Origin of the sequence: Leptolyngbya sp. NIES-2104, assembly GCF_001485215.1 — a bacterium.
GTDB lineage: Bacteria > Cyanobacteriota > Cyanobacteriia > Leptolyngbyales > Leptolyngbyaceae > Leptolyngbya.
Window position 1 is genome coordinate 2,183,916 of the sequence record NZ_BBWW01000001.1, and the last position, 57,671, is coordinate 2,241,586.

Below are 57,671 nucleotides of genomic sequence, written 5' to 3' on the forward strand. Positions count from 1 at the left end.
TTTCCGCTCTCGTTGCGTTCCCGCCCTGAAATGAATTTCGGGCTAATCGGCGCAAGTCCATTTCAATGGACTAAGAGTATTGAAATCAGTTCGGAGTCTACTTCAGTAGACTTTCCACGATTAGCCCGAAATTCATTTCAGGGCGGGCTGTGGCAACGATCGAAGAATTTCCAAACCTCCTCTTAACCATGAGGAGATAGTCCAGCCTCGGTAAAGACCCCAATGTTACGGAATTTTTGATAACGGAGTTCTCTTCGCTGTGTGGGAGTGATCTGATCTAACGCTGCCAAGTTCCGCAAGATTGCAGCTTTCAAGATTTCTGCTGCTTCTAATGGATGGTTATGTGCGCCCCCGATCGGTTCGATCAACACTTCATCCGCAATTCCCAACTCTTTCAAATCAGGAGCCGTAATTTTCAGAGCTTCTGCCGCTTGAGCCGCTTTCGTCGCATCGCGCCAAAGAATCGTGGCGCAAGTTTCGGGAGGCGCAACACTATAAACCGCATGTTCAAACATCAACAACCGTTCCCCGACTCCGATCGCTAATGCTCCCCCTGATCCGCCTTCTCCGATCACGCTACAGATAATCGGCACTTCAAACCCAAACATTTCGCGCAGATTATATGCGATCGCTTCCCCTTGTCCGAACTGCTCTGCCTCTAAACCTGCCCACGCTGCCGGGGTATCAATAAAAGTCAGAATCGGCATTCCAAAGCGATCGGCATGTTCCATTAGTCGAATCGCTTTTCGATAGCCGCTTGGAGATGCCTGCCCGAAATTGCGCTGAATATTATCTTTTGTGTTGCGTCCTTTTTGCTGACCCAACATCACAACCGGACGACCATTAATCCGCCCGACTCCACCCACAACCGCCGGATCATCGTGTCCTCCTCGATCGCCATGTAGCTCCATCCATTCATCGCTAATTGCCTGAATGTAATCGAGCGTACTGGGGCGACGGGGATGGCGTGCCACTTGAAGCCGCTGTCCGGGAGTCAGACCGCTAAAAATCTCTTTGCGAAGCTCGATCGCACGTTGTTCGAGCAGTGCAATTTGGTCAGACAAATCCACCTCATTTTCTTCAGCTAACTCGCGCACCTGAATAATTCGGGCTTCGAGTTCAGCCAGAGGCTTTTCAAAATCGAGCAAAATCGGACGACGATCGACGGAATTCGGCATGAAGCACCACTCCTAAAAGTGAGGAGATGTGATTTTTTCCTTGGTCTTCTAGATTAGCGGATTGTTGCCGTCAACCACTAGCAAAATTGCAAAACTAGCGAATAATTTCCACAGGGACAGTCAAGGGTTTTGCGCCGCGATCGACAAACCAACTGATATTTTCTTGTAGAAGCGTCAAGCTTAATCGATACTGTCCTGGAAGGGTTGGGGCATTGACGATCGCGTTGAGTGCTACGGTTTCTCCTGGTCTGAGCACATCGGGTAGATTCGTTCGTGGACCTTCTGAAACCGCTATCGTTCCGTCCGGTTTTAACCAGCGGTAAGAGAGTCGAATCGGTGCTTCTTCAGGTTGAAACCAAGTATAAAGGCTCGTATTGCTGACAAAGAGCGGCACAGTGATCGCTTGGTTCGATCGCATTGTGCGCGGAACTTTGCCCTCGATCGCTTGAGCGAATCCTGGAAGCGGCACATTCGGCGGAATTGGAATCACAGAAGTCGTGAAGTTTTGGGATTGAAATTGAACAGCGCGATCAATAGATTTTAGTGAGATCTCAGGCGCAATCTGCTGACTCTGTCCAGGCTGAATCCAACAGAGTCGTCCCTGCATTTTGCCACTTAACCAACGAACGATCGTGGTGAAGTTGGCGCTGTCCGCGATCGTCGTTGGAATTCCGGGCGGGGTAGAGCCTGAATACCCATTGACCACCGGAACACCCGCTTTTAATCCTGCCCACATGATCGGGAGCTGCTGCAAATAAAAGATAGGCTGGCGCGGATCAGCGACCAAGTAAGCAACTTCACATCGAGACGCAATCGCAGCTTGTAGCTCAGCTTCAAGCTTAAGGATCGGGGCTTTCTCATATGTTATCGGCTGAAAGATGATCAGTTCTGGAAGACTGATGAGAAGTAGGAAAAGTGCGATCGCGCTCCGAAACTTTGGCTTTACGACTATGCTTTTAAGCATTGAATCAACGCACAGCAAGCCCGCAATCAAAACGTAGACTTCAATGATGTAGACAATCCGTCCCGTTGCCCGAATTGCTGTTGCACCCGGCACGATCGTATAGATAATTCTCCACAGCGAAACTCCAAATACATCGAGCGACAACACAAACAAAATTAGCGCTGTGATCAAGCAAGCCTTAACCAGCGTTGAGCGTTCTGGCGGTAAAATTTCCGGTTTCGATCGCACAACATAAACCGCAAATCCAACCAGCGCGAACACGACAAATCCCGGAAATAGTAAATGCTGATTGGGATCAAGAATGTCCTTTGAAAATCGAGAAAGCAGCGGAAACCATAAACTATTAGGCGGCGGCAGAAACCAAGAAGATAACCTTGGGATCATTGTCGCGACTTGAGAAAATGGAAATCCTCCCACAATTTTGACCATCTGAACATACGGCAAAAATAGCCAAATTAGCGCACCGCTCCAGATCAAAATCGCAACGATCGTCGATCGCCACTTCACTTTCAAAAATTGCAAAAGCTGTTTCCAATACTCTCGTTCTAACCAAAGCACGATCGGAACAAAGATCAATAAGCTAAATAAGAGAAACCAGCCGTGATAATACGCTGCCAGAATTTGCAAAAAAATAAAAAGTAGAGCAAAGCAAAGCTGATTAAGTTTCGGTTGTTGTAGAAAGGTCCAGATGAAAATAAATGCGATCGGCGTGTAAAACTGACACAATAATTGACTATGAAAAAGCTGCGCCATCCGTGGAATTCCAAACGCGAAAACGAATCCTCCAAATGCAGCTAATGAATGACTAACTCGTAAATTTCGCAGCAGAATAACAAAGCTAACAAAACAGAGTAACGCTGCCAAAATCATCCAGCATTGATAAGCGAGATCAGCGGGTAAAACTCCGCGTAGCAACCAGTAGAACGGAGCCGCACCAAATAAATTCTCAGATAACGCTAACGTGTTCTTAAACGGAAAAAAAAAGGCAGGCGACCACAATTGAGCGTGATAATTTCGATTAAAAACCACCTGAAATGAATGTTCTAGAAAATAGTGAACCAACCGGGTATCTCCCGTTTCTGCTTGTGCTTTAGAAAATCCGCTGAGCAGCGTGGGATGAAACCCAACAAAAACGCCCATGATTCCAACGACACAGTACAGCAGCAGTGAATTCAATCGTTTAGACCGAGCCATCCTGAATTCTGTTCTCCGTTAGCCTTTCATTACCGTACAGAAGTTATTCATCCACATCTGAAAATACTGATGTCGAAACCGCTCAAATCCCGCGACCTGAATTAATGCTTGTCTAAGCTTTTGGCGATCGTAGTACCGCTTATGATCCCGAATTTCCGCTTCATCGACAATCCTTAATCGATAGGAAAGGAACTCTAAAACAGGTTGCGCCCAAACCGAAGGAACCGTCAACACGAGCTTTCCACTTGGTTTGAGTACGCGATAAATCTCTTTCAAGATGGCTTGCTCATGCTCGATGTGTTCCAGCACTGCCAACATCGTCACCACCTCGAAACTCGCATCCGCAAACGGCAGTTTCTCACCTAAATGCACCTGAATCGCTTTCAATTTGTTAGTTTGAAACTCCGCTACTTTGAAATCGACTCCGTAACCCGACTGAATTTGTGGCTCGATCGCTCTTAAAAATGCTGCCGAACGTCCACAACCAACATCGAGCACGATCGCATTTTCTGGAATTTCAGCAATCACACGTCGCAATCGTAGCCATCGTAATAGCGGTTCTAGAAGCGGTTCACGGGGTCTTTCCAACGCTCTGACTCCTGCGGCTCACTCAATTCAGCTTCGCGGTTTACCGTCTTGTATTTTGGTGCGAAAAGATTGTATTTCACAATGCAATAGATCGCTCGAAAGCCATCTCTCCAGCCGATTTTTTTCCCTTCTTTGTAAGTTCTGCCATAGTAGGAAATTCCAACTTCATAAATTCGACAATTCATCCTGGCAACCTTCGCCGTAATCTCTGGCTCAAATCCAAATCGGTCTTCTTCGATTCGGATTGCCTGAATTACCTCGCATCGAAAGGCTTTATAGCAGGTTTCCATATCGGTTAGGTTGATATTCGTCATCATGTTCGATAACGTCGTCAGCAGCTTGTTACCCACCATGTGCCAGTAATAAACGACCCGATGCGGTTGATTTCCGGCAAAACGGGAGCCAAAGACCACATCCGCTCGACCCTCGACAATCGGCTTCATCATCAGCGGAAATTCTCGCGGGTCATACTCTAAATCCGCATCTTGTACGATCGCAATATCGCCCGTAATTGCTGCAAATCCCGTTCGCAATGCAGCCCCTTTGCCCCGATTCGTCGCGTGATACAACACCCGATCGACTTGTGCTTCAAGCTTCGATTTCAACAGATTGGTTGTGCCATCGGTCGAGCAATCATCGACGACAATAATCTCAAGATTTGCGATCGGAGCCGCTTTAACGGTGCGAATCACAGTTTCGATCGTGCCGACCTCGTTGTAGCAAGGAATCACAACCGACAGTTTGAATTTTGAGAATTGATCGAGGTTTGCGCCCTGCATCATGGCTTAAGAGTAAGAATGCTCAAACAGCGACAGTATACCGTGATTCACTGGACAAAGATGATCAAACGAAAACCTCCCAGAATGCTCCAGGAGGTTTTCAACCTTATCGTTGATTCAGTTTACAGATCATCATCCATATCATCTGCAATCAAATCATCGTCATCATCCAAAATTGGCGAGAAGATCGCATCAGGATCACTGTCGTCGGTGCTACCAAAGCTCTCAAAACTGAAGCTTGGACGCTCCTCCAGCGTTTCTAAGCCGTAAGAACGGGCAGTACGATCGTCAAGCACCATTTCCGAGAAGTCCGTATCTTCATCAAAGATCGTCGGGTCGTAAACCGGATCGACATCCGGACTACCCACTTCTTCGTAGGCATTGAAGCCCGTACCCGCAGGAATCAGACGACCGATGATCACGTTTTCTTTCAGACCACGCAACCAGTCGGATTTTCCTTCGATCGCGGCTTCTGTCAGTACCCGCGTCGTTTCTTGGAAACTTGCGGCTGAAATGAAGCTATCAGTGTTCAACGATGCCTTAGTAATACCGAGCAACACAGGTTCGTATTGAGCAGGTGCACCCCCCGTGATCGACATGGCATCATTTACCTGTTCGATCTGGTAGATTTCTACCAACTCACCCGGCAGCATAGTAGTATCGCCACCATCTTCGACCCGCGCTTTCGAGGTCATCTGGCGCACGACCACTTCGATGTGCTTGTCAGAAATATCAATCCCTTGAGACTGATACACCGATTGCACTTCGTTCACTAAGAAGGTTTGCACTTCCCGCAGACTAAAGAGAGACGCATCGTGTAATGCACCTTCCTCTAGCTTCGCTTTGAACATGACTTCAAGCAGTTCGTGAGGATTTGCAGGACCATCCGTGAGCCGTTCTCCGGCTGCCACTTCTTGACCATCTGAGATGATCACGTTTTGTCCAGGACCGATCGGGTATTCCGTGATCAAACCTTCTCGATCGACGACTTTCACCTCAACCGAATCGTCTTCGCCGTAAACGACTTGAGCCGTTCCCGCCCGACGTGCCAGAATACAGCCTTCTTTCGGTTTCCGTGCTTCAAGCAGTTCCTCAATTCTCGGTAGACCTTGAATGATGTCTCCGGTCTTGGTGCGCTCGAAAATCAGCAGCACAAGGTTGTCACCCCGTTGTACCAAGTCACCATCATCGACGTGCAGCACTGCACCTGGAGACACCCGATACGGACGGGCAACTCGCAGCGTGACTTGATTTCCAGCGACGTTGAGAACTTGACCGGAATCTTCTAGCGTCACACCTGAAGCGATTTCAGTGCCAGCAATCAGCAGATCGCCTTTCTTCACGGTTGGGTTATTGGCTTCGATCGTCACGGTATCGGCTTCACGCACCACTAGAATGCGTCGAATCGATTCCGCTCCTTGGCGAATCCCTTGAACTTCACCCGCTTCCTTACACTGAATCTTCGTCCGAGCGACCACAGCACCCGCCGCAATCTGGTCGCCATCTTTGACCATGATTTCGGTTTGGGTTCTGCCCTGAGTGACATCTGCCGAAATATCCCGACGAATCACCAGCGCTTCGAGAATCACAAGCTGTAAGCGCATGACCTCTGGATCGGTTTCATCTTGAACTAATTCAATGTCCGCTGCTAGTTGAGCATCTTGATCGACTTCGAGAACAAGCTGAGTTCTGAGCAGTTCCAGACCTTCAACCGATTTGACGCGCTCCCCATCTTTATAGGGCAAGCGTTGCACGGCTCTGAGTCGAATTGCCCGTCCAGAATCTTCTTTGGTCGAATCTTGGCTCGGTACTGACGGCTCATCGGGCACGGTGAATTCCGTCACCGGACGCAGCAGAATTGCCGGACCTTCAGGCGTTTCAACGTACTCAGCGTACCGCAGTTCATCGGCAACTAATCCCGGCATCACCTGTTGTCCAGGATTGACCAAGGTTGCTTCCCGTGTAATCACATCATCGAGACTATCGATCATGTGCAGATCGCCCGGTTTGACCACGACTTCGCGCAGAATGTCATTTTTCTGAGTGACTTCAATCACCCCGTTGCTTTGACAGAAGATATCTTTGACAACTTCTGTACCTGCTTCCACATACTGACCGTCTTCGACCATCAGCAGTGAAATGTCTTTGTTGACTTCATGCGCTTCTTCGGGAATCCAAAGCAGCGTTCCACCTTTGACCACTTCATAACCAAGTTTCGCTTTACCCTTCTTACCGACTTCCACGCCAGAGTATTTAATAATGCCTCCAGTCTGGGTGTGATAGCGATCGTCTCTCAGTTCTGCCACGACTTGTCCATTTGTGACCTGAGTTCCCGGAGTCGCTTTCAGTAAGAAAGTCTGATTCGCTGTGGTTTCGAGCAGGTACTGATCACGCCCTTGAGAGTTCTCAGCTCGAACTTTTGCTTGATCCAACATGACCGATGCGGTAATGATCTGAATCTCGCGTCCACCTTTGCTGTTTTCCGCAGGCGTGTCTGACAGTCGAACCACACCGCCGTTTTCGGTGATCAGTTTGGTTTCTGCGATCGTTCCAGCCGCTTCGACTTGATCGCCGTTCTTAACCACAGGTTCAGCACCCGGCGGCAAGTTGTAGACTTCACCAGATAGCACCCACATCAAACCGCCTCTTTGTGCCGTTCGAGTGGTGTTTCCTTGACGGTCTTTCTTTTCTTCCGGGACGACATCCGCAAATCGAACTTCACCCGCGAGGTCAGATGCCACGTCTTTCGAGGCTTTCTCAGTAGTCTTGCGTCCACGTCCGGTTAAAGGCACTTCTGCGAGAATTTGCCCCGCTTTCACCTTCATACCGTCTCTAATTAGCAAGGTTGTTCCTTGAGATACGGTAAACGGTTGCTTCTGTCCGTCGCCGCCATCGATTTCGATCTTGATGTCCGACCCAGCCGATTCTACGATCAGGGCATCTTCCCCGTGACGAGTCCGGTAGGGGCGAGTTCTGAGGCGTTTCGGCAGTCGAACGGTGCCATCAAAGTTCGCTTTTTCTTGTCGCGCCATTTCTCCGGTGAAGACCCCGCCCGTGTGGAATGTCCGCATCGTAAGCTGCGTTCCCGGTTCCCCGATCGATTGAGCCGCGATAATGCCCACCGCTTCTCCGATATCGACCATGTGAGCGTGTGCCAAGCTCCAACCGTAGCAGTGCTGACACACCGATCGAGCGGATTCACAAGTGAGCGGCGATCGTGCAACGACTTGTTGAACCTTCGCTTTTCCGATCAGTTGAGCAATGTCATCAGAAATCGCTTCATTCCGAGCGATGATCACTTCTCCGGTTTCGGGATGCTTCACATCTTGTGCGGCAACGCGACCGAGAAGGCGATTTTTCAGAGGAATGAGAACGCGATCGCCGTCCATCATTGGACGAACCGGAATTCCGCGCTCTGTACCGCAGTCGAGTTCACGGATAATTACGTCTTGCGAGACATCCACTAATCGACGGGTTAAGTATCCAGAGTCAGCGGTTCTAAGTGCAGTGTCTACAAGACCTTTCCGAGCACCGTAAGAGGAAATAATGTACTCGGTTACGGTTAAACCTTCTCGGAAGTTGGTTTTGATTGGCAAGTCAATGATTTCCCCTTGGGGGTTTGCCATCAAGCCGCGCATTCCGACCAACTGACGAACCTGGGAGATGTTCCCCCGCGCTCCGGAGAACGCCATCATGTAGACCGAGTTTAAGGGGTTGTTCGATCGAAAATGTCGAACCACTTCATCTTTGAGTTCTTCACTCGCTCCGTTCCAGGTATCAATGACCTTTTGGAACCGTTCAACTTCAGTGATTTCGCCCCGTGTGTATTTTTCTTCGGTATCGCGAATCGTCTCAGTTGCGGCATCGAGAAGCGCCTTCTTAGTGGGTGGAATTTGCAGGTCATCCACACTGATCGAGACTCCTGCTCGTGTTGCATAACGGAAGCCCAGATCTTTGATCAAGTCTGCCATTTGTGCGGTGCGAGCGGTGCCGTAATGGGTGAATGCCCACGAAATCAAGTTAGTGAGTTCTTTTTTGTTGATAACCTGATTGCGAAAAACTTGCTTTTCTGAGTTCTGCTCTGTCATGCTGTGCCCCATTTTTGCCATGAGTTGTGTGGTGCGGGGTGTGAGGTGTGAGGTGCGGGGTTGGTTTCCCCATACCTCACACCTCACACCTCACACCTCTTTCTAGCCCGCTAACGCATCAATCACCGTCTTGTTATAGATAATCCGCCCTGGTGTCGTCTTGATGTATTGAGAAATCAATCTGCCGTCTGCATCTTCGCGCCGCCGAGCGGATTCGTAGAGTTTGGTAACGATGCCTTCTACTTCTTGCTGTTCGATCAAGTCGCCCAATCCGCCTTCTACTTCACCATCGAATCGCACCCAAACATAAGAGTGCAAATCGACTTGCTGCTGTTCGTATGCTGTGATTGCATCATCCAAGCTAGAGAAGTAGCGTCCTTCGACCTGGCTCGCATCGGGATTGTCTGCGGTCAGGTAGTAGCACCCTAGAACCATATCTTGGCTCGGTGTGATGATCGGGCGACCCGTTGCAGGCGAAAGAATGTTGTTCGATGCCAGCATGAGGAGTCGCGCTTCTGCCTGAGCTTCAAGCGAGAGGGGAACGTGAACCGCCATTTGGTCACCGTCAAAGTCGGCGTTAAAGGCGGGACAGACGAGCGGGTGCAGTTGAATCGCACGACCGTCTACCAGAATCGGCTCGAATGCTTGAATTCCCAAGCGGTGCAGTGTCGGGGCGCGGTTGAGGAATACAGGGTGTCCTTCGATCACCTCTTCGAGCACGTCCCAGACGGTTGGATCATTGCGCTGAATGAGTTTCTTCGCGGCTTTGATGTTGTTGACTAAGCCTTGACGAATCAAGCGGTGAATCACGAACGGTTGGAAAAGCTCGATCGCCATTTCACGCGGCAGTCCGCACTGATGAATCTTCAGTTTTGGACCTACAACGATTACCGATCGTCCAGAGTAGTCAACCCGCTTACCGAGCAAGTTCTGACGGAATCGACCCTGTTTCCCTTCAATGATGTCAGAGAGGGATTTCAACGGACGATTATTCGCACCGACCACAGTTCGACCGCGACGACCGTTATCGATTAGCGCATCAACCGCTTCTTGCAGCATCCGCTTTTCGTTCCGCACGATGATTTCCGGTGCGAGAATTTCTTGCAGACGAGCGAGACGATTATTCCGGTTGATCACGCGACGATAAAGATCGTTCAAGTCCGAAGTCGCGAATCGTCCACCGTCTAACTGCACCATCGGACGCAAATCGGGCGGGATTACTGGAATGACATCCAGTACCATCCAGTCAGGAAGCGATCCGGTTGCGATGAAGTTATCCAACACTCGCAGACGCTTGATCAACTTGGCGCGTTTTTGCCCTTTAGAAACTGCGATTTCTTCACGCAGTCTTTCCGCTTCTTCGTCCAAGTTGATGTCTTGTAAAAGTTGCTTCAATGCTTCCGCACCGATGCCGACTTCGACTCCGACAAGCTGCGAATCTTCGCTGTAGAGTTCATCTTCGATTTCAATCCACTGATCTTCGGTCAGCAATTGCTTGTAAGTCAGGTTCTCAGCGTTTCCAGCATTGAGAACCACATAAGCGTTGAAGTAAACAATCTGCTCTACATCGCGCAGAGGCATATCGAGCAAAATCGCCATATAGCTCGGAATCCCTTTGAGATACCAAACGTGAGCTACTGGAGCCGCGAGTTTGATGTATCCCATCCGGTGACGGCGAACCCGCGATTCGGTCACTTCCACACCGCAGCGTTCACACACAATTCCCCGGTGACGAACGCGCTTATATTTCCCGCAGTGACATTCCCAATCCTTTGCAGGTCCAAAAATCCGCTCACAAAACAAGCCATCCATTTCGGGCTTGAGTGTACGGTAGTTGATCGTTTCTGGCTTGGTGACTTCTCCAACGACTTGCCCATTTGGTAAAGTCCGCTCTCCCCATTGGCGAATGCGCTCCGGAGATGCCAGACCAATTTTCACATAGTCAAACCGCTGTTCTAGCTTTGGCATCGTGTTGTCCTTGAGTTTGATGTAGCGATAAATGAGGGGTGTGGGGTGTGGGGTATGAGGTGTGAGGTCTAAATCCATGACGACTCACACCTCACACCTCATACCTCGCACCTAATCTTCGTCGTCTTCGAGCGATTCACGCGAAATCGATTCGTAAGTCGGACGAGACGGAGCGCGACGGCTGTTCACATCTGCCATCAAATCGACTTCCATATCGCGGCTGCTGCCGTCATCTTTGGTTTCGACTTTGTGAACGGCGACATCGAGACAAAGGGACTGCAACTCGCGCATCAACACCTTGAATGATTCAGGTGTTCCCGGTCGCGGAATCGCTTTTCCTTTGACGATCGCATTAAGCGCTTCGTTTCGTCCCTGCATATCGTCGGATTTCACGGTCAGCAATTCTTGAAGTGTATAAGCGGCTCCGAAAGCTTCGAGCGCCCACACTTCCATTTCTCCGAATCGCTGTCCGCCTTGCTGCGCTTTTCCACCCAACGGCTGCTGAGTGACGAGCGAGTAAGGTCCGGTCGATCGTGCGTGGATCTTGTCATCGACCAAGTGAACCAGTTTCAGCATGTAGGCTTTACCGATCGTGATGGGTCGATCGAAGGCTTCTCCTGTCCGTCCGTCGTAAACCTGAATCTTGCCCGGATCGTCTGGGTTATACAGCCAGTAACCATCTGCGGCAGTTTTGATTCGGGTTTCTTGAGCTTCTTGCAGTTTGCCATGCACCGATTCACGCGATTTCTCTTCACCGTGCATTTCATCGAACGGCACGATCTTGAATCGAGCATTGAGACATTCAGCCGCCCAGCCTAAGAGACATTCGTAGACTTGACCGACGTTCATCCGGCTCGGTACACCCAGCGGATTCAAGACGATATCAACGGGAGTGCCATCAGGAAGGTAGGGCATATCTTCGATCGGTAAAATCCGCGAGATAATTCCCTTGTTTCCATGTCGTCCCGCCATTTTGTCGCCGACTTGGATCTTCCGTTTCTGAGCAACATAGACGCGAACGACCATATTTGCACCCGGTGGCAATTCATCGCCTTGCTCACGAGTGAACACTCGGACATCAACGATCCGCCCTTTTTCACCGTTCGGAACGCGCAGCGAGTTATCGCGCACATCACGAGCCTTTTCACCGAAGATTGCTCTCAAGAGTTTTTCTTCAGGCGGCTGATCTGATTCACCTTTCGGCGTGACTTTACCGACGAGAATATCGCCTGCTTCGACATACGCACCGATGCGAATGATGCCGTTTTCATCCAATTGACGGAGAGAATCTTCCCCGACGTTCGGAATTTCGCGAGTGATTTCTTCAGGTCCAAGCTTCGTTTGACGCGCTTCGATCTCGTATTTCTCAATGTGGATCGAGGTGTAAACGTCGTCATACACGAGGCGTTCACTGATTAGAATCGCGTCCTCGTAGTTGTAACCTTCCCACGGCATATACGCCACGAGAATGTTTTGACCAAGAGCCAATTCACCGCGCTCAGTAGCAGAACCATCCGCGAGAATTTCACCTGCGACCACCTTATCGCCCACAAATACGATCGGGCGTTGGTTCAAACAAGTGTCTTGGTTCGATCGCTGATATTTCTGAACCTGATATTCGATCTCTTTGTTGGTCTGCGCGTCACGAACCCGAATCGAATTCGCATCGACGTAGCTCACTTCGCCATCACAACGGCTAACGATCACCATCCCAGAGTCACGTGCTGCCTGCGCTTCCAAGCCCGTACCAACTAAAGGACGTTCTGGACGTAACAAGGGAACCGCTTGACGCTGCATATTCGATCCCATCAGCGCTCGGTTCGCGTCATCGTGTTCGAGGAACGGAATCAGCGAAGTCGCAACTGAGATGATCTGAACTGGAGAAACGGCTACATAGTCTACTTCTTCAGGGGTTGCAGTCGTAAAGTCTTGACGGTAACGAACCGCGATTTGATCCCCAATGATGTTGTTGTCTTCATCGGTATTGATGTCACCCGCTGCCACCCGCAGATCGTCTTCTTCGTCTGCGGTCATGTAAACGGCTGGCAAATCCTTCCGAACGCGACCGTTTTCCACCTTGTAGTAAGGTGTCGCGATAAAGCCGTAAGGATTAACTCGTGCGTGAGTTGCCAATGAGCCGATCAAACCCGCATTCGGACCTTCAGGAGTTTCGATCGGACAAATCCGTCCATAGTGCGACGGGTGAATGTCACGAACTGCGAAGCCTGCCCGTTCACGAGTTAGACCACCCGGACCGAGTGCGCTAATCCGGCGTTTGTGGGTCAATTCAGCCAACGGATTCGTTTGATCCATAAACTGCGACAACTGCGACGATCCAAAGAATTCTTTGATCGCAGCGACCAACGGTTTCGGGTTCACGAGCGATGCAGGTGTGAGCGAATCCGCATCAGAAACCGTCATTCGTTCCCGAATGATTCTTTCTAAACGGTTTAAGCCCACACGAACTTGGTTTTGGAGCAGTTCACCAACTGATCGAACACGACGATTACCTAAGTGATCAATGTCGTCGATCATGCCGATATCGAATTCGAGATTGATCAGATAGTCGATCGCGCTCAGAATGTCTTGCGGCGTGAGAACACGAGTCGTTTCGGGTACATTCAAGCGGAGTTTCTTGTTCAGCTTGTAGCGTCCCACTTTGCCCAAGTCGTAGCGTTTGGGATCAAAGAAACGAGACTCTAGAAGTTGTGCCCCACCAGAAACAGTCGGAGGCTCACCCGGACGCAATTTCCGGTAAAGCTCCATTAGCGCTTCTTCTTCGCCGTACTGACCTTCTTTCTCGATCGTTTTCTGGAAGTACTCCGGATGGCGCAACGAATCAAAAATCTCGTTATCGGTCAGACCCAATGCTTTGAGGAGCACTTGAGCCGACAGTTTCCGAGTTTTATCGATCCGCACCCAAACCAAGTCGTTCTTATCAGTTTCAAACTTCAGCCATGCGCCTCGGTTCGGAATCAAACTCGCGTTGTAAGTTCGACGACCGTTCTTATCGGTTTCCGATTTGTAGTACACGCCAGGGCTACGGACGATCTGATTGACGATCACCCGTTCTGCACCGTTGATGATGAACGTACCGCGATCGGTCATCAGCGGCAAGTCACCGATAAACACTTCTTGCTCTTTGATTTCCCCAGTCTCTTTGTTGATGAGGCGCGTGGGAACATACATCTGAACGGCGTAAGTACTATCCCGGCGTTTTGCTTCATCGACATCGTACTTCGGGCGCTTCAGCTTGAAGTTTTTCCCGATAAAATGAAGTTCTAACTTCCCGGTATAGTCAGTAATAGGCGAAAAACTATCGAGTTCTTCGATCAAGCCTTCTTCGAGGAACCAGCGGAAGCTTGCCCGCTGAATCTCGACTAGATCCGGTAACACGAAGGCGGGAGTGTTGTAGGTCGTCAGCTGCTCAGTCATGCGTCTCCTCTGAAGGGTCGCGGGCGATCGCGAATCCCAGATTTTACGGTAATTGCAAAAATATGTCAATGCAAAAAGTTTGGGCTTCTTAGGAATCCCAAAACTAACGAAATATTCAATTAAGTGAACGGGTAGTAGCCAGTTGAGCCTCCAAGATGTCTGAAGATGGGAACGAAAAAGGTGAGCCGCGAAGCCTTGATTCGTTTAAATCAACGTCTTCTAAATGAAACGTTGAGGAGTCAACAGGTCGAGGGTGATCAATTTTTTAGCCTGGTAATTTTCGCACTCCTCTCATTATGGCGCAAGTTTTTCATTTTGTGTCTTGACGATTCGAGAAATTTGTGTGATCAATTCTTGGGTTTTGAAGGCAAATGAAACGCGATCGTAAATTTGCGCTGCCCCGGAATAGAATTCAGGGCGGACAAGCAACGAAGCGAGGAAATCCCCAACCTTCTCAAACTGTCACAAGTTCAGAAACCGTCAACCCAAATAATTGACAAGCATTTCGAGTCGTTTCAGCCGCTAATTGCTCCACCGAAACTTCTCGCAAATCTGCCACCTGACGCGCCACATACTGAACGTAGGAAGGCTCATTCCGCCGTTCACCGCGCTTGGGAACCGGAGCCAGAAACGGGCAATCGGTTTCGATGAGAACACGATCGCTTGGCACAATTCGCGCTGATTCGTGAATTTGCTTCGCATTCTTAAACGTCACCGTTCCACTAAAACTGATGTAAAACCCCAAATCGAGAAACCATCCAGTTTCTTCAGGAGTTCCACCCCAGCAGTGCATCACGCCTTTCACTTGTCCGTGTTCTTGGCAAAACTGCCTCAAGACTTGCGCCATCGTTTCAGCAGCATCGCGACAGTGAATGATCACAGGCAAATCTAATTGTTTCGCGATCGCTAACTGCGCCCGAAACGCTTCGATTTGCTGATCCCGATTCTCTGCCTTGAAAAAATCCAAGCCCATTTCCCCGATCGCGACCACTCGTTGATCGGATTGCGCGAGTTTCAGAATTTCCGAAACCGAATCATTCGACCACTTTTCCTCGACATCTAACGGATGGAGTCCCACCGCGAAAAAGAGTTCGGGAAAGCGATCGGCAAGCGATCGAATTTCATCAAATTCTGACGGCTCTACGCAGGAATGAACGAGACGAACAACCCCTGCTTCACGCCAGCGCAGTGCGATCGCATCCAAGTCAGGCTTGAATGCATCGAAATTGATATGAACATGGGTATCGATCAGTTGCATTTAGGAAGCTGCTGCGGTTTGCTTCTTCAGGGCACGACCAAGACGAGCTTTACGACGAGCGCCAGTATTGCGATGCAAAACACCCCGTTTTACAGCTTTATCGATCTTGCTGTAAGCAGCGGACATTGCTTCATCAACTGCTTTTTTTGCTTCATCTGACGGATTTGCCGCAAGCTGATCTACAGCCGAAAAGTATTTTTTCATCAGCGTTTTAATCGCTGACTTGTAGGATTTATTTCGCAGACGATTACGTTCAGCGACTTCGACGCGCTTTTTAGCAGATTTGATATTTGCCACGGTGACTCTTGGAAAGCTTCTAGAATGGACAGAAAAAATAGTCAGATAAAATACTATAGCATCGTTGACCAACGATCGTGTCTGAATCATCAAAATCCAGGTTAAGCTAAATAAAGACGAGACGAAGCTCCCCAATTTAGGCGCGAGATCGTTAGAATCATTCAAACCCTGCATCATCTCGGACGGGTTCTTTCACGACTGACACTTCTAACTCCATGCTGCGAATTATTACTCAGTGGGCTGAGGCAAGATCTGAACTGCGACGCATTTGCGATCGCACTCACGACGATCAAGTTGTTCATAAGGAAGCGACAGTCCGGGAGGTACTGCAAAGCGTCAAACGACAAGGCGATCGGGCATTGTTGGCGTATACGCTAGAGTTTGATCAACAAGAATTAACGCCTGAAGAATTAAAAGTGAGTGCGCGTGAACTCGAAGATGCGTACCATCAGGTTTCGGGTGAACTCCTTTCGGCGATTCGTCTGGCGCGTCAGCAAATTGAAGCGTTTCACCGTCAGCGTGTCCCGAAAAGTTGGGTGCATTTTGGCGATGATGAAGTTGTGCTTGGAAAACGGTATACGCCTGTCGATCGTGCGGGCTTATATGTTCCGGGTGGAAAAGCTTGCTATCCGAGTACGGTTTTGATGAATGCGGTTCCCGCGATCGTGGCTCAAGTGCCCAGAATCGCAATGGTGACACCGCCCGGAAAAGATAAGTCCATCAATCCAGCAGTGCTGGTTGCAGCTCAGGAAGCAGGCGTGACGGAGATTTACCGGGTTGGGGGAGCGCAAGCGATCGGCGCATTGGCTTACGGAACTGAAACGGTTCCTAAGGTTGATGTCATCACGGGACCTGGCAATATTTATGTCACGTTGGCGAAAAAACTCGTTTATGGAACGGTTGGGATTGATTCGCTGGCGGGACCTTCAGAAGTTTTGGTAATCGCAGACCATACGGCGAATCCGACTCATGTGGCTGCGGATATGTTGGCGCAAGCAGAACACGATGCAATGGCGGCTTCGATTCTGATCACTACCGATTCGACCTTAGCGCGGAAGGTCGTAGATGAAGTAGAACAGCAGTTGATTGATCATCCGCGTCGGATTTTGACCGAGAAAGCGATCGCGCATTACGGAATCGTGATTGTCGTCGAATCTTTGGAAGCGGCGGCGGAACTTTCAAACGAATTCGCTCCCGAACACTTAGAACTCGAAGTCACTGATCCGTGGGAATTGCTGCAAAACATTCGACACGCAGGCGCGATCTTCTTGGGTGATTCGACTCCTGAAGCGGTCGGTGATTATTTGGCTGGACCAAATCACACGCTTCCGACTTCTGGATCGGCTCGGTATGCCTCACCGCTTGGCGTTGAGACGTTTTTGAAGCACTCTAGCTTGATTCAATATTCGCCGATCGCACTTCAAAAAGTCGCGAGTGCCGTTGATACCCTTGCCACTGCTGAAGGACTACATTCTCACGCGAATTCGGTGCGCGTTCGGATGAAGGATTTAGAAGGCGAAGCGTAAGTCTTTAGCCGAATCAAGAACCCTGATCTAAGCTGAGATTAGCTCTTAGGTTTGGCAGGAGGAACGATGTCTTCGCCGCAATTGTCTCCGGATGCCATTTTGTTTGACGATCGAGCCGATGCCGCTCGTCAACTTGCCGAACTTGTTCTAAAAGAATCCCAATCTGTTGAAGCGTCCTTTGTGGTTTACGCTTTGCCGCGTGGGGGCATTGGGATTGGGGCTGAAATTGCTCAGGCGCTTGGTTGTCCTTTAGATATTCTCGTTGCTAAGAAAATTACTCGTCCGCACGATCCAGAATTAGCGATCGGAGCCGTCACTGCGGATGGGCATATTTTGCGATCGCTCAACTCCAAACTTCCCGGTTGGCAGGAAGCAGTCGAACGCGCTCAAAGTAAAGCGAAACAACAACTTGAGCAATTTCACGATCGTCCAAACGTCACCGCAGCAGGAAAGATTGCCTTACTGGTCGATGATGGAATAGCGACTGGAATGACGATTTCTGTGGCAGCGCAAGCCCTTCGAGAACAGCAACCTAAAGAAATTTGGATTTGTGCGCCTGTGGCTCCGGCGGTCTTGGTCAAACGCTTGTATGATTATTGCGATCGCGTTTTAGTGTTGGCGGCTCCCGATCCTTTCTTAAGCGTCAGTCGATTTTATCGAGCGTTTCCGCAAGTGGAGACCGAAAGTGCGATCGCGGACTTGAAAAAAACTTTACCAAACTGCTAAAGATAAGTCATGACAAGTTTTTTGGCGTGGGGAAGATCTATGCAGCAGTGGCGGAGTTTTTGGCACACGATCGAGTTTATGAGCCTGGAGAATCCTCCCCAGTTGATTGAGACGCTGATGCTGGCACTGTCGATGGTGCTGTTTAGCGTGTGGATTGCTCAATCAGAGTTGGCGTATTTGCTGTTGGGATTGGTGTTAACGGTTGGGGCTTGCGCGTCGATTTTGGTGCGCGAGGCGTTGATTCCGGCAATTCGTCCGCGTCCGACTCAGGTGATGGCAACGTTGCTATTGTTGGTGAGCCTTTACGGGTTTGCGGATCTATTGTTGGCGCGTTGAATGTTTTCGTAAGCGGTGATCATTTGTTGGGCGATCGCGTTCCAACTGTAGTTTTCTTTGGCGTGGATTTGCGCGTTTTTGCCGCGTCGGAGTTGCTCGGATCGATCGTGCATCGCTGCGTTTAGAGTTTGAGTCAGGCTTTCGACAGTGCAAGAACAGATCCAGCCGGAGTGCGATCGCTCAATTTCATTCCAAATGTGTACTTGATCAGAAATTACGACAGGCGTTCCGACACTCATCGCTTCTGCGACAGCAATTCCAAAGTTTTCGTAGTAGGAAGGGAGAACGAATAGATCAGCGGTTTCAAGTAAAGCGGTTTTTTCGGCTCCAGTGATGAAACCGACGATCGAGGTTTTGTCTTTGAGCGAAGAGGATTGAATGCGATCACGGATTGCTAATTCGTATATCGGATCTTGAGGGTTGCCGCCCGCGAGAACGAAATGGAAATTTCGATCGAGTTTCTCTAAAGCAGGAATCAACAAGTCTAAGCCTTTTTTCGGCTCGACTCGCGACATGAAGAGCAAAATTGGCTTGTTGCTTGGAATGCCGAACTTTTCACGAATTGAACTGGAGTTAGAAGGTGGCAGACTGACACCGAGCGGAATCACTAAATCACGAGTGACGGTATTAAACCGCTCTGAAATTTTCGCTTCTTGGTCGCTAGTGAAATGAACGGCGGCAGCTTTTGACAGATTTGGGCGTTCTAGAAGCGCAGCGTATAGGCGTTTGAGATGGCGTTTTTTCTGAAGGTCAGCGGGATCGAGGGTTCCGAGTGGGCGGAGAATGTAGGGGAGTTGACGCGATCGAGCGATCGCAGCCGCGCAAGAACTCACCGGGGAAAATAGCGCGTGAATGTGAGCCACATCGTAAGTGTGAGCGCTTTTAGAAAGCCACTGGAGAAGGTCGATCGAGAATTTATAACGGCGGAACGGCGAACAGCGAAAGTAGAGAATTTCGTAGCCGTTTTGAGCAATGGGAACGCCTAGAGGAACATCAAGCGGGGCTTGTCCGACATCGCCGTTTGAATCGGTAGTTGCGATCGTCACTTCGATCCCTGCTTCTGATAACGCGCTTGATAGTCCTAAAACCATCTGACTTGGACCACCATAAACAAGAGAGACTGACGGCACGATCTGTAGGATTTTCATAGGTTAAAGCGATCGGTAAAATTCCAATAATTCCTTTGCCAAAGCCCGATTCGCATATTTCGCGATCGCTCTTTGATATCCACGCTGACCTAACTCCTCAGCGAAATTCCTGTCGTCGATGAGCTGCTTGAGTCGATTGCTTAGTTCCTCGGCATTCCCTTCAGGAAACACCAATCCTGCTTGTTCAATCACATTCGGAATCTCACCCGAATCAGAACCAATGACCGGAACTTGACATGCCATTGCTTCGATCAAAACGTGTCCAAATTGTTCTTTCCAACCCGCGGAAGTCAAGGTTTTAAATTGATACGTTGTTTCAGAAGGTAACACCAACGTATTCATCAAATTGATATAGCGATAGACGTCAGCATGAGGAACGCTTTCGACCCAGATTAAACGATCGACAAATCTAAATCGTTCCGCTTGCTGTTGAATTTCTGACTTGAGTTCACCACGTCCGAGTAAGAGCAGTTTCCAAGTGCGATCGCGCAATCTTTCCAGCGCTTTCACTAACGTCAGAATTCCTTTTTCTGGCACAAATCGCCCAACAAATCCCACAACGAAATCATTGGCTTGAATTCCTAACTTTGCGGCAAGTTCTGTCTGGGGTTGCGGACAAAAAAGCGAATCATCCACACCTAATTGCGGCATGATGCTCATTTTTTTGAGAAAACCGCGATCGCGTAAAATTTTTGCTCCGTCCTGATTTCCAGCAATAATTCCATCTGTATTTTTCAGGTTGTAAGCTTCAAGCAATGAAACCGGAAATCTCAACGTATAAGGCAAATTCCACCAAGTAAAAAAGACGTTCTTCGCCTTGAGGTTTAATACCTTATTGAACGTGATGAATTGCGCGTATGCAAGGGATTTTGCACCTTGTTCGACTTGAATAATGTCCGGTTTGAAAGATTTAAGTAATGGAATTAACTCGGCTCCGAAGGTGAGTAAGCCTTGATTGTTTTGGCTGAAGTTAGAAACGGGGACAACTCGGAAAGAGCCTTCTTCTCGGTAGCGAGTCTCGATCGTATCTTTCATCACGCCGCCCGGTTTCCATCGCTTCGGAATCACGATCGTGACTTCGATTCCTGATTCTAGATTCGCCAAAGCTTTGAGCTTTTCGCAGTTCAAATCAACAATATACGAATGACTGACAACGAGAATTTTCATCGTTTCACCTCATCTTGACGGGTGTAAACTTGTCCGTTATCCCAGAAAGAGCAAATGACGGTTGCGATCGCACTCAAAAAGCCCAATGTGTAGAATCCAAATCGCGTGATGATCTTGATCGGCGAACCGCTCTTATGACAGGGCGGACGACCTAATACATGACAATCAAATAAGCGGAAAAAGAATCGTGCGGCTTGTGAAACGGTGAGATTGTTCAAGCCCATTAAAAAGTGATTGTGATAAAACGTCATTTGATATTTCAGTGATTTAGTACTGATATCGTGACAGCCGCCTGTTTCTTCTCCTAAATGCACTAATGAGGCTTCCGGGTCGTACCAAATCATCAATCCAGTTTTTTGTAACTTGAGACAGAAATCGGATTCTTCGCGAACTGCACTCCCCCGGAATCGTTCATCAAACCAGATGTTATGCTTCTCAAAAACTTCACGACGGTAAGACATATTGCAGCCACGAGCGCTTAAAACTTGCTGCGGTTTTACGGTGTGAACTAAGTTCAAGTGATACCAAGCAATTCCCGGATCGTGTGCTTCGGGCGGCAAGTCTTGAATTTCTAATCCCGGCTCAAAGTCGGCTAACTTCATACGATCGAACACTCGTCCCGCAACCGCGCCAATCTCAGATCGCTGATAATTTCTCGCATGTGCGGTTAAATAACCGGGTTCAAGCTGCACATCGTCATCGATAAACACGAGAATTTCACCCTTCGATCGACGCACCGCATAGTTTCTCGCCCCCGGCAAACTCGCCCAATCGAGCCTGAACCACTGAATCTTTCCCACTTGGGCAAGTTCTTCTAGAAACTGTTGAATATCTGGTTCGTGTACAGGCGTTTGATCCACGACTAGCACTTCGTAGTTCGGATAATCCTGCTTCAAAACATCAATTAGCGTTTCGCGTAGCGGCTCTTCCCGCCCATACGTGGGAATGACAACAGAAATAAAGGGCTGAGTCATAACGCGGCTCGGAAACAACGCCGTTAGTGTTCCCAGACAAGCAAACTTTAACCCTTAGCTGCAAAAATCGCGCTGTTCCTAACGACAAGCACGACGTTCCTAACGACAAGCGCGACGTTTCTAACGACAGGCGCGATTTGTAACAAAAAATCGTAACGTTCCTAACGACAGGCGCGATTTGTAACAAAAAATCGTAACGTTCCTAACGACAGGCGCGATTTGTAACGAAAAATCGTAACGTTTCTAACGACAAGCGCGATTTGTAACAAAAAAACGCGATTTTCATTACAAACAACACGAAATTGGTGATTAAAAGCGCAATTTTATCGCTTTCGTTTCTTTTTTTTCTTGTGATCTCCGACGGGTATCGGTTCTAATCGATCGAGTTTTAGCAACTCAACAATCTGGGAACGATGAAAGGAACCGATTACTGATGAGGCTTCCTATCATGTCATCTCGTGGAATTTATACCCTAGCCAACGATGCTGTCTACGATCAATTCATCGGTTTAATCAATAGCATTGAGGCAAATGTCAGCCCTGAAATTCCCATCTACGTCATTCCTTACAATCAGCACTGCGATCGCGTAAAGCGAGAAATTGACACGAGGAAGAATGTAATCTTCTACGAAAACAAAGAGTCAATCGATCGATGGGATGCTTTTACAGAAGAAGTTTGGGCAGCCCATCCGATTACAAAACAAGCATCCTTTAAGCGCCCTAAATGGTACAAAAGCCCGTTAATGAGAAAGATGACCGCATTCGATGGTCCGGCTGAGGAGTTTGTGTTTTACGATGCCGACAGTTTAGCGATGCAGCCTTTAGACAAAGTGTTTGCAAAACTGCGTGAATACGATTTTGTTTTCGACGACTGGGAACACGCAAAAGCAACGCCAGTTGCCGCTTTTGATTTTTCGCTTGTCCAGCAAGACCTTGGACTACTCGAATCAGAAGCCCGGACGAAAATCCATTGCTCTAGCTTCTTTGGTTCTAAACGTGGACTACTAAACGCACAAGATCAAGTCGTACTCAAGCAACATCTTATTCAGAATCAAGAGATTGCCTGGATTAACGAGAAATCCTGGTGGTGTGATGCCGATCTATTCAGCTACCTGACCTTGCGACTCGATCGACCCACGTTTAACTTCACCCTTAGCACTGACGGACAAGACCGCACCGGAAACTGTGCCAATATCGATCCGTTTGTGGTGCGTGACCATCTGCTGTACAACAAAGACGGATTAAAGCCGATTCATCGCCTTCACTATATGGGGTATTCTTCGATCGAGTTCGCTCGCCTTTCCCAAGGAGAAGCAGTACAGATCCCTTATGCAGAAGTTTTTCTTCATTACCGTTTTCTCAAAAATCCTGTCGAAAAACCGCGATCGCTCAAATCTCCTAGCCCGGTCGTGAGATTCAATCGATTCATGAATAAAGCAGCTACCAAAGTTAGTGCTACCCTCGAAAACTTGGTCAGTCAGCAAAACTAGCCCTTATCGCCGCCGTTTCTTCTTTTTCTTCGGATCTTCAATCGGAATCGGTTCTAATCGATCGAGTTCTGGTAACTTCAGCGCAACTCCGGCAAAAAACCAGTAATACACTGCAACTGGATCGACATCCAATGGATAGTAATAGGTGTTGTAGCTAATCACCAAAACGAACGTCCAGAAAACTGCTCCGTATCCTCGGAGATTCTTGTCTTTGACCGATCGATACGCTCTAAAACAAGCGATCGTTAACGCCGTTACCAGTACCAAGAACAGAATCACCCCGATCGGACCAATCTCATACATCACTTTTGGATAATACGTCTCGATCAGTTGCGTGTCTCCCATTGCTCGTGCGGAATTCGTAGCGCGTCCCAATCCATTTCCGAGCAGCGTCGCGCCACGAACCACCATATTGAACTGTTCAGTGATAAACGCATCCGGCGGCGAAGCATTCCACCGACTCACCGCACTATCAAGACGCTCCTGAACAACAGCGGGATTTGATGCCATTGCAACCACGATCGCGCCTGCGAGTCCAACCCCGATCGGTAAAAATCGCTTCAGGTTTGCGATCTGCCCGGTCGTGAATAGCTGAATCACAATCATCACAGGTACCAGCATCAACGCAATCCGCTGTCCGCAAATCACCGCCATCACGATCGTCAGCAGCATTCCAATGCCGCCGATGATCTTCCAAACGAAATTGCGATCGAAAAACGTCACCGCAAACGTCGTAAACGCACTCGAAATCAAGTACCAGCCCCACTGCCACGGTGCAACGAATGTTCCTGGAAGCCGGATCACACCTTGTTCTGGGGTGTACAGCAGTGAGCCACCGACAAAGCAACGGGCATCGAGTGACGCTTTGAAGAGGTCTGCGCCTTCACCCACCGTTCCTTTGCAGCGTCCCGTTTTCAGCATCATGTACTGGACAAACGCCAACCCGCAGCAGATGATCACAACCACAACGGTAATTCGCATCAAATTGTAGACATCCTGCTTTTTCTTCATCAAATAGTAGGCGCAGGGAATCAAAGGTACATATCCCAGTAAAACTTTCAAGCCCAAAATTCCCATGAAAATCGGCTTTTCAGAAGGTTTACCTGTGAACTGTTGTGCTCCATTCACAAACAACAGCACCAAAATACAATAGACAAACAGCAGCAGCAGCGGCGTTTTAAGCGATTTGGGAACGATCATCGCGAGCTTATGCTGCTTACAGTACTGATAAATTGCAATTAAGGCAGGAATATACATCCCATCTTTCGCCAACTGCATCAAGGGATTGTTTCCGACCGTTGCATAAGTGATCGTGCCGCCGAACGGCATGTAAATCATAAAGGCGTGGAGTGCGTGCCACGGAAACTTAAACGACAGCATCAATGTGAGAATGCCTGCAAATCCGCCGCCTGCTCCTTTGACTCCTGCGATCGCAAAGAGCGCCATTCCCACCACGAGCGAAATCATCGTCGCCATCGAAATGAAGTTCACCGCTGCTTTACGTGCCTGAATCGCTTTACGCTTTTCGGCTAAACGCTCCTTCAACGTCAGCGTTGCATCCGTTTCGATCGAGGATTTACCTTTGCGCTTTTTTGCCATAGAAACCGGACAACTCTAAGTATTGCTGTCAAATTAAGCACTTGAATCATAGCCGAGAACCCTAAATCGGGAAGACTAATTGCAGCCCTCTACCGCCTCGAACTATGATTCATCGATCGGTTCTGCTCTACTGGCGAAAAAGTTTAACGTTAGAAATATTACTCAGTTGTGCGATCGCGCTCGGTCTTGTTTTCCGTCTCTTGAATCTCGGCACTCGCGAGTTCTGGTATGACGAAGTTCTCTCGCTTCTGCTTTCCACGGGTCAGAAAATCAAGTACTCACTTCCCGAAGAAAGTTCGATCGCACTGTCTCAGTTAACCGCTCTCTTAAGTTTGCCGTCTGAAGGTTCGATTAGTGCGATCGCGAAAACGCTCCAGGGTTTGGTTCGTGGTCTTTATAGCGGAGAACCCCATCCCCCAATCTTTTTCTTGACGCAACACTTTTGGCTTCGGTTGTTTGGCAATAGCGAAATCGCGATGAGGAGTTTACCCACGCTTTGGAGTGTGGGCGCGATCACGGCAGCATACGGACTAGGGCAGAAATTGATCGATCGTCGGGGCGGTCTTTTATTTGCGGCACTGTTGGCTACAAATCCTTTTTATTTATTTCATTCGCTGAATGTCCGAATGTATACGCCGCTCGTCTTGTGGGCGATCCTCAGCGTATGGGCATTGCTTGAGATCGTTTCTCGTCCGCGTTGGAAGTGGCAAATTACATTTATTGTGTCGATCGTATTCGGCTTGCTGACGTTCTATCTATTTGCCTACTGGGTTGTGGTCTTGGCAGGATTGATTCTGGTATTGGATCGCAAACATTGGATTCAGCATGGACTGAGAATGACGATCGCGGGAATGCTCACACTTCCTTGGGCGATTTCCGGCACGTTGAAACAGTTACGAAATGCTGACCTTGATCGATTTGGAGTGCGAGAAGGCAACCCTGCCTTTTTACACCTTCAAGATCTCCTCCAAACGGTAGGGGCGCAGTTAGTTATCGGCGATTGGGCAACGAACTTATCGACGGGGATCATCGCACTAGTCGGGCTTTTTGCCAGTGTCGGACTAGGAGCGGCTGTGATCTACCTTTGGAAGTCTGGTCAAAAATGGCGCTTGACGGTAGCGTTGGGGATGAGTATATTTCCCCTGCTCCTAGCGTTTTGTGTCGATGTTTTGACGCGAAAGTACACGCTGGGATTCGGTTGGGGTCGGGCGCTGATTTTTGTGCTACCAGGATGTTTATTGCTGATGACGATTGCAATTCGACAACTTAAGGCGCATCAAGGCATCGTAGCCCTTTTGCTACTGTTGCTCTATCTCGCGATCGACACGGGAGATTTGACTTTAAGAACGCGATCGGTGTTTCATCAAGTGGCAGAGATGGTACAACTCGATTCGGCTCCGGTGCTGATTGCAATGGATTCAAAAGCTTGGGGACACGTCAATCGTCTGGCGTATTACATTCCGTCCACCAGCCGCGTCGATCTGTTGGCTCAGCCTGCGAGTGAACTCGCGACCCGTCTCAAAGCCGCACTCAACCAATCTAGTTATCAACGAGTGATTTGGCTTGAAAGTGCTGATCCGGTTTGGTCTTTGCCTGCTACGACCGCAGAACGTCAACGCATTCAGCAAGTTTTAGAGGAACGATTCTCGATCGCTAAGACTCAATCCCTTAAGGGAACGATGAGCCTAGATGAGTTTCAACTCAACCTGTATCAAACTGCCCGCTAACCTCTGTCGTCCTACTCAAATTGCCGCATGATTGTCCCTCCTTCCTTGCTTCTGCCGCCCTCCGGTGCATTACGAATCCCTTACACGTCGGAAATCGAGTCATCGACAAAGCCGATCGCTTTCTCGCTCGTGGTTCCGACTTACAACGAAGGGCGGAACGTTGAACAGGTAGTGCGAGTATTGTCGAGTCTGCTCGATCATGCGTTGCCGAACGATTATGAGTTGATCATTGTCGATGATGATAGTCCCGATCGCACCTGGGAAATCGCGCAGCAAATGACCGCTGAGTTTCCAAATTTGCGCGTAATGCGGCGACAGGATGAACGTGGATTATCGACTGCTGTGATTCGAGGATGGCAAGCCGCACGGGGAGAAATCCTCGGTGTGATCGACGGTGATTTGCAGCATCCTCCAGAAGTGCTCTTGAAACTGGTTCAATCGGTGCAAAATGGTGCCGATCTTGCCGTCGCTAGTCGTCACGTTGAGGGAGGCGGCACGAGCGATTGGGGCTTGATTCGCCGGATGCTGTCTCGTGGAGCGCAATTGATCGGACTCGTTATTTTACCGAGCGTCGTCGGGCGGGTGTCTGATCCGATGAGTGGGTACTTCATGGTGAGACGCAGCGCAATCGCGGATTGTCTCATGAGTCCATTGGGCTACAAGATTCTCTTAGAAGTCCTCGGTCGGGGTCGCGTCGATCGCCTCACCGAAGTGGGCTATGTCTTCCAAGAACGTCAAGAAGGCGAAAGTAAAGTCACTTGGAAGCAGTACGTCGAATATTTGATGCACTTAGGCAAACTGCGATCGCGCGGACGCATCGGACGACTGCGCGAGAAATTCCAGTTGGGACGCTTCTTACGATTCGGCTTGGTCGGATTTAGCGGTGTCTTCGTCGATATGATCGTGCTTTATCTGCTCAGCGATCCAACGACTTTGGCTTGGAACTTGACGCGGAGTAAAATCATCGCTTCGGAATTGGCGATCGTCAATAACTTCCTTTGGAACGATCTCTGGACGTTCGGAGACATTTCGCGCAGTCAGCGAGGCAATCGGACGCGATTCAAGCGCTTTATCAAGTTCAACGTCATTTGCTTGATGGGCTTGATTCTGAATGTCTTGATTTTGAATCTGCTCTACAATGCGTTCGGAATCAATCGCTATGTCGCGAACCTGATTGCGATCGTGTTAGTGACGTTCTGGAATTTCTGGATTAATCTCAAGCTCAGTTGGCGTGTAACCGATGTGCCGCGGAAATAGATTCCTTTCTGACTGTCGCGCTTTGGAGATTTGAAGGAACTATAAAGACGGTGGCACGTTCACCCCATTGTTCCTTGAAATCACAGGTTAACCCAATGAGTTTTCAGATTGATCGCGGCTTATTTCTGCTTGACTTCTCCGACTATCATGCGATTTTAGGAGTCTCGATCGAAGCAGAAGTGAAAGAAATCCGCAAACAATACCTGAAGATTGCCCGTTGCCTTCATCCTGATAGCTGTTCAGCCGGAACCGAGAGCGATAAACAGCTTGCCGAACAACTGTTATCAAAACTCGTTAATCCGGCATGGCAACATCTTTCGCAGGACAAAACCCGGACTGATCACCTGCTAGTGCTCAAAATGAAAGGACAAGGAGCCGCCCAAAAACGGCGCGATCTAGACTTCGGTAGCAGTCTTGCCAAGCAGCTCTTGTCCTCAAGCAATCCCGACTATTACTATCGAACCGCGCTGAAAGATTTATCCGATCGTCAATACGAACAATTGGATCAAGCGATCGAACTCACCAGCCAGATTAGTGAACTCAATCTGGCATATTTAATCTCAAGAGAAGGCAACTCGGACAATAGCCAAGCCAAGAGCCAAATCTACACCACGAGTTCGACCCAAACCGCGACCAAAGCGCCCACACAACCGAGTCAGCCCAAGGTCGAATCGCTCAACGATCAGTTTTATCGTCGGGCAGAAGGATTTATGGCGAAGGGAAATTATGCTCAAGCAACGATAGAATTGCGAGATGCCTTAAAAATTGAGCCAAACAGTAGCCGCTGTCACAGTTTAATGGGCATGGTATATTTGCGGCAAAATCAACCGACGATGGCGAAGATTCATTTCACCAAAGCGATCGCGATCGACCCGCAAGATCCGATCGCGCTGGAGGGCAAACAAAAACTCGACCCTCCCGCCGCGAAACCTGCCCTCAAAGCCTCGACATCTTCAACGACAAAACCGAGCGGCGGTCTGTTTGGCGGTCTTTTCGGCAAGAAAAAGTAACCTCGCATAGTACAGAATCAATGGTTTACCAGCCCCCCGCAGGGAGTCGCGACCTCCTGCCCCTGGATGTCGCCCAAAAACGTTGGATAGAAGATCGGCTTCAGCAGGTATTTCACGGTTGGGGCTATCACCGCATTATTACTTCGACGCTAGAACGATTGGATACGCTAATGGCAGGTGGTGCGATCGAGCGTTCCACGGTGATCCAACTACACCAACTCGAAGAAGACCCGCTCGGTCTGCGTCCCGAACTCACAGCCTCAATCGCTCGTACCGTTGCTACTCGTCTTGCAAGCAGTAGTTTTCCTCAAAGGCTCTACTACAACGCGAATATTTTTCGTCGCGCTCAAGAAGGCAGTCACAGTCGCCAGCAGGAATTTTATCAAGCGGGTGTAGAACTCCTCGGAGGCGGAGGACTGCGATCGGATGCCGAAATTCTGCTACTTCTGCTTGATTGTTTGAAGAGTGTAGAACTGTCTGGGCAGTTAATTCTCGGAGAAGCGGGATTAACACGATCGCTCCTGTCTGCCTTCCCCGAAGCGATTCGCCCGAAAGTTCGGAGTGCGATCGCACATCTCGATCGATTAGCACTGGAATCTCTGCCTTTATCGGATACCGATCGCGATCGAGCGTTACTCCTGCTCGATCTCCGTGGCAAACCTGCGGACGTGCTCCAGAAAGTTAGCAGCTTAGAGTTAAACGAAACTGAGCGAGAAAGCGTTAACAACCTCAAATCGTTGATCGAACTTCTGCAAGCCAGCGTTGATGTGCGAATTGTTCTAGATTTGAGTTTGATTCGGACGTTCGACTACTACACCGGGATTGTCTTTGAGGTGGTGACACAATCCGGTCAAGTTGTACTTGGACAAGGGGGGAGATACGATCGCTTACTCGGTCAATTTCATCCTCAAGGCGAATCGATTCCGGGGATCGGGTTTTCCCTCCAGCTTGAGAACTTGCATCAAGTCTTACTGACGACAGGACAATTACCGAAACAAACGCGATCGTGTGATTGGCTCGTGGTGTCAGATGATCCGCAATTGGCGTTTGCTCATGCTCGGAAGTTGAGGAAAATGGGCGATCGCGTTGAGGTTGATCTCAGTTGTGGAACGCCTGACGAAATTCGAGAATATGCACACCAGCGGCGGATTTCTCAGATTGCCTGGGTGAAGCCAGACGGGGAAATTGCAATCGAACGGTAGTTCAAAAATCTTTGCTCATCATCCGATCGCATATCCACTGAACTGACGCTTAAACGGCGAGTGAAACCCGATAACAATATCAGAGCGTGGCACTCCTAACTCGACCAGTCGTTCTGAAATCGAATCTTCTGTGCCATTGTATTGAATCCAAATCTTTCCGTTCTGAATATCCAAATGCAAAATCGGACCAAACACCCGTCGACTTCCCTGCCAACCGACGTAGTTAAGCTGATAATGATCGTGCGTCGTATCAAAGATTAACTGAGGCTGTACAGTCTCAGTTGGCGTATCTGCATGATCGGTGAGAATCTGCTGAACTAGGTTGCGGTAATGTTCTAATTGATCCATTGCTGAATAACCTCCTGTACTGGATCATAGACAATTAACTTAATCTGATAGCGTTTGATCGTTCGCTGTACAAATGCAAGTTGAAAGAAGTCTTGATAAGTATCATTAGGAACAGCAAGATACAAGATACGATTCGGCTCCTGTTCTTCTAAAGCTTGACAGTAGTTCAGATATTGCCCCAGCGCAGTATGAAAGGTATGAACTTCAGAATCGCTTACAAAACTTTTGATTTCGACTGCGATCGCTTCTTGCTCTCGTTCTGCCGCGATCGTACTTTCTGCACCAAGATCGATCTGAATTTTGACCGCTTCCGCAATTTTTAACGTAAATGGATCGTGCGTTATTTTCCAGCCGTCTTTGATTAAAGCTGTTTTGACCTGCTGATGAAAAACGTCTCGTGCCATGACTAAGAAACAAATCTGTCTTGTTTTAGCTTATCGCAATCAGCAAGTAGACTAATTTACGTCTCAACTCAACTGAGCCGACAAACCAAAAATCGGGAGATCGAATTCGATCTCCCGATTTAGTTTTCTGATTTACTTCTTGGCTAACTTCTTCGCCTTCGCCACTTTCCGCAATCGAATCGATTCGGGGGTGACTTCTAGCAGTTCATCGGGTCCGATGTACTCAAGAGCGCGTTCCAAACTCATATCGATCGGTTCTTTCAACTGCACCAATTCCTCGCCGCCTGATGCGCGGTGGTTGGTCAATTGCTTCGTCTTACAGACATTGAGTTCGAGATCTTGAGGACGATTGTGCTCACCCAAAATCATGCCTCTGTAAACCTTCGTACCCGGACGGATAAAGAACACACCGCGATCTTCAGCGTTCTGCATCGAGTAGAAGGTAGCGACCCCTTCTTCAAACGAGATGAGAACACCGTTACGACGCGCTTCGATCGCGCCACTGATCGGACGGTATTCTAGGAAACTGTGGTTCACAATCCCTGCGCCGCGTGTCAATCGCATACACTCGCCCCGGAAGCCGATCAGACCGCGCGCCGGAATCACAAATTCTAGATTCGTGCGTCCATTAGTTCCGACCTGCATATCCTGCATTTCGCCCTTGCGCTGTCCAAGGCGTTCGATACAGCCGCCGACTGATTCTTCTGGAACATCTAGAATCAAGGTTTCAAACGGCTCACAAGGTTGACCGTTGATCTCGCGAAAAATTACTTGCGGCTGAGACACTTGGAACTCGTAGCCTTCCCGACGCATCGTTTCGATCAAAATGCCTAAGTGCAATTCACCCCGACCCGAAACCGAGAGTTTATCCGGCGAATCGGTGTCTTCGATCCGGAGTGCGACGTTGGTTTCGAGTTCGCGGTACAAGCGATCGCGCAATTGTCTTGAGGTCACAAACGTGCCTTCTTGACCCGCAAACGGCGAATCGTTGACTGAGAAGGTCATTTGCAAAGTCGGCTCGTCCACTTTGATCAGCGGTAAAGCTTGCGGATCGTTGGGATCGGTAATCGTTTCTCCGATGTTGGCATTGGCGAATCCTGCCACTGCGACCAGATTTCCTGCTGTTGCTTCTTCAATATCGACGCGCTTGAGTCCTTCAAAACCCATCAGCTTCGAGATCTTAGATTTAACGATCGCGCCTGTTTCCGTCACGATCGCGGCTTGTTGCCCCATCTTGATCGTGCCGTTGTGAATCTTACCGATTACAATCCGACCGAGATAATCTGAATAGTCGAGCGTTGTGACTTGAAGTTGAAGCGGCTTCGAGGCATCTCCAACGGGCGGCGGTACATGGTGCAGAATCGCATTAAACAGCGGCTGCATATCGCTCGATTCTTCTTCTAAAGCGTCCTTTGCAAATCCCGCCAAGCCAGAACCGAACAAGTAAGGGAATTCGCACTGGTCATCATCTGCACCGAGTTCGATGAACAGATCCAGCACTTTATCGACTGCAATCATCGGATTCGCACGAGGACGATCGATCTTATTCACAAATACGATCGGTCTGAGTCCTTTCTCCAAGGCTTTCTTCAAGACGAACCGAGTTTGCGGCATCGGACCTTCATTCGCATCGACGATCAGCAGACAGCCATCGACCATGCCTAAAACTCGCTCCACTTCACCGCCAAAATCGGCGTGTCCAGGAGTATCGACGATATTAATCAGCGTCTCTTTGTAGCGAACCGCGGTATTTTTTGACAGAATCGTAATGCCGCGCTCACGTTCTAGATCGTTCGAGTCCATCACGCAGTCCGGGACTTCCTCTCCTTCGCGGAACGTTCCCGCCTGCTTGAGTAGGGCATCGACGAGTGTAGTTTTACCGTGGTCAACGTGAGCAATGATCGCAACGTTCCGAATGGGAAGAGTCATAAATTCGACCGTTAGGGTGGAAAGAAATCGTAAAAACGCTTAACAATTCTATCCTAGCGGCTTCATCTTTAGTTGGGAATTTCTTGAGAACTTAGCGCCAAAATTCGATCGACAATCTCTACGGCGACAGGAAGCACCGATAACCGATTGCCTTGACGCACAACGGCTAATTCTTCAGGGGTAAAAGTTTCACGCAGACGATTTAATGAAATCAACGGCAATGTTTTCCAAAATTCAACGCGAACCGTTTGCCATCGGGGAGAATCAGGGGTCGATTTTGCGTCGTAGTATTTGCTATCAGGATCAAACTGAGTCGGGTCTACGAGATCAGATTCCACAATCTTCATTAAGCCAGCAATACCAGGAGGGTTTGTATTGGAATGATAAAAAAAGGCAACATCTCCCGATTTCATCGATCGCAGGTAGTTTCTGGCTTGGTAATTGCGAATCCCATCCCATAGGGTCACGCGATCGCGCTCTAAGTCGGTGATCGAGTAAACGTCTGGCTCGGATTTCATCAACCAATACTGCATCATATCGTCCTCATGCTGCGGGCAGTCTACCGCATCGGTGTAGTCTGTCTACACTGTTGCGGAACCGCAATTTGTTCTAAGTTAGCCGCATCGAATCTGGCAAAACAGTTTTTCGAGAACGCAACCTGTTATAAAAGTTTCGAGAGAGGAGTGAATATCACATGAACCTAAAAAGAACCGCGTTGGATTTGCTGAAGGAGACGAGTCGAACGTTTTATATTCCGATCAGTCGGCTACCTGATGGATTACAGGAAGCGGTTGCATCGGCGTATCTCTGTATGAGAGCGATCGACCAAATCGAAGACCATCCCACGCTGGATAACGCTGTGAAGGCTCGAATGCTGCGGCAAATTAGTCTGGTGCTACAGGCGGGAGAACACGGATTTACAGCAGAAGATTTTCGTCCGATTTTTGAACCGCAGGTGTCCGACCTTGAAGAAGTGACGCTGCGGTTGGATGAATGGCTTTCATATGCTCCCTCAGACATTGCGCCGCGAATCTGGGAAGCGATTTCAACCATGAGCGATCGGATGGCGTACTGGGCGGACTGTAACTGGTCGATCGAGACTGAAGCTGAACTAAATCAATATACGTTCAGCGTGGCGGCATCGGTTGGCTTGATGCTATCGGATTTGTGGGCTTGGTATGACGGCACGAAGACCGATCGGATTCAAGCGGTGGGATTTGGGCGCGGTTTGCAGTCGGTGAACATTCTCCGCAACCATGGCGAAGACAAAACACGCGGAGTCACCTTTTATCCAAAGGATTGGACAAATGACCAAATGCAAGCTTATTCGCGTCGTCAGCTTGAACTTGCGAATGCTTATGTCGCTTCTCTGCCGGAAACCAGTCCAGCTTTAGATTTCTGTCAAATTATTTTGATGCTGGCTCATGCAACTTTAGAAGCGATGGAGCAGGGAGCGGAGAAATTAACGCGATCGGAAGTGATGCAGTTAGTTCTACAAGTGACGAAAGCAAGTTGATTGTTGGATGCCCCTAGAGGGTGTTTGAAGAGTAGCCATCGATCGCATTTACCCGCCCGGAGCTGAACCTCCGGGCTAACAGAGGCAAGTCCCCTGAACGGCACTGAGCGCCACGAAAATTGTGATTTAGCCTGCTTTAAGTAGGGTTGCGCCGATTAGCCCAGAGGTTTAGCTCCGGGCGGGATCGAACCGTAGCTACTGACCCGATCGCGGAAAGCTCGGCAATTCAACTGCCGCTAAAGACTCCCGTTTTTTCTGCGATCGCTCTGGATAGACGACAGGCGAAGGACTGCTTTCTGAAGTCGGCGCGACATACGGTTCAGTCGAACGATCGCGATCGCTCAACGTAATAAACGGTGAGGGTGCTGCGATCGTCGGCTCAACCGCAGGCGGCAATGCCAAATTAAACGGATTTGCCGCGATTTCCTCGATTGCTGCTGCGCTTTCTAAAGGACTTGACTCTTCGACTGAGATAGACTGAATCACAGTGATTTCAGGTTCTAGAATAGGCTCTTGAACTGCTGGAGGTTCTACAGACTGACTCGCGCTCGGAACAAACAAATCGATATTGTGGCGAACCGTTGGAGCTTCTTCAGTTGAGCGAGCAATCATATAGCTCAACGGCGGGTGAATCACGATCGGTTCGGGTTGGGGAATTTGAAATTCCTCGATCACTTCTTCCGGTAACTCAAACGTTTCTGCTGCGATCGATTCTTCCTCAAACAAACTGTCATCATCGGGAGCTGTCGCCCAAACGCTATCAGCGGGTACAGCAATGTTTGTCGAAACAGGTTCTAGGTTCCAAGGATCAGAATCAAGCGTTGTAGACCAGGGTTGAACAGGTTGCGCTCTCACAAATCCAATCGATTCAGAGCGCGATTCATCTTCAGAAATCGCTTGATCAACTGATTCTTCGATTTTCTGAGTCGCAGTCACATCGAGACATTTTTCGAGCGCGGCTTTGAATTGCAGCGTGTATTGTTGCTGACGATGGAGACGCGATCGCAAATCCCGACACGCATTTTCAGATTGACGTAAATCCTGAATTTGCTGATCGTATTTCTGTTTCGTTAAGGCACAATCGCGCTCTAGTTGAGCGACTTGAGCTTGACTGGTTTCAAGCTGTGCAGTCAAGGTTTCAATCAAGATCTGCTGTTTTTGTTGAGCTTGATGCGCTTGCTCTAAGGTTTGATTCAACTGAGCCACTTCTGCTTGAGTGGTCGCGATCGCCTCTAAATGCTGTGCAATTTGCGCCTCTTGATCCTGCAATCTTTGACGAGACGCATCGAGAGCTTGACGCTGTTTGGCGATCATTGCCGCTTGTTGTTGCGTCAGGTGCGTTTCTCGCATCGATCGCTGTTCGGCTTCGGCTTGTTGGGTACTGAGTTGCGTTTCTAACCGTTTCGTTTCGGCTCTGAGAGTCGCATGAGCTTCACCGAGTGAGAATTCGAGTTCTGAAACCCGCGATCGCAATCGTTGATTTTGTTGTTCTAAATCTTGGATGCGGAGTCCGACTTGCGAGGGTTCCGGTTCAGCTTCGGGAATCGTGTTGATGTCGATCGCATTTGGAAAGTTCACGGTCGTCCAGCCCTCTTCGGGTGGGTTTGCTTCGACGGATTCGGAAGGGAGATTGGGGTTTTCAGCTTCACTCATGGGATAACCTGCAAGACGGGATCAACTCAGCACAGCAGCGTTTCTAAAATCAGAAACATTGAACGATATTTAGTTATAGCTAGACTTCTGAAGAATTGAACGTTTTCCTCTAATTTTTTTGACACAGCCTACCACGATTTACCGCATTTAGAGAAATTGCTCAACTCAGTTCGGATTTGAGTGACTCCCAAGAAATGGTTCCTTCTTGCTCAATTTCTTCAAGCACAGCACGAGCTTCTTCTAGATCGAGTTGATTTTCTAATGCTTGTTGTTGCTGTTTTGCCTTCAAGAATCTCAGAAAATCTAGTACCTCATCCAAAATTGGATCGGGAGCTTGATTAATTTCTTGAAGCAATAATTCTTTCGTATTCATCATTTGCCCGATCGCGATAAAGATATTCTACGGAATCGCGATCGTTCTCAACAGTCGATCGACAACCATCCGCGCTCGATTTCCACTTGCTGCGATCATTCGGTGCGAGAGAACATAAGGCGAGATCGCTTTAACATCATCCGGAGTCGCATAGTCTCGCCCTTGTAAAAAGGCGAAAGCTTGAACCGCTTTTTGAAGTGCAACCGTTCCACGGGGACTGACTCCGAGCAAGATTTCTTCATCTTGGCGAGTAGCGCGGACAAGGTTCAAAATGTATTGCTGAAGCGAGGATTCGACCCGCACTTGAGCACAGAGCACTTGCAGTTCGCGAATCTCTTCAATACTGATGCAGGGCGGTAACTCAGAAGCGCGATCGCCCGATTGCAATCGTTCTAACATCTGAAGTTCTTCAGATTCGGTCGGATAGCCCAAGGACAGCGACAAAGCAAATCGATCCATCTGGGCTTCGGGTAGCGGGAATGTGCCTTGATATTCCGCTGGGTTTTGAGTAGCGATCACAAAAAAGGGAGTGGGAACTTTGCGAGACACTCCATCGATCGTGACTTGCTGTTCTTCCATCACTTCGAGCAGTGCCGATTGCGTTCTTGGTGTGGCGCGATTGATTTCATCCGCCAACAGAACATTCGCGAAAATTGGACCCGCCATGAATTCAAATTCACCCGACCGAGGGTTCCAAATATTCGTTCCAGTCACATCGGTTGGCAGTAGATCCGGAGTGCATTGAAGCCGCTGAAATCTGCCATTAATCGATCGAGCTAACGATTTCGCCAATAGCGTTTTACCGACTCCCGGAACGTCTTCTAAAAGAGCATGACCACCCGACAAGAGCGCGACCAAAACAAGTTGGATGGCTTCTTGTTTACCAACGATCGCTAAACTCAAATGCTGTGTTAATTGCTCAATCCGCTCTCTCATAAAATGCTCCTACCGGGTTAAGACCCGTTGATCATACCCACGGTTTCTCAGAGTGGCGAAAAAACTCAAGAAATTGCGGTCAGTGCTGTTCTTGCCGTTTCACAATCTGCGTGAATTTGAGCTTTGAGATCTTCTAAAGAAGCAAATTTCTGTTCTGGTCGAATGAATTCTTCGAGTTCAACCGTGAGCGTTTTCCCGTACAAATCACCCGACCAATCGAGCAAATGAACCTCGATCGTTTGACTCAATCCATTCACGGTTGGACGGTTGCCGATGTTCATCACTCCCAAAATTGGCTCTGTCCCAACCCCTGAAACCCTGACTCCATACACACCACGGCAAGGAACTAACTTATCTGCAAGGAGTTGTAAGTTTGCGGTTGGAAACTCGATCGTTCGTCCGATTTGTTGTCCGGTCACCACTTGCCCGATCAAGCGATAGGGTCGTCCTAACATTCGATTTGCAGTGTGCAACTGTCCCGATAGCAATGCTTCTCGAATTGCAGTACTACTAATTCTTGTGCCGTGGAATTTCAATAAAGGCACGATCGTCACCCCAATCCCGAAAGTTGCAGCGATCGCTTTTAGAACCTCAGCATTTCCAGTTCGCTTATATCCAAAGCAAAAATCAGCCCCGACGCTTACTTGTCGCGCCTGAAGTTGATTCACCAAAATTTCTTCGACAAATTGCTGCGGGGTGAAGCTCGCTAACTCTCGATTAAACGGCAGTAAAACGAGTTGCTCTACGCCAATTTCTTCAAGATAGAGAACTTTTTCTTCTTGAGGCGTGATCAGCGATCGTGGTTCTCCACTAAAAAATTCTTTTGGATGCGGACTGAATGTAACCACCGTTGCACGAGATTGCCCATCATTGTCTAAGACGGGCGTGATGACTTGTCGATGCCCTAGATGAATGCCGTCAAAGTTTCCTAAGGCAACGGCGGTCGGAGTTAAAGCAGTAGTCGGAGAAGAAGTAATCCACACGCTTCACATTTTGACACATATCCATTACATAATTCAGAAGACACCCTAAAGAAAAGTAGGGAGTGGGGAGTAGGGAGATGATTGTCTTGTCACACCCCACACCCCACACCCCACACCCCACACCCTCTACTCCCTACCGACTCGACGATCGATAAGCAGGTTCTGGAAATAACGCCTGAAATCCTGCCTGCCGATAACTCGCGGGTTCGGGTGCGATATCCCAGAGACTTTCGTAGTAGAAATAGGCAACTCCTAAACCGCGATCGCGTGCTGCCTGAGTTTGCTCCTGAATTTGGCGAATCGAAACCGGATTCGTTCTTTGTCCAGTAAAGATGCCGATTCCGGTCGGAACTCGCTGCAAGGCGATTTGAATTTCTGGGCGAGTGAGTTTTTGAATGAAGCTTTGCAAGTCCGATCGATACACCTGCACGATCAATTCATCCGCGATTCCTTGTCGTATCCAGGCGATCCAATCTTGCAGATGGAACTTGTAGGCGAAGTCATAGTAGTTCGGAGAGATAGAAATGATCGCGTTAGGTTTACGATCGCGAACTGCCTTTTTCAATTGCACCATGAACGCCGTGATCTTGTTCGCTCTCCATCGCATCCAAGCTTGGTCGGCTGGATTGTTCGGGACATCTTTCTTGGTTTCTCTTTTATATAGAGCGCGAGTGTACGGATCGTAACCAAACTCACGCGGCAGGCTCATATTGTCATCGAACTGAATCCCGTCCACATTATATTGAGTCATCACTTCGACCACGAGCGAAGTAATAAACTGCTGCACTTGAGGATGGAAGGGATTGAGCCAAGCCACTTCGCCCGCGCCACTGATCGAAGTTTGGTCGCCGTTGCGCTGTTGAGTGAGCCACTCCGGATGATTCACAGCGAGTTCAGAAGTCTGCGGAGTCATAAAGCCGAACTCGAACCAAGGCAAAACGAGCAAGCCTTGACGATGAGCACGATCGACAACATCCGCGAGAATGTCATGCCCATCTGAGCCGCGATAAACAAACGGCTGAATCCCTTGCTGTTGAGCAACAGCACTCGAATAAGTCACATACCCCGAATTCCAAATTACCGGGTAAATCGTATTGAAATTCAAGCGCCCTAATTGATTCATCGCGTCTTGAACTTTTGTGCGGTCTTTCATCACATCGAGATCGTTTAACGTCAGCCACACCCCACGAATTTCTGGGCGAACGGCTGGAGGAGAAACGATCGGAGAAGTTACGCTGGGTGTCTCAATTTGCGGCACTTCAATTTGAGCCATTCCAGGAGTTCCAGTGAGGAGCACTGTGAACAAAGACACCAAAAAGAGCGGAATCAGAACCGCTTTTTTCCAATGCTGGAACCGAATGCGAAATTGAATCGGCATGAGAAACTCTATCAACCTCAAAACGTACAAGCGGTCTACAATGCACTAGCCCTACAGTGTACAAGCATTGCATCACCGCTTCGGGACAGGTAAAAAAGACAAGTCAAAACTTTATCTGAAATTACGACATCGCATCGTCACAAGTGTGAAATACGATCGCTATCTTGACCGACGTAAAATCTGGCTGTTCGGTGCCCGATCGCCCAATTCCATATTGCTCTTGGAATTCAGAATCTATGCTTGCATGAGTTCCACGTTTTATGGTTTGTTAAGAAATGAAATGTTTCGTTAAAGTCTAGAGAAAAAGTTCCATCTGTCCTGATGCGATCGCGCTTTGGGGAAATCTAACTTTAGTTAAGTCAAATATGCACCATTACGGGTATGAAATGTTAGAGCCGAATCGATCACACTGAAGTCTAATCGCCGGAATTCTTTATGGAGCAATGTTCGACATGAAGCGCTATTTCAAACTCAGTGTACTGCTTGGATTCGCGCTGCTTGTCAGTTCTCCGTCTGTGCTTCCAGCCATTTCTTCCCCCAAAGTTGATAAGCTTCCAACAGTTGACTGGTGGCGCTCTAAAGTGAAGTCTCAAGTCACGGCAAGCAGTGGAAAGCGCTACAGCGGCTGTATCTTCGGTGATTCGATTTCGTCCGGGTTGGGCAATACACTCGGACAGTCGAACTATAACTTTGCAATGGGCGGCATGAGTTCAGTTTCCCTGCTCGAACAAGTGAAGCAGTTGAAAGCGGGAAACGTGCAATGTCAAAAAGCCGTGATTGCGATCGGCACCAATGACGCGATGTTTTCGATTAGTAATGGCAGTTTCAAAAACAATCTCCGCCAAATTGTTACGATCACGCGCACGTTAGGCGCTTCTGAAATTACTTTAATTCCTGCGTTCTATTCCACAGTGGAAGCGAGTTACAACCCAAATGTTGCTGGAACCCTCGATCGTGTCGATGAGATTAGCGAATTAATTCGGCAAGTCGCAGCGGAACAAGATGTGAAATTAATCGCGAATGAAATTCAACCGCTATTTCGCGATCGTGCTCTCAAACAAGAAGTGACCTTTGATGGGGTTCACCTCAATGACAGCGGCAAAGCCATTTATCGCCAAGTGCTTCTAAATTTGTTGAATAATTCCGCTGTGAGTTCGCGTTAACTGCCTCGATAGGTACTGTACGACCACGGAGAAGCCAACAGCGGCACATGATAATGAGCATCCGCATCCGAAATGCCAAATCGAATCGGAACTCGATCGAAAAATCGCGGCTCAGTCGAATTCGTGGATTTTGCAGCGAAATAATCTCCGATCGCAAACACTAACTCATACGTTCCGACTTTGATTTCTGACTCGCTCAACATCGGGCTATCGGTTCGACCATCAGAATTCGTCGTCACCGTTTTCAAATGGGTTCGCTGATCGGCATCGATCGACCAAAGTTCAATCTTCAAATTCGCTGCTGGACAGCCGTGAGCCGTATCGAGAACGTGAGTTGTCAGCTTACCCATGAGTGCCACACAAATCTACAGGTCAGCGGCACAATAGAAGCATGGAGAAATTGCCCACGATCCTATTTCCAAGCAATCCCCGATCGCCGTTGCCGCCAGTCGGAACTCATCATAAAGCACGACGCGGACGATCGGAAAACCAATTTGAACGCGACTTATGGCGATACTTTCCCGGCAAGATTCACACCGAATTACTCGTGAAACGTCCCGAATTGAATCAGCCTTATGTTCCGGATTTTGCTTATCTCGATCGAGATCTCGCGATCGATATCGAAGTCGATGAACCGTATACGATCGACACTCGTAAACCGCTACATTTTCTAGACTGTCCGAAAGATCGATCGCGCAATCAATTCTTCACCGATCACGGCTGGATTGTGATTCGATTCAGCGAAGCTCAAGTGATCAAAACCCCAGCCAGTTGTTGTAAAACGATCGCATCGACGATCGCCAAAGTTTCCGGCGACAACACGATCATGAATGCCTTTCGTGACATTCCGACCTTAAAACCCGATCGACGGTGGACGATCGAACAAGCCGAAAAACTCGCCGCTCAGAATTACCGAGAACAGCTACAACTCAAAGCAGAACCCTCAAAACCGAATTTGATGAACGGCGACTTAAGCTTTCACTGTCCAGCCTGTGGGGAATTAGTTCGATGGCGAGGACACTATGTAAGCTGTACAAACTGCGGATATGACCAATTCGTTCTTTAATTTTGTCCGGTTTTTTCTGGTGACTTCTGAATACACCCAACACAGATGCGACCTGGCAAAAGATTGCAGAATAGACGAAAGTTCTAGCCTGCAAATATCCGCAAAATCAAGGAACTGTGTATAATCAGTCCCAACCGCTCGGATAAGTTCGATTCGGCTGATGGATAAAGGCTTCTGATGGGAAGATTTGAAAAATTAGCCGCGATCGCAAATTGCAACGAACACGCCAATTTTTAGCAATCTTCGCTAACATTAGTGTTCGCTTTGGATTTGGTCAGTTCGGTTTTTGCAACTCGCTCCGTTCTTTTACTCCCTAGTTTGAATGACTGCTGTGCCCCTTCCCCGTCCCTCTTCTCAACCACCTGAGCGCAGCAACTCAGGTTCCCCAGATGTGACTCCAGTTTTCGCCTTGAAGGAACTGGTGGCACGTCTCAATCGGGAGCAGCATAAAATCCAAGATTTACTGAGTTCACTGGGTTTTGCCCTTCGCAGTTTCAGCAATCTCAATCAATTTCTGGAACTTATCCCCCTGATGGCAAGTCGTGTTACTGATGCTGACGGCGGCGCATTAATTTTGTTCCGCCCGAATGGTCAGGTGAAATTAGAACGCCTTCATTGTCAGGACGCAAAATGGGGTCAGGAACTCCGAAAAGGGCTAGAAATTGCGACTCGTCAAATTACAGCATCATTAACCGGACTGCCACCGGGAGAGGCTTTAGCGCGATCGTCTCAAGTCGTCGCCATGCTCGATCACCAGATCACCCGGCATCTAGGCGGAGAAATTCAAATCTTCGGCACTGGAATTCTTGTTAAAAATAACGAACGCGGTCGGCTTTACGTCTTTAGTCGAGAGTCCGATTACACCTGGACAGAAACGCGCCAAAAACTGGTTCGACTGGTGGCGGATCAGACGGCAGTGGCGATCGAGAATGATGAACTAACAGTCGAACTGAAGAAAAAAGAACGGCTCGATCGCGAACTCGAAATTGGAGCCGATATTCAATTGCGCTTGTTACCGCGTCAATGCCCCGCGATCGATGGCATTGAACTTGCCGCACTCTGTAAAACGGCGAACCGAGTTGGGGGCGATTATTACGACTTTATTCCCGCAGATTATGGACAGACGCGAAAAGCGAATCCGAGTAATTCAGATGGGAAATGGAGTTTAGCGATCGGGGATGTGATGGGAAAAGGCGTTCCCGCAGGTCTAATCATGACGATGACTCGCGGAATGCTTCGGGCTGAAGTTTTAAACGGTCACTCTCCCGCCCGAATTCTTCAGCATCTGAATCAAGTCATGTATGCTGATTTAGAAAACTCGAATCGGTTTGTGACGCTGTTTTACTCCGAGTACGATCCGAAAACTCGTCTTTTGTCCTACAGCAATGCGGCACACAATCCGCCGTTACTCTGGCACGCTGCGACGAATACAATCAAACGGTTGGATACTCATGGAATGCTGATCGGTTTAGACATCGAAACTCAGTTCCAAGATGCTCAGGCGCAATTGGAACCCGGAGATACGCTGATCTATTACACCGACGGTTTCACCGATGCCGCAAATCAGTACGGACAGCGATTTGATGAGGAAAATCTAATCAGCGCGTTCCGGTGGGCATGTCAGCATTTTGATGATCCGCAGCAGATTTTGAAGTACTTATTCGACTGTGTGCAGCAGTTTATCGGGGTCGGTAATCCGAATTCGGATGATATGACGCTGGTCGTGCTGCGGGTCAAGCCGATGCCTGATCAAACATCATGACAAATTCGTAGTACGGCAACTGTCGTCGCAATACGGTTAAATGTCCTTCAGCATCCGATCGATTCCGGTACCTTCCGCGCACAACTCGCTGCATTTTTGGCAAAAGTTGCACAACAATCCAAGGCGCAAGCCGCTCCTGATAAGGCATAATCATACCTGTCTCCATCTTTGTATGGTGATTGTGAGCCAGTGCTGGAAGTTGGTCGCTGCTAAGCACTGGCTCTACTGTGTTTCCGATTGGCAACATCATATCGAAGCATTAGTTTTGTTGTCAATCGGAAACATCTTCAATTTATGAAACGTTGACACAAACTAAAGATGGGACGGGCAGGAAAAGCACTAGGACTAATTTTGAAGAATTACGGTATTAACCAAAATCAACTCGCGATCGCCATGAGTATCGATCGTTCTAGTATCAGTCGCTGGATCGCTGAAACTCGTGAACCTTCTGCGGAGTCTGTTCTAGAAATTCGAGATGCACTAGAAACGCTCGATACAGCCGCAGCAGCAGAATTTACTCGATTGTACTGGGGAAAAGATGAGTTGAGTGAGTAATCAGATGTTTTTGCGATCGTCTTGTTTAACGATTTTGCAGAACTAGCGATCGCGCAAATTCTAAAACTTGCTTGCGTCGATCGTCTGGAAGTTGTTCAACGATCGCAGCGCCTTAATCAGACACCAGAAGCCAATGTTACATCGACTAGCCTAAAGAGCGTGATTCTTGAGGTAAATGCAATGTAAAACAACTACCTTCACCGATCGTTGATTTCACCGTAATCTCACCGCCCTGAAGTTGAGCTAACTTCTGAGACAGAGCTAACCCTAAACCCGTTCCTTGATATTTGCGAGCTAAGCCTTGATCAAGCTGTTGAAAGGGTTGAAACAGCTTTTCTCGATCGATTGGCGCAATTCCAATTCCCGTATCGCAAATCTCAAACTCGATCGAGCTTTCAACCTGTCGAACACTGAGCGTTACAGAACCCACTTCAGTGAACTTAATCGCATTCGCGAGCAGATTGAGCAAAATTTGAGTCACACGACGTTCATCGGCAGTGCAGGTTGTAATTCCAGCCTCGATCGCATACGAAAACGCTAACCCTCGATGTTCTGCTTGTCCCTGAAGCGTGTCAAAACAAGCTTGACACACCGCTTCTACCGAAACAGAACCAATCTCAACTACTTCACGCCCAGACTCAGCTTTAGCTAAATCTAACAAATCATTGATCAAAGCTAGAAGTTGATAACCCGCATCAGAAATTTGCTGAACATACTGAAGCTGACGAGGGGTCAAGGCTCCAAACACTTGCTCTAACAACACACTCGAAAAGCCAATGATTGCGGTTAATGGCGTTCGCAACTCATGACTGGTATTCGAGAGAAAAGCGCTTTTGGCTTGACTTGCCGCTTCAGAGGCGAATTTTTCCTGTTCTAATTCTTTTGTCCGCTGCCGCACCAGTTCTTCTAACTGAGCTTCTGTGATTTGTAAGGCTTCGATTCTTGCCCGTTCAGCAGTCAACTGCCGTCCAAAAAACGATGCCAAAAGTGCCCCGGTCAAAATCAGTAATGCTGCAACACCAATGACGATCGCTAAAACTCGACTACTAATCGGTTCAATCTGAGGCGATTGGGTCGTAGCCGCTCGAATGTGCGTTGCAATCATCGCGCCATAGTGCATTCCAGAGATTGCAATGCCCATCGATCCAGCACTGCCAATGACTTGCCGCCATCGAGAAAAAATCGCATTGTTTTCTCGAAATCGTAAGAGCCAAAACCCTCCGAGTGAACCCGCGATCGCAATCACTCCCGACACCAACACCAGCGGCAGATCGTAAACTTGGCGGGCTGCCATTTGCAACGCTGCCATTGAAATATAGTGCATCGCAATGATCGTGCTGCCGATCATGACTGCACCGAGAATCCACCACACTTCAAACTGATTTGCAATCCAGACTCCGATGATCGATCCATTGATCGCAATCGCCACCGATAGCAGGAGCAGCAGAAAATTATAGCCAACGGGAATTGGCAATGTGTGTGCCAAAATTCCAGTAAAGTGCATTGCCCAGATGGTCAGCCCCAGCACAATTCCACTACCAATCAGCCAAAATTGACGCGATCGAGCAGAGTCGATCGGGATCTGTTCTGCAATGTCGATCGCGGTGTAAGAACCGATAAAAGAAATCAGCACTGACAGAACAATTAAGCGAAAGTCAGAGGTCGCAACGAGGTCTTCGACAGAGTGAAGCATTGCAGATGGATTCAATGGCAGATCCTATTGAGCGCGAAATCGCAGCGATCGACATCGTTCCTAAGAGGGTCATTTCCCAACACAAAAAAGCCCACGACTTAAAGCCGTGGGAGCACATCAATTAACAGAACATTATTGACCTGAACTGCTAGGACTTGGGCTTGCGGTTGCTTCAGGTGAAGGAGAAGGCTGTGTAGACGGCGATTGCTCAGTTCTTGGAGCTTCTGTTTGCTGATTGCTGGGTGTCGTTGGTGCAGTTTGGGGAGCCGGAGAAGCGGGAGCTTTAGGCGCTTCAATTCTGACTTCTGGAGCCGGAATCACTGTCGGCGAAGATTGCTGGGGTTGTGGAACAGGAACAATACGATCGCGCTCAATCACTCGTTCTCTGACTTCCGGTGAGGGTGACGGAGACGGGGACGCACTCGGAACAACGATTCGTTGAACTTCTGGAGTGCTACTCCGTTGTGTCGCAAAATATGCCAGTGCAGCACCACCCAGTACTAAGCCTGTTAGTAGAATTCCAATCAAGAAGCCGTTTGCGGTATTGTTCTCATCTCTAACCTGCTGGGCAGTTTCGTACCGTTGCCGTTCGACGGCGCGATCGTCTACATAACCGCTACTGTAGCTATCGGGTTGATTTTCGGCAGGATGATTTGTGCGATCGTAGCGATCGCCTTGATTCGGATTTGTCATGTTGAATTTCTCAATAATTTGATTGCTCTAGAGTGCTGTAATAAAAATGTCAGCCTTGCTACTGTAGATGCTCTAATGCAATCAAATTAACCGAGGTAAATCGCGATCTCACTCTGTCCAGAGAAGGGAACATGGGGAAGAAATTAAACACGCAGCCTCTATCAATAGACTTATTGCAAAGCTTCTTCTAATTTGTTTTGATCCCACAGCGATCGGTAAAGTCCCGCGTGATCGAGTAATTCACCATGCGTTCCCATCTGCACAATTCGTCCTTGATCCATTACAAAGATGCGATCCGCCATTGCTGCCGCTGAGAGTTGATGTGAGATAAACACAACTGTTTTGCGAACCGTTCCTTCTGATAGATTCTTCAAAATCCGCGTTGCCGTCTGATTGTCCACGCTCGATAACGCATCATCCAAAATCAGAATCGGACTATCGACTAATAAAGCTCGTGCGAGTGCAGTTCGCTGGCGTTGTCCACCGGATAGGGTAATGCCGCGCTCACCAACGATCGTGTCATAGTGCTGCGGAAAGTTGAGAATTTCGCCATGAATCTGAGCAATCTTCGCAGCAAGTTCCACTTCGTCTTGTTCAGCCATTGGCTTACCGTAGCGAATGTTGTTACGGATTGTAGTGCTAAATAGAAAGCTTTCTTGAGGGACGTATGCGATCGCACCTCGCAAATCTTCTAATCGCAAATCGGTAATGTCGTACCCATCCAGCAATAACTGATTCGGATCGATATCTAACAATCGGGGTAATGCGTTCGCTAACGTTGATTTACCGGAACCGATCGCACCGACGATCGCCACTGTTTCACCCGGAGAAATGGCAAAGTTAATGCGATCGAGATTCGGTTGCGAACTACCCGGATAGCGAAACGTTAAATCCTTCGCGCTTAACTTTCCTTGCACTTGCGCGACAGGTAACGGAATCGCATCTTTCGCATCTTGAATCTTTGGTTCAACTGATAAAATTGCTTCGATTCGATCGATACTCACTTCCCCTCGCTGATATGCCGTAATCGTGAATCCAAGTAATGCCGTCGGAAACGCTAATCGTTCGACAAAAATCAGCAGTGCAATGAAATCTCCAACCGTGATTTCTCCACGAGCGATCGAACCGCCTCCGAACCACAGCAAAATCAACGCGCTTCCATAAGCAATTCCTTGCAAAATTGGAAACAGAATATTTCGAGTCAGCGCGAGTTTAAGATTGGCATTCAACAGCGATCGATTATATTCTCGAAAAGCGCGTCGCTCGTTTTCTTCCTGACCGTAAATCTTAATCAGTGCAATCCCACTCATATCTTCTTGCACTAATTCACTCACAGTCGAGAGTTCTTCTTGAACGGTTAACTGCTGCGATCGCAATCGGTTACTAAATAAACTCACCAAAATCAGCATGAACGGATACACCGAAAGCGCCATTAAGCTCAATCGGGCATCGATCGCAACCATTGCAGGAAGTGTTAACGCATACGCGAATATCGTATTTGCTAAACTGAGAACCGCAAACCCTAACAATCTGCGAATATTATCAACATCACTTGTAGCGCGGTTAATTAAATCACCAACGGTATTAGCAGCAAAATAGGCAGGTTCTAACTTAAGCAAATGGTTAAAGATCTTCTGCTTTAAATCAAATTCAACCTGACGACCGACACCAAAAAGCAAAATTCTGGATGTCATTCGCATCACCCACATTACCGATGCCAGCACCAGAATCAGAAGCGCATAAAATAAGATTTCGTTAACGCTAAACGTAACACTCAGTTTATCAACCGCATCCCGAATCTGTAGCGGAATGTAAATCCCGATCGAGTTCACAACCAGCAACGCCAAAACGCCTAAAGTTGCATCTCGCCAATGTGGACGAAGATAAGCCCCTAGTTTTTGAAGTTGCCCCCGCGATCGCGCCATGATTGATGCCTATTATCAAAACTTCTTTATGTTAGCGCGAATACAAAATCGATCGACATGTCGCCCGCTAGAATTCACTGTGCTGTCAGATTTCAACCGATCTGTATCTGGATGTTGCCTGAAATCAATTGTTAGAATTTCAGCTTGTTCATTGCGTCACTGTTTTGAAAGTTCATTCTGCCTCGAAATCTGGAGCGATTTACGCGATTCTGGCTTACTCAGCTTGGGGACTGTTTCCCTTGTACTGGAAGTTTCTTACGCAAGTTCCCGCTGTGGAGTTAGTCTGTCATCGGATTGTTTGGTCGATGGTGTTGTTGATCGGATTGCTCGTTGCACAACATCGAATCGCTGAATTTCGCCAGCTTTGGAAATCCCCGAAAGCGATCGCGTCTCTGCTCCTCACCACAACACTGATCGCTGGAAATTGGTGCATTTATATCTATGGCGTAAACTCTGGTCAGATTGTTGAAACCAGTTTGGGCTACTACATCAATCCATTGGTGACAGTTTCGCTCGGCTCCGTGATTCTGAAAGAGAAGCTGAACGGTGCGAAAAAGGTTGCAGTTTTACTAGCCGCGATCGCGGTTTTCAATTTCATCTGGCATTTTGGACAAGTTCCCTGGATTGCGATCGCGCTTGCGTTCTCATTCGCCTTGTATGGACTGTTCCGTAAGCTGATCACAGTAACACCGATCGTTGGATTGACGGTAGAAACCTTGTTAGCAACTCCGATCGCGATTGCCTACATCAGTTATGTAGGAGCAACCGGAACTGGAAGTTTTGGAACCAGTTGGCGTGTTAGTGCATTATTAATCGGCTGTGGAGTTGTCACCGCACTTCCTTTACTTTGGTTTAACAATGCCGCAAAGCGATTACAGCTTTCGACTCTGGGATTCTTTCAGTATCTTGCTCCGACTCTTCAGCTTTTAATTGGAGTTGCTGTGTATCGAGAGCCGTTTACTGGAATTCATGCGGTGACGTTTTTATTGATTTGGAGTGCGATCGCGATCTACTCGATCGCATCTTTACAAACCAGAAGAACCTCACAAACCTAAAAAAGAACCTCCAGGATGACTGGAGGTTCATCAATCTATCGATAATTTGTAAACTGCAACGCCACTGGGAAATCTTCCTGCTTCATTCGCTGCATGACGACCTGTAAATCATCTTTCGATTTCGCAGAAACCCGAACCACATCGCCTTGAATCGAACCCTGAACCTTTTTGAACTCATCGCGAATAATTTTCGTAATCTGCTTCGCGATATCCTGACTAATTCCCTTTCTCAGCTTAATTTCTTGCCGAACGCGGCTTCCACTTGCTGACTCTACTTTGCCATAGTCAAAAATCTTCAGAGATAACTCCCGTTTCGCCGCCCGTTGTTGCATCAAAGTGTGCACCGCATCGAGCGTAAATTCGCTGTCGGTATTAATCACGATCGAATCCGCACCCAGTTCGATCTCTGTTTTCGTATCTTTGAGATCGTAGCGGCTCTGGACATCGCGCTTTGTAGTGTCGATCGCGTTGACGAGTTCTTGGCGATCGAAGTCGCTGACAATATCAAACGAAAATGTAGAAGCCATAAACAAAAAGCTGTTAGAGCGTGCTGATCAAGCTTAGTCCGATTAGCGTAAAGCTGCAAAGTGACCCGACCGCAAACATCAGCGATCGCCCAATGGGAATGTTCAAAATGTAAAATATCGGAAATAAAAATCGCGCAACAATCCACAGAATCGCTGCCCATCCTGCGACTTCCGAAGTTTGATTCGTGATATATGCCATCAGTGCCGCCGCTGCAAAAATCGGAAACGCTTCTAGCGCGTTCTGATGTGCCCAGGTTGCACGTTTTCCATAGTCGGGCAATTGGTCAAAGAATGCACGAGGAGCGGATTGCATTTCTTTGGTGTAGCCCATTTGTACCCGTGCATAACCAACCACCAGAAACGGCAGATAGATCCAAACGACTGCAACCGCGATCGCAATCAGGAGCAAACTCGGAACAGGGAATCCAAACAACATAAATTAATCAAAATAAAACAAGGTCACAACTTTGCGCTGGTCTTCCGCATCTCGGCAGGTTTGCAGCAAAGTATGGCTATCGTGGAACGCAAAAGAAATCAACTGCTGACAGCGAGAAATGATTTCTTGGTTACAAAGGGCACTAGCTTCACCGAGAGAGAGCGAATTGTTTTCAGGACATTCGACTAAGTGCATGACGGTTTCAAGCTGGTCACGCGATTCGCGTGGCTGTCGATCGAGTCCCTGCGGCAAAATCACCGTCAGCATCGACGGATCGGCTCTTAATGCACCCCGGATCACCGCAAAATTGGTTCCGGTCGAACCTGAAGTAATCACGCGATTTCCTTCCAGCACCAAGGCATAAGTCATCATTTCAATTAGCGTTTGGTGCGTAATCGGAACGTGACGCGAACCGAGAATGGCGATTCGCTTAGACCCGGTTTGCTGAATCGTGGCTAGTTCTTGTAAAAAATCGTCTACCTTGGGTAGATCGTCGATCGACTGACTCAAAGGATGTACATCGGTTGACAACGCCGCTCATTGTATCAGATACCTTTGACATCCGCGTGATTTGCAAACAGTTCGAGAACTTTACCGCATCAAGCGATGTCATCTTTCTCGTATCGAATGCCACGTCGAAGAACGAGACACTGGTATTATTTGCGATTAGAAGTTGATTTGAAACCTTACCAAGTCACGCGATCGCGTAGTCGCTCGATCGACTTTTTACCCACACCAGGAACGCGATCGAGATCTTCAAGAGAGTGAAACGGTCGAGCTTGAATCATTCGTTTTGCCAATCCCGCACCTACTCCCGGTAACGCTTCTAATTCAGCTTGAGTCGCAGTATTCAAATTCACCCGACCCTCTGTTCTTGCGGTCGGAGGACATTGTTTTTGTTGTGCTTCTACTTTTCGTTGAATTGCAGGAGGAACACCCAGAATTGAATTTGCATAGAGTCGATCGAACTCCCGCTGAAAATGTGCAGCAACAGTTGAACTGCGAATGATCAATAGCGTTTCGTCATTATCCCGATTCGCTGAATCCGTCCAATTGTGTGAGCCTGTGATCACTGTTTGTCGATCGACAATTCCAAACTTGTGATGCAATAAATCTCCGGGTGGAAGCTGCGGTACACCAACAGTTTTCAGCGGGATTTGCCGGGGTCGATTGTTCAGTTCCCACTTACAACTATCACTCAGTGCCACTCCTAACATATCTAGAGCTTCACTATACGATCGATAGGCGAATGTTGGTTCAATCAAGGCTCGAATGTTAGTACGAGTTTCGATCGAATTGACTAAATCCTGATCTGAAAACACAAACAAAGCTAAATCAATGGATTGCGTGGATTGTTGTAGTGTCTTTGCAATTAAACCATTCGAGGTCTGCTCCCAAGGCACAGTGGCAGAATTTGGAGAGAAATGCAGATCAATCAGAGTTTCGCCAATCTTGAACTGTTGAACGGGACGAGCGGGTTTTTTGACTCCAAATTTGCGATCGCGCCACATCAATTCAAATTCTTCAGTAAATGCCCGTGATAGTTCAACACTATCAATTTTCAAAAGATTGTTTGCATTTCCACGACTGGTAGCACGTGCGAAATCACCGTGAACATCAGAAGGTGTGAGATTAGCCGAAGTGACGATCGTGGTTTTCCCATCAATCACCATAAATTTGTGGTGCATCAACCCACTGCCGCGACTTCCATCAGCCCGATCATCAATTCGTGAAATCTTTGCATTATCTAAAATTACTAACGCATCTTGATCGCGAATTTCTTCTTCACTCAGTTCACCATCTCGATTTTGGTCGATTAGCGATCGCGCTTCCTCATATCTCGCTTTCTCTCGTTCTGGTAACTTCTCAATCTCCGCTCTCGTATACGCACTATAAGGACGAGCATACTCATGTTCTAGAATCACTCGAACTGTAACCCCAGATGCCGCTCGATCGCGCAACGCCTTCGCCACATTCGGCAACCGAAATTCTTGAACTGCGACATCAATGCTCGAAGTCGCAGATGCAATGGTTTGAATTAAAACTTGCTCTAAATCACTGCCCGATCGCGTAATTTTCCGATATGGCTCCGTGTATTCAGCCGATTGATCCTGATTCATGAAAACCTGAATATTCGGATCTTGTGGCAGCGAAGTTAGACGAACATTCGACGAAGAAGCCGCTTTACATGCCGTCAACAGTGCCACACAGAGACTAAACTGGAGAAAGTGTTTGAGTCTATCCACAAGCTAGATTGCCCCACAAAACGAAGCTGTTATTTTCAAAACAGCACCCGTAGCATACCCATTTTTCTCTAGTCAACACCGCTCATGCAAATCTACCTCGATTACAGTGCGACCACACCCACACGACCCGAAGCGATCGCGCTGATGCAGCAAGTTTTGACAGAGCAATGGGGTAATCCGTCGAGCCTGCACGTCTGGGGAAATCGCGCCGCCACAGTTCTAGAACGATCGCGGGTTCAAGTCGCTCGACTGATCAACGCACCCGAAGAATCGATCGTCTTCACCTCTGGCGGCACTGAATCGAATAATCTCGCCATCATGGGCATCGCGCACCAATACAGCACACCGCAGCACATCATCATTTCGCGCGTGGAGCATTCTGCCATCTCAGAACCCGCCCGACTTCTAGAGCAATGGGGCTGGGAAGTGACACGCCTACCTGTCAACGTTTTCGGACAAGTAAATCCTACCGATTTACAGATTGCATTGCGATCGAACACGGTTCTCGTCTCCATCATCTACGGGCAGAGCGAAGTCGGAACCCTTCAACCGATCGCCCAACTCGGTCAAATCGTTCGCAATCATGGGGCACTCTTCCACACCGATGCCGTTCAAGTCGCGGGAAGATTGCCGATCGATGTTCAACAGCTACCGATCGATTTACTCTCGCTTTCGAGCCACAAACTCTACGGTTCTCAAGGAGCTGGAGCGCTCTATGTTCATCCAGGTGTGGAATTAGTGCCGCTGCTCGGTGGAGGTGGACAGGAAGGAAAACTTCGATCGGGCACTCAAGCGTTACCTACGATCGCAAGTTTCGGAATCGCTGCGGAATTAAGCGCCCAAGAATTACCCACCGAAACCCCGCGATTGATTCGATTACGCGATCGATTATTCGATCAGCTTTCGGATGTGCCTGAATTGGTTGTAACTGGCGATCGGATTCACCGCTTACCGCATCATGTGAGTTTCTGTTTACCCGATGCGGATGGCGAAACCCTAAACGGAAAAGTTCTCGTGCGGCAAATGAATCTTGCGGGAATTGGCATTAGTGCAGGGGCTGCCTGTAGTAGTGGCACATTAAAGCCAAGTCCAATTTTATTAGCGATGGGACACAGCGATCGAGCTGCAAAATCAGGAATCCGCCTAACCCTGGGACGATATACGATCGAGGAAGATATTGACTGGACAGCGATGGTGTTAAAGCAAATCTTGGCGCGACTGCAACCGCAAAAACAGCCCTGTGAATGCGTTTAAGCACAAATTCATTAAGGATGTGAATCGCGATTGACTAAAACAAACCACGCTAATCAAGGAAACACCAACCGTCTAATCGTTACCTCTCCACCTGCAACGCCTTGAATGTTCAATTCGTAGCCTTCAAGTAGTGCCATTCCAACTAAGGGGTCTGTCTCTGATTCATTGATCTCGATCGTTCTAATCTGACCATCCCAAATTACAAAACCTTCATACACATTGAACATACATAAGCTTGCATCCCCTAAAACGCCTTCTGCATATACCAAGTTAAATTCAGCGTCGTGATAATCCTTGAGGGCAACGTCAGAAAACTCGTATAACCTGTATCAATCACTGCTCGAATTCCTTGAGCTTGACGGTTTTCACCCAACACTGCAAATTGTACGATCGCTTCTCGATTCGCATTCACCCGCCCATTCATCATACGGAAGTTGTGGGAGCGCGAAACCCAAAGCGGTGAACGCCACGATGTCCAATCCGAATTCCAAAGATTTGAGCATCAGGATGACGTTTCAACAACCTCTTTGCAGCGCTCAGGCTGTCTTCAGCGATTTCAAAGGCTCCTGTTTCAATGTCGATCGCAATGATTTTGCCCGTGTTTTCTGGCTCGACTTGCGATCGTAGTTGAGTATCGTAGATTTCATTTCCACGTCGCGAAAATTCTTCTTTGCTGTAGCGGGGTTGTCGCGTTGTCATCAACTCGAAAAGGCTGTAGACGATATCCTCATTCTACTTCTAAGAACAAGTCGCTTTCTGATAAAGTGTAGCACGTACATTATTTAGACCAAACGAGCTTGTGGATAGGATTCCAGACGAAGCGATCGTCGTTCGAGGTGGACGCAATCGCCCTGAAGATATTCGACGCAGCATTGGAACTCATCCCAGTGGCATTACAGGAATTTCAGTAGAATGTGGAGAAGGGCTTTCTGTTGAAGAATTGTCCGCATCGGTTCCGCATGGACAAGTCGGTGTAACGACAGTTGGATCAGTTCGAGAGATGGGAGGCGATGTCATCCGAACGTCTGGGAGGAGTCCATACCACGCAACACTAACGGGTTTGATTCCTGATGAGATTAGTCTTCTTCTGACTCCGACAATCCCAAATCCATCGCAGTAATCTTCTTGAACAGGAGTGATTTATGAGTGTTTCTAGAGTGTTCGTTGATTTTCACAATGCCGATGAACAGGGACGCTTACGGCTGAACTGTATTGGCGCGATCGAGGATTTGGCGCGTCAGCAAGCAGAGCTAGAAAATGGTCAACCGCTCACGCTCTACAGTGAAGATTTGGAAGTGGATGGCGTTGTCCAATTTTCAGAAGAAGAGAAAGTATGGGTTGCTGTGATTGATTGGAACCAAATTCGACAGGTTGAACCTTTGATGGCTCAGAGTCAGAATTAATCAGGTGAAGAGACACACATCGATGGAAGACAACACAGAATTTTCAGCAGAAAGCTTCCGCAAATCTTGGCAGCAAGCGATGAACGGGCAGACTTTACCGCTTGCTCAACTGTTCGAGGATATTGATCAAGCAGAAGTTCCTAAATTTGGAAGTGCTAAGGGCTTGATAAAAATATCGGATGATTTTGATGAGCCGTTAGAGGATTTTGAGGAATACGCTCCATAGAGGCTGATTATTGCGATCGCAGCACTCGGTCAATCAGACAAAGCGCGATCAACTTTTTCCGGCGAATACTGAGTTAAGCGATCAATTACAAAGACGAGTTGGTTGATAAGTCCAGAGAGTTTTCTATCTGAGCAGGGCACTCTTCTACAAGAACTCAAGAGGCTTTTATGGCGATCGATACAGCGAATTTGCAGGATCAGCTTACAGAAAAGATGATTGGATTGTTTGAGTCGGTGGTGGAAGAGCGAAAGAAGTATTACTTGACTAATCCAGAAAAGATTCCAACCCAGCGCGATGCTCGATCTATCATTTCTGGATACGCTAATACAAACTCCGTAATCTCTGGCGGCTTCAACATCATTCCTGGTCCTTTAGGAATGGCTGCTGCAATTCCAGAGATTTTATTGATCGTCAGAAATCAGGTAGTGATGATCTACGATCTTGGTGTAGCGTACGGCAAAAAAGAATTCTTGGACAAGGATCTTTTGGCTACTGTTTTTGCATACGCTATAGGACGGGGTGGATTGGGCGTGTTAGTCATGTATGGTGGAAAAGTTCTAATCAAACAGATTTCAGCCAGACTCTTCCCAAAGGTTGTCCAAGTTATCGCTGGTCAAGTTGTACAGCGATTCATCAGCTCAATGGTCGGCAAATGGCTACCAATTGTAGGCGCGGCAGCAATGGCTACTTGGTCAAACTACTCTACTCGCGAGATTGGTAAAAAGGCGAGCGAGATTTTTGAGAAGAACATTGAACATTCTTCAGAGGTGGTAGACACTTTACAGGTAGCTGAAGCTGACATTGCTTAACTCACTTATCTATTGAGTTGATTGACCATGACCCGATGGTCACTACTTCCCTAATTTCAACTCGCTTTTTTCACGCCATCCCAAACCCTGTATACTGCCGCAGTTTGGGATGGCGAAATCCAAGCACGATCGCTGATTTAGGAATACCCGCTTCGACCAAATCCATAGCGATTCCTTCCTCGGTATCATTGTATTGAATCCAGACTTTATCCTCGATTAAGCTTAAATGAATCGGTGTGGCATGAAGATAACTATCACCGTTCCAACCAATATCTAAAACTAAATATTGTCCTCGATCGTCATCAAACAGAACTTGCGAGTCATACCCATCAGGAAACTTCGCCCGATAGTCCGCGTGTTCCTGAAGCACTTTCTTGATAATCGCTTGATAGTTTAGTTGGGTATCCATTGGTCGATCGCCCTATTAAATCTGATCCAAAGTAAGATGCTACACTTGTACGAATGAGTGTGGTACGAGTGTGTCCAGGATTCCTACGATAGCCCAGAAAGAACAGTGCTTCAATCTATGTATTCGGTTCAGCAATTTTTACTTGCCGATCTACATTGTCTGAATCGACGATCGCACAGGCAATATCTTCTTTCTAGCAGGTGAAGAAAACAGTATAGAAATCTATCCTAATGGCAAGTGGAGGTACATCGGATGAGCAAACCTGATTTTCAATCAATGAGTCAAACAGATTTACGCACTTATGTTCTCCATCATCGAGAGGATCAAGAAGCGTTTTATGCTTATGTGGACAAATTACACGCAGAGGGAAATTGGATTGAGATGCCGCCTTTGCAGTCTCCAGAAGACTTAGACAATTATCCTGAATTTATTGAGCATCTTCGCAAAAGCTCAAACTCGCGGGATAGTGCGGTTTAGCAAAACTTATTGAGGCGAATCACCGTTATTGTTGAGCGATCGCTGATTCGGAAACATCTTACCCAACAGTCGATTCACATACGCCTGTCCATACACCTGCCCATCCTGTGAACCTGGAGCTTCAATTTCATCTGACTCTTCCGCTGGCTTCGCTCCATTCACTTCAGCAGCATCCGGTTTTGATCCGTTTGTTTGTGCAATCTCTTCGATTCGTGGCGCTGAATCTTGCCAAACATCTTCAAGCTCTTCAATTTTCTGTTTTGGTGGTGGCGGACAAAAACCAGGCTCGTACACTTCTTCAGTCGGTGCTTCTACCGCAGCCGATCGCAGTTCTTCACACAGCAACGACCCTGGAGGCACGATCGACATTTTTTCAATCTGTCGATTCATCACCGTTGTCCCCGATCCCACACAAGCGCGATCGCCAACAGTCAACGCACCAACTAACAACACCCCAGCCCCGATGATCACCCCTTCTCCGACCTCGATCGTGCCATCATGCGCCTGTATCACCGTTCCCAGTCCCACACAAACACTTTGAT

Annotated in this window: 54 protein-coding genes and 1 pseudogene (1 of these 55 only partly in view); 20 read left to right on the forward strand and 35 right to left on the reverse strand. The window is 48.2% G+C overall.

The window, feature by feature from the left end; genetic code table 11:
* Positions 1-182: 182 nt before the first annotated feature.
* The 8 genes and pseudogenes from NIES2104_RS10070 to rpsT form a co-directional block, all read right to left on the reverse strand.
* Complete coding sequence (locus tag NIES2104_RS10070; protein ID WP_058998095.1) at positions 183-1,178, reverse strand: acetyl-CoA carboxylase carboxyltransferase subunit alpha; 996 nt, start codon at positions 1,176-1,178, stop codon at positions 183-185.
* A gap of 94 nt (positions 1,179-1,272) precedes the next feature.
* Positions 1,273-3,336, reverse strand: coding sequence for a hypothetical protein (locus NIES2104_RS10075; protein WP_058998096.1), 2,064 nt, complete (start codon positions 3,334-3,336; stop codon positions 1,273-1,275).
* An 18-nt stretch (positions 3,337-3,354) separates the two neighbouring features.
* Entirely contained in the window at positions 3,355-3,924 is a 570-nt protein-coding gene (locus tag NIES2104_RS10080) for a class I SAM-dependent methyltransferase (RefSeq protein ID WP_058998097.1), read from the reverse strand.
* A complete protein-coding gene (locus NIES2104_RS10085) occupies positions 3,897-4,706 on the reverse strand; it encodes a glycosyltransferase family 2 protein (RefSeq protein ID WP_225895232.1) in 810 nt (269 codons plus the stop codon). The genes NIES2104_RS10080 and NIES2104_RS10085 overlap by 28 nt, the downstream gene beginning before the upstream one ends.
* A gap of 119 nt (positions 4,707-4,825) precedes the next feature.
* Positions 4,826-10,759, reverse strand: a pseudogene (locus NIES2104_RS10090) (DNA-directed RNA polymerase subunit beta').
* 111 nt (positions 10,760-10,870) lie between these two features.
* Complete coding sequence (gene rpoB / locus NIES2104_RS10100) at positions 10,871-14,194, reverse strand: DNA-directed RNA polymerase subunit beta (RefSeq protein WP_058998101.1); 3,324 nt, start codon at positions 14,192-14,194, stop codon at positions 10,871-10,873.
* Between the two features lie 454 nt (positions 14,195-14,648).
* Positions 14,649-15,452 carry a TatD family hydrolase gene (locus NIES2104_RS10110; RefSeq protein ID WP_058998103.1) on the reverse strand — a complete coding sequence of 268 codons (804 nt, stop codon included), beginning with the start codon at positions 15,450-15,452 and terminating at the stop codon, positions 14,649-14,651.
* Positions 15,453-15,839, reverse strand: coding sequence for a 30S ribosomal protein S20 (gene rpsT / locus NIES2104_RS10115; protein ID WP_339375091.1), 387 nt, complete (start codon positions 15,837-15,839; stop codon positions 15,453-15,455).
* A 125-nt stretch (positions 15,840-15,964) separates the two neighbouring features.
* Here rpsT and hisD point away from each other — a divergent pair, with 125 nt between their 5' ends.
* From hisD to NIES2104_RS10130, 3 genes are all read left to right on the forward strand, one after another.
* Positions 15,965-17,275: a histidinol dehydrogenase gene (gene hisD / locus NIES2104_RS10120; protein ID WP_058998104.1), complete on the forward strand. Its 1,311-nt coding sequence runs from the start codon at positions 15,965-15,967 to the stop codon at positions 17,273-17,275.
* A 66-nt stretch (positions 17,276-17,341) separates the two neighbouring features.
* Positions 17,342-18,001: a phosphoribosyltransferase gene (locus tag NIES2104_RS10125; RefSeq protein WP_058998105.1), complete on the forward strand. Its 660-nt coding sequence runs from the start codon at positions 17,342-17,344 to the stop codon at positions 17,999-18,001.
* A 39-nt stretch (positions 18,002-18,040) separates the two neighbouring features.
* The gene (locus NIES2104_RS10130; RefSeq protein WP_058998106.1) at positions 18,041-18,337 is read left to right on the forward strand and encodes a hypothetical protein; all 297 of its coding nucleotides are present in this window, start codon (positions 18,041-18,043) and stop codon (positions 18,335-18,337) included.
* Here NIES2104_RS10130 and hpsP read toward each other — a convergent pair.
* Genes hpsP through hpsN form a run of 3 tightly spaced genes read right to left on the reverse strand, consistent with a single transcriptional unit; the run spans position 18,304 to position 21,626 of the window.
* Complete coding sequence (gene hpsP / locus NIES2104_RS10135) at positions 18,304-19,485, reverse strand: hormogonium polysaccharide biosynthesis glycosyltransferase HpsP (protein ID WP_058998107.1); 1,182 nt, start codon at positions 19,483-19,485, stop codon at positions 18,304-18,306. The two genes, NIES2104_RS10130 and hpsP, sit on opposite strands and share 34 nt — an antisense overlap.
* A gap of 3 nt (positions 19,486-19,488) precedes the next feature.
* Complete coding sequence (gene hpsO, locus NIES2104_RS10140) at positions 19,489-20,652, reverse strand: hormogonium polysaccharide biosynthesis glycosyltransferase HpsO (RefSeq protein ID WP_058998108.1); 1,164 nt, start codon at positions 20,650-20,652, stop codon at positions 19,489-19,491.
* Positions 20,649-21,626, reverse strand: a complete 978-nt coding sequence (gene hpsN, locus NIES2104_RS10145; RefSeq protein WP_058998109.1) for a hormogonium polysaccharide biosynthesis glycosyltransferase HpsN — start codon at positions 21,624-21,626, stop codon at positions 20,649-20,651. Before hpsN ends, hpsO begins: the two co-directional genes overlap by 4 nt.
* A 448-nt stretch (positions 21,627-22,074) precedes the next feature.
* On the opposite strand from hpsN, the gene NIES2104_RS10150 reads away from it, so the two are divergent.
* Complete coding sequence (locus tag NIES2104_RS10150; RefSeq protein ID WP_058998110.1) at positions 22,075-23,115, forward strand: Npun_R2821/Npun_R2822 family protein; 1,041 nt, start codon at positions 22,075-22,077, stop codon at positions 23,113-23,115.
* Positions 23,116-23,118: 3 nt separating this feature from the next.
* Here NIES2104_RS10150 and hpsL read toward each other — a convergent pair whose 3' ends face one another.
* The gene (gene hpsL / locus NIES2104_RS10155; protein WP_058998111.1) at positions 23,119-24,714 is read right to left on the reverse strand and encodes a hormogonium polysaccharide biosynthesis protein HpsL; all 1,596 of its coding nucleotides are present in this window, start codon (positions 24,712-24,714) and stop codon (positions 23,119-23,121) included.
* Between the two features lie 104 nt (positions 24,715-24,818).
* On the opposite strand from hpsL, the gene NIES2104_RS10160 reads away from it, so the two are divergent.
* From NIES2104_RS10160 to NIES2104_RS10175, 4 genes are all read left to right on the forward strand, one after another.
* Positions 24,819-26,441 carry a glycosyltransferase family 39 protein gene (locus tag NIES2104_RS10160; RefSeq protein WP_058998112.1) on the forward strand — a complete coding sequence of 541 codons (1,623 nt, stop codon included), beginning with the start codon at positions 24,819-24,821 and terminating at the stop codon, positions 26,439-26,441.
* A gap of 27 nt (positions 26,442-26,468) precedes the next feature.
* The gene (locus NIES2104_RS10165; RefSeq protein ID WP_058998113.1) at positions 26,469-27,698 is read left to right on the forward strand and encodes a glycosyltransferase; all 1,230 of its coding nucleotides are present in this window, start codon (positions 26,469-26,471) and stop codon (positions 27,696-27,698) included.
* Positions 27,699-27,793: 95 nt separating this feature from the next.
* Positions 27,794-28,708 (forward strand): J domain-containing protein, encoded by a 915-nt coding sequence (locus NIES2104_RS10170; protein WP_058998114.1) that lies wholly within the window; start codon positions 27,794-27,796, stop codon positions 28,706-28,708.
* Positions 28,709-28,728: 20 nt separating this feature from the next.
* On the forward strand, positions 28,729-29,910 hold the full coding sequence (locus NIES2104_RS10175; protein WP_058998115.1) for an ATP phosphoribosyltransferase regulatory subunit: 1,182 nt from the start codon (positions 28,729-28,731) through the stop codon (positions 29,908-29,910).
* Between the two features lie 18 nt (positions 29,911-29,928).
* On the opposite strand, the gene NIES2104_RS10180 is transcribed toward NIES2104_RS10175, so the two are convergent.
* The 4 genes from NIES2104_RS10180 to NIES2104_RS10195 form a co-directional block, all read right to left on the reverse strand.
* A complete protein-coding gene (locus tag NIES2104_RS10180) occupies positions 29,929-30,258 on the reverse strand; it encodes a XisI protein (RefSeq protein WP_058998116.1) in 330 nt (109 codons plus the stop codon).
* Positions 30,246-30,662, reverse strand: coding sequence for a XisH family protein (locus NIES2104_RS10185; RefSeq protein WP_058998117.1), 417 nt, complete (start codon positions 30,660-30,662; stop codon positions 30,246-30,248). Before NIES2104_RS10185 ends, NIES2104_RS10180 begins: the two co-directional genes overlap by 13 nt.
* 132 nt (positions 30,663-30,794) lie before the next feature.
* Positions 30,795-32,591 (reverse strand): translational GTPase TypA, encoded by a 1,797-nt coding sequence (typA, locus tag NIES2104_RS10190; protein ID WP_058998118.1) that lies wholly within the window; start codon positions 32,589-32,591, stop codon positions 30,795-30,797.
* Between the two features lie 68 nt (positions 32,592-32,659).
* The gene (locus tag NIES2104_RS10195; RefSeq protein WP_058998119.1) at positions 32,660-33,127 is read right to left on the reverse strand and encodes an EVE domain-containing protein; all 468 of its coding nucleotides are present in this window, start codon (positions 33,125-33,127) and stop codon (positions 32,660-32,662) included.
* 158 nt (positions 33,128-33,285) lie between these two features.
* Here NIES2104_RS10195 and NIES2104_RS10200 point away from each other — a divergent pair, with 158 nt between their 5' ends.
* Positions 33,286-34,107 (forward strand): squalene/phytoene synthase family protein, encoded by an 822-nt coding sequence (locus NIES2104_RS10200; RefSeq protein WP_058998120.1) that lies wholly within the window; start codon positions 33,286-33,288, stop codon positions 34,105-34,107.
* Positions 34,108-34,302: 195 nt separating this feature from the next.
* Here NIES2104_RS10200 and NIES2104_RS10205 read toward each other — a convergent pair whose 3' ends face one another.
* From NIES2104_RS10205 to NIES2104_RS10225, 5 genes are all read right to left on the reverse strand, one after another.
* Positions 34,303-35,760, reverse strand: a complete 1,458-nt coding sequence (locus tag NIES2104_RS10205; RefSeq protein WP_058998121.1) for a hypothetical protein — start codon at positions 35,758-35,760, stop codon at positions 34,303-34,305.
* A gap of 160 nt (positions 35,761-35,920) precedes the next feature.
* Positions 35,921-36,136 (reverse strand): DUF2281 domain-containing protein, encoded by a 216-nt coding sequence (locus NIES2104_RS10210; RefSeq protein WP_058998122.1) that lies wholly within the window; start codon positions 36,134-36,136, stop codon positions 35,921-35,923.
* Positions 36,137-36,160: 24 nt separating this feature from the next.
* Complete coding sequence (locus NIES2104_RS10215) at positions 36,161-37,069, reverse strand: MoxR family ATPase (protein WP_058998123.1); 909 nt, start codon at positions 37,067-37,069, stop codon at positions 36,161-36,163.
* A gap of 65 nt (positions 37,070-37,134) precedes the next feature.
* On the reverse strand, positions 37,135-38,052 hold the full coding sequence (locus NIES2104_RS10220) for a bifunctional riboflavin kinase/FAD synthetase (protein ID WP_058998124.1): 918 nt from the start codon (positions 38,050-38,052) through the stop codon (positions 37,135-37,137).
* A gap of 133 nt (positions 38,053-38,185) precedes the next feature.
* Positions 38,186-39,430, reverse strand: coding sequence for a glycoside hydrolase family 10 protein (locus NIES2104_RS10225; protein WP_082689963.1), 1,245 nt, complete (start codon positions 39,428-39,430; stop codon positions 38,186-38,188).
* 452 nt (positions 39,431-39,882) lie between these two features.
* Here NIES2104_RS10225 and NIES2104_RS10230 point away from each other — a divergent pair, with 452 nt between their 5' ends.
* Positions 39,883-40,593, forward strand: coding sequence for an SGNH/GDSL hydrolase family protein (locus NIES2104_RS10230; protein WP_059001652.1), 711 nt, complete (start codon positions 39,883-39,885; stop codon positions 40,591-40,593).
* Here the strand turns inward: NIES2104_RS10230 and uraH are convergent.
* Positions 40,590-40,943: a hydroxyisourate hydrolase gene (uraH, locus tag NIES2104_RS10235; RefSeq protein ID WP_058998125.1), complete on the reverse strand. Its 354-nt coding sequence runs from the start codon at positions 40,941-40,943 to the stop codon at positions 40,590-40,592. The genes NIES2104_RS10230 and uraH overlap by 4 nt on opposite strands.
* A gap of 41 nt (positions 40,944-40,984) precedes the next feature.
* Here uraH and NIES2104_RS10240 point away from each other — a divergent pair, with 41 nt between their 5' ends.
* Together NIES2104_RS10240 and NIES2104_RS10245 are read left to right on the forward strand one after the other, a co-directional pair.
* Entirely contained in the window at positions 40,985-41,659 is a 675-nt protein-coding gene (locus NIES2104_RS10240; protein ID WP_058998126.1) for an endonuclease domain-containing protein, read from the forward strand.
* Positions 41,660-41,981: 322 nt separating this feature from the next.
* Complete coding sequence (locus NIES2104_RS10245; RefSeq protein WP_058998127.1) at positions 41,982-43,421, forward strand: PP2C family protein-serine/threonine phosphatase; 1,440 nt, start codon at positions 41,982-41,984, stop codon at positions 43,419-43,421.
* On the opposite strand, the gene NIES2104_RS10250 is transcribed toward NIES2104_RS10245, so the two are convergent.
* Entirely contained in the window at positions 43,393-43,671 is a 279-nt protein-coding gene (locus tag NIES2104_RS10250) for a hypothetical protein (protein ID WP_058998128.1), read from the reverse strand. The genes NIES2104_RS10245 and NIES2104_RS10250 overlap by 29 nt on opposite strands.
* A gap of 68 nt (positions 43,672-43,739) precedes the next feature.
* Between NIES2104_RS10250 and NIES2104_RS10255 the strand changes: the two genes are divergently transcribed.
* Positions 43,740-43,976 carry a helix-turn-helix domain-containing protein gene (locus NIES2104_RS10255; RefSeq protein WP_058998129.1) on the forward strand — a complete coding sequence of 79 codons (237 nt, stop codon included), beginning with the start codon at positions 43,740-43,742 and terminating at the stop codon, positions 43,974-43,976.
* A gap of 145 nt (positions 43,977-44,121) precedes the next feature.
* Here NIES2104_RS10255 and NIES2104_RS10260 read toward each other — a convergent pair whose 3' ends face one another.
* The 3 genes from NIES2104_RS10260 to NIES2104_RS10270 all read right to left on the reverse strand — a co-directional run bounded on the left by NIES2104_RS10260 (position 44,122) and on the right by NIES2104_RS10270 (position 48,287).
* On the reverse strand, positions 44,122-45,669 hold the full coding sequence (locus NIES2104_RS10260; protein WP_058998130.1) for an MHYT domain-containing protein: 1,548 nt from the start codon (positions 45,667-45,669) through the stop codon (positions 44,122-44,124).
* Between the two features lie 132 nt (positions 45,670-45,801).
* Positions 45,802-46,362, reverse strand: coding sequence for a hypothetical protein (locus NIES2104_RS10265; RefSeq protein ID WP_058998131.1), 561 nt, complete (start codon positions 46,360-46,362; stop codon positions 45,802-45,804).
* A gap of 170 nt (positions 46,363-46,532) precedes the next feature.
* On the reverse strand, positions 46,533-48,287 hold the full coding sequence (locus NIES2104_RS10270) for an ABC transporter ATP-binding protein (RefSeq protein ID WP_058998132.1): 1,755 nt from the start codon (positions 48,285-48,287) through the stop codon (positions 46,533-46,535).
* A gap of 164 nt (positions 48,288-48,451) precedes the next feature.
* Here NIES2104_RS10270 and rarD point away from each other — a divergent pair, with 164 nt between their 5' ends.
* A complete protein-coding gene (rarD, locus tag NIES2104_RS10275; RefSeq protein WP_059001653.1) occupies positions 48,452-49,342 on the forward strand; it encodes an EamA family transporter RarD in 891 nt (296 codons plus the stop codon).
* 35 nt (positions 49,343-49,377) lie between these two features.
* On the opposite strand, the gene NIES2104_RS10280 is transcribed toward rarD, so the two are convergent.
* The 4 genes from NIES2104_RS10280 to NIES2104_RS10295 form a co-directional block, all read right to left on the reverse strand.
* Positions 49,378-49,869, reverse strand: coding sequence for a YajQ family cyclic di-GMP-binding protein (locus tag NIES2104_RS10280; RefSeq protein WP_058998133.1), 492 nt, complete (start codon positions 49,867-49,869; stop codon positions 49,378-49,380).
* 13 nt (positions 49,870-49,882) lie between these two features.
* Positions 49,883-50,305, reverse strand: coding sequence for an MAPEG family protein (locus NIES2104_RS10285; RefSeq protein WP_058998134.1), 423 nt, complete (start codon positions 50,303-50,305; stop codon positions 49,883-49,885).
* Between the two features lie 3 nt (positions 50,306-50,308).
* Positions 50,309-50,815 (reverse strand): hypothetical protein, encoded by a 507-nt coding sequence (locus tag NIES2104_RS10290; protein ID WP_059001654.1) that lies wholly within the window; start codon positions 50,813-50,815, stop codon positions 50,309-50,311.
* Between the two features lie 176 nt (positions 50,816-50,991).
* A complete protein-coding gene (locus NIES2104_RS10295; protein WP_058998135.1) occupies positions 50,992-52,551 on the reverse strand; it encodes a phospholipase D-like domain-containing protein in 1,560 nt (519 codons plus the stop codon).
* 84 nt (positions 52,552-52,635) lie between these two features.
* Between NIES2104_RS10295 and NIES2104_RS10300 the strand changes: the two genes are divergently transcribed.
* Positions 52,636-53,805, forward strand: coding sequence for a cysteine desulfurase family protein (locus NIES2104_RS10300; protein ID WP_058998136.1), 1,170 nt, complete (start codon positions 52,636-52,638; stop codon positions 53,803-53,805).
* A 53-nt stretch (positions 53,806-53,858) separates the two neighbouring features.
* On the opposite strand, the gene NIES2104_RS33385 is transcribed toward NIES2104_RS10300, so the two are convergent.
* The 3 genes from NIES2104_RS33385 to NIES2104_RS10310 are packed head-to-tail and all read right to left on the reverse strand — an operon-like array spanning position 53,859 to position 54,504.
* Positions 53,859-54,074, reverse strand: a complete 216-nt coding sequence (locus NIES2104_RS33385) for a hypothetical protein (protein ID WP_263970940.1) — start codon at positions 54,072-54,074, stop codon at positions 53,859-53,861.
* Positions 54,050-54,232 (reverse strand): hypothetical protein, encoded by a 183-nt coding sequence (locus tag NIES2104_RS33390; protein WP_263970941.1) that lies wholly within the window; start codon positions 54,230-54,232, stop codon positions 54,050-54,052. The genes NIES2104_RS33385 and NIES2104_RS33390 overlap by 25 nt, the downstream gene beginning before the upstream one ends.
* Positions 54,229-54,504 (reverse strand): hypothetical protein, encoded by a 276-nt coding sequence (locus NIES2104_RS10310; protein ID WP_058998137.1) that lies wholly within the window; start codon positions 54,502-54,504, stop codon positions 54,229-54,231. The genes NIES2104_RS33390 and NIES2104_RS10310 overlap by 4 nt, the downstream gene beginning before the upstream one ends.
* Positions 54,505-54,604: 100 nt before the next feature.
* Between NIES2104_RS10310 and NIES2104_RS10315 the strand changes: the two genes are divergently transcribed.
* The 4 genes from NIES2104_RS10315 to NIES2104_RS10330 all read left to right on the forward strand — a co-directional run bounded on the left by NIES2104_RS10315 (position 54,605) and on the right by NIES2104_RS10330 (position 56,243).
* Positions 54,605-54,925: a hypothetical protein gene (locus NIES2104_RS10315; protein ID WP_058998138.1), complete on the forward strand. Its 321-nt coding sequence runs from the start codon at positions 54,605-54,607 to the stop codon at positions 54,923-54,925.
* A gap of 22 nt (positions 54,926-54,947) precedes the next feature.
* Positions 54,948-55,208, forward strand: a complete 261-nt coding sequence (locus tag NIES2104_RS10320; protein ID WP_058998139.1) for a hypothetical protein — start codon at positions 54,948-54,950, stop codon at positions 55,206-55,208.
* Between the two features lie 22 nt (positions 55,209-55,230).
* Positions 55,231-55,434 carry a DUF2281 domain-containing protein gene (locus tag NIES2104_RS30770; protein ID WP_072218051.1) on the forward strand — a complete coding sequence of 68 codons (204 nt, stop codon included), beginning with the start codon at positions 55,231-55,233 and terminating at the stop codon, positions 55,432-55,434.
* Positions 55,435-55,601: 167 nt separating this feature from the next.
* Positions 55,602-56,243, forward strand: coding sequence for a hypothetical protein (locus NIES2104_RS10330; RefSeq protein ID WP_058998140.1), 642 nt, complete (start codon positions 55,602-55,604; stop codon positions 56,241-56,243).
* Positions 56,244-56,313: 70 nt separating this feature from the next.
* Here the strand turns inward: NIES2104_RS10330 and NIES2104_RS10335 are convergent, their stop codons facing one another.
* Positions 56,314-56,652 (reverse strand): XisI protein, encoded by a 339-nt coding sequence (locus tag NIES2104_RS10335; RefSeq protein WP_058998141.1) that lies wholly within the window; start codon positions 56,650-56,652, stop codon positions 56,314-56,316.
* Between the two features lie 252 nt (positions 56,653-56,904).
* Here NIES2104_RS10335 and NIES2104_RS10340 point away from each other — a divergent pair, with 252 nt between their 5' ends.
* Entirely contained in the window at positions 56,905-57,129 is a 225-nt protein-coding gene (locus tag NIES2104_RS10340; RefSeq protein ID WP_058998142.1) for a hypothetical protein, read from the forward strand.
* Between the two features lie 6 nt (positions 57,130-57,135).
* Here the strand turns inward: NIES2104_RS10340 and NIES2104_RS10345 are convergent, their stop codons facing one another.
* A protein-coding gene (locus NIES2104_RS10345) for a hypothetical protein (RefSeq protein ID WP_058998143.1) crosses the window boundary here: on the reverse strand, positions 57,136-57,671 show its 3' portion. 139 nt of this gene lie beyond the right edge of the window; 536 of the gene's 675 nt are visible here — the last part of the coding sequence; its start codon lies off the right edge, out of view; the stop codon is at positions 57,136-57,138.

Bases quoted from the DNA above. Each gene is read 5' to 3' on its own strand.
- NIES2104_RS10185 (WP_058998117.1), bottom strand. From the start codon at position 30,662: ATGGCACGAGACGTTTTTCATCAGCAGGTCAAAACAGCTTTAATCAAA.
- hpsN (WP_058998109.1), bottom strand. From the start codon at position 21,626: ATGACTCAGCCCTTTATTTCTGTTGTCATTCCCACGTATGGGCGGGAA.
- NIES2104_RS10130 (WP_058998106.1), top strand. From the start codon at position 18,041: ATGCAGCAGTGGCGGAGTTTTTGGCACACGATCGAGTTTATGAGCCTG.
- NIES2104_RS10300 (WP_058998136.1), top strand. From the start codon at position 52,636: ATGCAAATCTACCTCGATTACAGTGCGACCACACCCACACGACCCGAA.
- NIES2104_RS10160 (WP_058998112.1), top strand. From the start codon at position 24,819: ATGATTCATCGATCGGTTCTGCTCTACTGGCGAAAAAGTTTAACGTTA.
- NIES2104_RS10215 (WP_058998123.1), bottom strand. From the start codon at position 37,069: ATGAGAGAGCGGATTGAGCAATTAACACAGCATTTGAGTTTAGCGATC.
- NIES2104_RS10320 (WP_058998139.1), top strand. From the start codon at position 54,948: ATGAGTGTTTCTAGAGTGTTCGTTGATTTTCACAATGCCGATGAACAG.
- NIES2104_RS10335 (WP_058998141.1), bottom strand. From the start codon at position 56,652: ATGGATACCCAACTAAACTATCAAGCGATTATCAAGAAAGTGCTTCAG.
- NIES2104_RS10285 (WP_058998134.1), bottom strand. From the start codon at position 50,305: ATGTTGTTTGGATTCCCTGTTCCGAGTTTGCTCCTGATTGCGATCGCG.
- NIES2104_RS10210 (WP_058998122.1), bottom strand. From the start codon at position 36,136: ATGATGAATACGAAAGAATTATTGCTTCAAGAAATTAATCAAGCTCCC.
- NIES2104_RS10270 (WP_058998132.1), bottom strand. From the start codon at position 48,287: ATGGCGCGATCGCGGGGGCAACTTCAAAAACTAGGGGCTTATCTTCGT.
- NIES2104_RS10260 (WP_058998130.1), bottom strand. From the start codon at position 45,669: ATGCTTCACTCTGTCGAAGACCTCGTTGCGACCTCTGACTTTCGCTTA.
- NIES2104_RS10195 (WP_058998119.1), bottom strand. From the start codon at position 33,127: ATGATGCAGTATTGGTTGATGAAATCCGAGCCAGACGTTTACTCGATC.
- hpsP (WP_058998107.1), bottom strand. From the start codon at position 19,485: ATGAAAATCCTACAGATCGTGCCGTCAGTCTCTCTTGTTTATGGTGGT.
- typA (WP_058998118.1), bottom strand. From the start codon at position 32,591: ATGACTCTTCCCATTCGGAACGTTGCGATCATTGCTCACGTTGACCAC.
- hpsO (WP_058998108.1), bottom strand. From the start codon at position 20,652: ATGAAAATTCTCGTTGTCAGTCATTCGTATATTGTTGATTTGAACTGC.
- NIES2104_RS10230 (WP_059001652.1), top strand. From the start codon at position 39,883: ATGAAGCGCTATTTCAAACTCAGTGTACTGCTTGGATTCGCGCTGCTT.
- NIES2104_RS10110 (WP_058998103.1), bottom strand. From the start codon at position 15,452: ATGCAACTGATCGATACCCATGTTCATATCAATTTCGATGCATTCAAG.
- NIES2104_RS10310 (WP_058998137.1), bottom strand. From the start codon at position 54,504: ATGACAACGCGACAACCCCGCTACAGCAAAGAAGAATTTTCGCGACGT.
- NIES2104_RS10340 (WP_058998142.1), top strand. From the start codon at position 56,905: ATGAGCAAACCTGATTTTCAATCAATGAGTCAAACAGATTTACGCACT.
- NIES2104_RS10175 (WP_058998115.1), top strand. From the start codon at position 28,729: ATGGTTTACCAGCCCCCCGCAGGGAGTCGCGACCTCCTGCCCCTGGAT.
- NIES2104_RS10205 (WP_058998121.1), bottom strand. From the start codon at position 35,760: ATGAGTGAAGCTGAAAACCCCAATCTCCCTTCCGAATCCGTCGAAGCA.
- NIES2104_RS10280 (WP_058998133.1), bottom strand. From the start codon at position 49,869: ATGGCTTCTACATTTTCGTTTGATATTGTCAGCGACTTCGATCGCCAA.
- NIES2104_RS10085 (WP_225895232.1), bottom strand. From the start codon at position 4,706: ATGATGCAGGGCGCAAACCTCGATCAATTCTCAAAATTCAAACTGTCG.
- NIES2104_RS10180 (WP_058998116.1), bottom strand. From the start codon at position 30,258: ATGGATCAATTAGAACATTACCGCAACCTAGTTCAGCAGATTCTCACC.
- NIES2104_RS10165 (WP_058998113.1), top strand. From the start codon at position 26,469: ATGATTGTCCCTCCTTCCTTGCTTCTGCCGCCCTCCGGTGCATTACGA.
- NIES2104_RS10170 (WP_058998114.1), top strand. From the start codon at position 27,794: ATGAGTTTTCAGATTGATCGCGGCTTATTTCTGCTTGACTTCTCCGAC.
- NIES2104_RS10330 (WP_058998140.1), top strand. From the start codon at position 55,602: ATGGCGATCGATACAGCGAATTTGCAGGATCAGCTTACAGAAAAGATG.
- NIES2104_RS10250 (WP_058998128.1), bottom strand. From the start codon at position 43,671: ATGATGTTGCCAATCGGAAACACAGTAGAGCCAGTGCTTAGCAGCGAC.
- NIES2104_RS10245 (WP_058998127.1), top strand. From the start codon at position 41,982: ATGACTGCTGTGCCCCTTCCCCGTCCCTCTTCTCAACCACCTGAGCGC.
- NIES2104_RS10070 (WP_058998095.1), bottom strand. From the start codon at position 1,178: ATGCCGAATTCCGTCGATCGTCGTCCGATTTTGCTCGATTTTGAAAAG.
- NIES2104_RS10265 (WP_058998131.1), bottom strand. From the start codon at position 46,362: ATGACAAATCCGAATCAAGGCGATCGCTACGATCGCACAAATCATCCT.
- NIES2104_RS33390 (WP_263970941.1), bottom strand. From the start codon at position 54,232: ATGATGAATGGGCGGGTGAATGCGAATCGAGAAGCGATCGTACAATTT.
- NIES2104_RS10225 (WP_082689963.1), bottom strand. From the start codon at position 39,430: ATGCCGATTCAATTTCGCATTCGGTTCCAGCATTGGAAAAAAGCGGTT.
- NIES2104_RS10255 (WP_058998129.1), top strand. From the start codon at position 43,740: ATGGGACGGGCAGGAAAAGCACTAGGACTAATTTTGAAGAATTACGGT.
- NIES2104_RS10200 (WP_058998120.1), top strand. From the start codon at position 33,286: ATGAACCTAAAAAGAACCGCGTTGGATTTGCTGAAGGAGACGAGTCGA.
- uraH (WP_058998125.1), bottom strand. From the start codon at position 40,943: ATGGGTAAGCTGACAACTCACGTTCTCGATACGGCTCACGGCTGTCCA.
- hpsL (WP_058998111.1), bottom strand. From the start codon at position 24,714: ATGGCAAAAAAGCGCAAAGGTAAATCCTCGATCGAAACGGATGCAACG.
- rpsT (WP_339375091.1), bottom strand. From the start codon at position 15,839: ATGATTCAGACACGATCGTTGGTCAACGATGCTATAGTATTTTATCTG.
- rpoB (WP_058998101.1), bottom strand. From the start codon at position 14,194: ATGACTGAGCAGCTGACGACCTACAACACTCCCGCCTTCGTGTTACCG.
- NIES2104_RS30770 (WP_072218051.1), top strand. From the start codon at position 55,231: ATGGAAGACAACACAGAATTTTCAGCAGAAAGCTTCCGCAAATCTTGG.
- NIES2104_RS10125 (WP_058998105.1), top strand. From the start codon at position 17,342: ATGTCTTCGCCGCAATTGTCTCCGGATGCCATTTTGTTTGACGATCGA.
- NIES2104_RS10150 (WP_058998110.1), top strand. From the start codon at position 22,075: ATGTCATCTCGTGGAATTTATACCCTAGCCAACGATGCTGTCTACGAT.
- NIES2104_RS10240 (WP_058998126.1), top strand. From the start codon at position 40,985: ATGGAGAAATTGCCCACGATCCTATTTCCAAGCAATCCCCGATCGCCG.
- hisD (WP_058998104.1), top strand. From the start codon at position 15,965: ATGCTGCGAATTATTACTCAGTGGGCTGAGGCAAGATCTGAACTGCGA.
- NIES2104_RS10075 (WP_058998096.1), bottom strand. From the start codon at position 3,336: ATGGCTCGGTCTAAACGATTGAATTCACTGCTGCTGTACTGTGTCGTT.